Here is a 57,671-nt window from a genome sequence, read left to right as displayed (position 1 = left end):
ATCCTAATGGTTCACTCAGCTTTTCAACGGCTGGAACGGTGAAAGATCATCAGGCAAAGGGCTTGTATCCGTGGTTTAATTTACCTTCAAGGACGCTACTGCCGAAGAAAGTAGTCTTTGGGCATTGGGCGGCTCTGGGATTTCATAATGATAGTCAGGTGTTAGGCTTGGATACGGGCTGTGTTTGGGGTCGAAAACTTACCGCTGTTCGTTTGGATAGTGATATAATCAAGCCGATTCAGGTTGCTTGTAAGTAGGCTTTGTTATGAAACCGACAAGTGTCTTAGGGATTTTTGCTTGGTTGAGCAAAGGGAAGCCACCTTTAAATGATGAACCAGTCGAGTCTGCGGGTGATTCAATGGCGGAAGATGACGCAGAGTCGGGAATAACTAGTTTGGAAAAGACCAATGTTACCGTCATTTCAGCGAATGGCTCGGTAAAGGTTTATGTTCGTGATGTCGAGTATAACTTGAGGCTGATGAAGCCTGCCCATGGTGTTGGGGTGCCCGAGTTGAAGCGTTCTCTAGAGCGTAATCGCGAAATGATGGGGCAAAGTTTTGAGAAGATGCAGTCCATCTATCGTAACTTCCGAACGACTACTGACCCTTTGGTGATTGAAACAGAAGGGGCTTATCGAACGGCTACGAAGAATGCTTTGGTCGCTCGTGCCAATATTGATGTGTTGATTCCTCTGATTAACATCAGGGGGGGCGATGCTGAGTATGAAGGGGCGGGTGAAGGATTGCCCATCGAGCAGCATGTTGAGAAGTTACGCCGAACTGCGGAGTTAATGGTGGACTTTGAGTTGGGCAGCGATGAAGACGATGAAGATGATGGTGAGGTCAATCTTCAGTCTGTGTTTATTGCAGGGGTGATTGTTGTGTTGGTGGTTATGTTATTGAAGGTTTTTTTGTAGCTACTAATAATAATTTAAAGGCACACTTTATGAATACATTCGAAGTACCTGATCAAACAAGGGTTGCGGTATTGGGGTTAGGGTACGTAGGGCTTCCATTAGCTGTTGAGCTGGGTAAAAAATACCAGACCATTGGCTTCGATCTTAACTCGGAACGAATCACACAACTAAATGAAGGGCATGATGCAACTCTGGAAGTAAGTGCTCGGGAGTTAGCTGAAACGAAAAGTCTGAGTTACACCGATCAGGTTGAAGACTTAGCTAGTAGTAACGTTATTATCATTACTGTACCTACTCCGGTCGACGCTAGTAACCAACCTGATCTTCAGCCATTGATAAAAGCTAGTCAAGCGATTGGCACTGTTTTAAAGGCTGGAGATGTGATCATCTATGAGTCTACAGTCTACCCCGGAGCCACTGAAGAGGTTTGCGTTCCTGAGCTTGAACGAGTCTCTGGACTGAAGATGAATTCGGATTTCTATGTGGGCTACTCACCAGAAAGAATAAATCCGGGTGATAAAAAGAATAGAATTTCGACGATCAAAAAAGTGACTTCTGGCTCCACACCTGAGGTCGCTCAATATGTGAATGATCTTTACTTAAGTATAATTAAAGCGGGTACCCATCTAGCACAAAGCATTCGAGTCGCCGAGGCGTCTAAGGTCATTGAAAATACTCAGCGGGATTTAAATATTGCGCTTATTAATGAGCTAGCAATCATTTTTAGTCACATGGATATAGATACTGAAGATGTTCTTCAGGCAGCTGGTACTAAATGGAATTTCATGCCATTTAGGCCTGGTTTAGTCGGTGGGCATTGTATTGGTGTAGATCCATATTACTTAACCTACAAGGCTCAAGCACTTGGTTATTATCCTGATGTGATTTTGGCTGGGCGACGCATTAATAATGGAATGGGTAAATTCATTGTTGAGCGACTCATTAAAGCAATGGTGAAGAAAAAAATTGAGGTAGTTGGCAGTCGAGTGTTGGTTTTGGGTCTCAGTTTTAAAGAGAACTGCCCCGATATTCGAAATACCAGAGTTATTGATGTGATCCGAGAGCTAAATGACTACGACATGAATGTTGATATTCATGACCCTTGGGTAGATGGAGATGAGGCTAAAGATAAATACGGTGTGGATGTTTGTGTAAATCCTGAGAAGAGTGCCTATGATGCGGTTGTTGTGGCTGTTTCACATGATGAGTTTAAAAGCCTTACCAGTGATGTAAGAAACTTTGGTAAACCTGATCACATCGTATTTGACCTAAAGTATATATTGGATAAACAAGACTCTGACCTAAGACTCTAAGTCAATGTCGCAGAAGTGTTTAAACATTATTGAAATAGTTGATGGCAAGCCTGGTCATGTGAACCAAGTGAAAGGGCTAGTTGAAGCTATTCAAAGAAAAGTTAATACATCGGTTAGAACGATCGATATTTCTATCGGCTTGGTTGGATTTATTCGTAAAGTTAGCCAGTTTGATACGCCCGCAAAATTAGTGGTTGCCGCGGGGCACCGAACACACAAATATGCATTGATTATGCGCTTTATTTTTGGTGCATACAGTGTTGTTCTTATGAAGCCTAGCTTACCTCGGTCAGCCTTTAATCTATGCTTCATTCCAAGGCACGATAGAGTTTCTGAAATGCCTAATACGGTTGTAACGGATGGTGCTATTAACCGTATTCGTCCTTCTAGCAGTCTCGAACAATCACAGGGGCTTATTTTACTGGGTGGGCTCTCCTCTCATTTTAATTGGTCGTCAGGTACTGTAGTAGCTCAAATTAAAACCTTATTGGAGAGTTATCCAGATGTTGAATGGCGTATAGCTAATTCAAGACGCACATCCGCCGATATTGAGTCGGTATTGCATAGCAGTCAGATAATACTACCTTTTTTTAATTACGCTGATGTGGGCGCTGAATGGATGTTGGATCAACTAAGTCGAATTGGTCATATTTGGGTGACAGAGGATAGCATTTCAATGGTTTTTGAAGCGATGACTGCCGGGGCTAGGGTAGGTGTGCTGAAGCTAGATAAGACTAAGCCTAATCGGGTGAGTCGGGAAGTGGCGCGTTTATTGAGTGAGGGTCGAGTTTCAGACTTAACGACTCTTGAGACTAAAAATGATGGCTCAAATACGCAGGCACTTATTGCTTTGGATGAAGCGACAAGGTGCGCTGATATTGTTATGGCACGGATGGTTGAGAAGGGGTATACCATATGAATCAAAAAAAGCCCTTAACAGTTCTGCAAATAATTCCCGCATTAGATAGTGGGGGGGTTGAAAAGGGCACTATTGAAGTTGCCAAAGCGTTGGTCGATAGTGGGCATAAAGCGCTGGTTATTTCTGCTGGAGGGCGACTAGTCGGTGAGCTGGAAAAAACGGGTGCGACTCACGTTAATTGGGATTTGGGAAAAAAATCTTTAACCACTTTTTTGCGATACCGAAAACTAAGGCAATGGTTGGTTGAAAGTGATGTTGATGTCCTTCATGCGCGTTCGCGTATGCCTGCCTGGGTTGCGTGGTTAGCATGGCGTGGAATGCCAAAGCAGAATCGCCCTCGTTTTATCACTACTGTTCATGGTCTGAACTCGGTGAGCGCGTACAGTAAAATTATGACCTATGGTGAGGCTGTAGTAGCGGTATCAAGTACTGTCAAAGAGTACATCACCGCAAATTATAAAGGAGTGAAACAGGATAAAATTGTTGTTATTCCGAGAGGAATTGATCCACTTGAGTTTCCATTTGCTTATCAACCAGCAGAGTCTTGGAAGTTAGCTTGGTTTGAAAGGTTCCCAAACACAAAAGGCAAATTTATTGTTACTTTGCCCGGTCGCCTGACTCGATTAAAAGGTCATCATGACTTGATTCGTGTCATTGATGGGCTAAAGGAGCAAATACCCGAAATACACGCGGTCATTGTAGGTAGTGAGGATCCCAAACGGATGAGCTACGCAGAAGGGCTTTATAAAGAAGTGAAGGATAGAGGGCTTGAAGAATTTATTACCTTTACCGGTTATAGAAGTGACATGAAAGATATTTACGCAATATCTGATATGGTGCTCTCGTTATCGAGCAAGCCCGAGTCGTTTGGAAGAACAGTAGTTGAGGCGATTAGCTTGGGGCGAGCAGTGGTAGGTTATGATCATGGTGGTGTAGGGGAAACCTTGTCGCAATTATATCCGGTAGGTTTGGTTCCGTTAGATGATTTGGCAGCTGTAAGCGAAAGAATCGTTGCATTACATGATGGAAGCTTACTGCCTCCTCAGTCTGCAATTACTCAGTACTCTAAAAAAGATATGCTAAACGGTGAATTGAGTGTCTATGTTGACTGAGGTCTATTGGGTGATTTTTGTTTTGGCAGCAATAGGGAGTGTTTACTTTTCAGTCCGTTATGGATGGTGGCGACCTACAGTATCTTATGAGTCGCCACGAGTTTTGATGTATCACATGATTCGGGACGGAATACCCGACGCTAAATTTAATGGCTTGCGCGTGTCTCCTGAAATGTTTGACCGACAATTGAAATATTTGAATGAAAAGGGGTGGACGTTTCACACAATAACTGAGCTTCACGAATTGGCTGAAAAAGGTTTACTCGCTGAAAAATCAGTAGCGATAACGTTTGATGATGGGTATGAAGATAATTTCATCAATGCATTTCCAATAATCAAAAAATATAATGCTAAGGCGACTATCTATCTGGTTGTTGATAGGCATGACCGTGACTGGTCTGGTAAACGTAAAGAGAAAAATCAGGGGGCAGGGCTTCTGTTAGAACCAAAACTGAGTGATGACCAAGTCAAAGAAATGTTGGCTTCGGGTGTTATTGAAATTGGTTCACATACTTTAACGCATGATAATTTGATGAGCTTAGATGGTCAGAATAAGCGTAAAGAAATTCATGACTCCAGAAGTAAAATTAGATCTGATTTCGATATTGACTGTAAGGCTTTTTGTTATCCATTTGGTTTATATGGGATGGAAGAGGTAGAGTTGGTTAAAAAGGCTGGGTATACAACAGCCACCACGGTTAATACTGGAATCGACCACAGATTAACTGAGCATCCGTGTGAAATTAGTCGGATCACTATCAGTGGAAAAGATGGTTTTTACGCGTTTTATCAAAAAATGAGAACTGGAAAGCGAGGCTTATTCAAATGATCCTTTGTTTAGTGCTCGCTAGTGATGAAAGTGGTGGATTGGAAAACCATGTGCTGACATTGGCCAATAACCCTTTAATTAATGAAAAATATCAGGTTCATCTTATCGCTCCTGATCGTTTTCGTAATGATGTAACTACAGCATCATTTCACGCTCTAGATGCTACCAAAAGTAGAAAGAATCCTATTCTACTTTATAAGTTAGTAAATTTATTAAGGTCCATACAACCAGATGTTATTCATGCACATGCTAATAAGGCAGCATCGCTTATTTCTACAATTTATCCTTGGTTAGGCTTTTCTTGCTCCAAGATAGCAACTATACATAGTGAAAAGCGTAATACAAAGGGGTTTAGCAGCTTTGATACTGTGATCGGTGTTTCTCACCGTGTGTTGAATAGTGTTACAAACAACAATAAAGTCGTTATCTATAACGGTGTTGATGTTGATATGAGGAGGATTCGTTCTCGGGACTTTCTTCAGCAAACGGAACAGCTCTCGAATAAAAAGATATTGGTTATGGGGCGTTTAGTGGAAGTTAAGCGTTTTGATTTATTGATTAGCATTGCCGGTCGTCTGCATGATTGTGATGTGCTTATTGTCGGTGAGGGTAAATTGCGGGGGCAGCTAGAGAGCGAAGTGAAAAAGAAGAAACTCAATAATGTTTTTTTCTTGGGCCATCGCGACGACAATATTGAATTGATGTCGGCTTCAGATTTATTTGTTATTTGCTCTGACAGGGAAGGGTTTCCATATACTTTGGTAGAGTCTTTAAGGCTGCATATTCCTGTAGTTTCGACTGATGTCTCGGATGCATCATTAATTCTTCCGGCTGAAAACGTAGTGCCTGTAGGAGATATGGAGGCTCTTTATGCTTCAATACGTAAGCAAATTGATGACCCTGAGGCTAATAAAGAAAAACTTGAAAATGCTTTTCGATGGGCGCAAGAGAATACGTCTTTGAATAATATGATTGACCAGATACTAAAGCAGTATGACTTTAGTTTAATGAGCGGGTGATGAATATCCATGTGTTGATAATTAATGACGGTAGACCAGGACATGTTAACCAATCTTTTGGAATAGTTGAGTCTTTAAAGAAAGAGCGCAGTATAACTGAGGAAGTTGTTGATATTAGTTATAGATTAAAAGTATTAAGGCCTTTGATAAATTTCTTTGTTAAAAGAAATAGCTACCTTGGTAATATCTTAAATCTGTGCTTAGTTAAATATTCCAAAAAAATTGACGTAAGACCGGATTTGATTGTTTCGTCTGGCGGGTACACATGTGCTAGCAGTGTATTATTAGCCAGAACATTCCAAACCAAAAATATATTTCTTGGAACCCCTAAAGGGTATAGTCTTGCAGATTTTTCGCTTGTGGTTTCTACCGCTTCCCTTGGTGCAGAGAAAAATAATTTGGTTGTAGATGTAATGCCACAAAGGTTTGACAAGGTTGGAATGAGGGCAGCTGCGAGAGAATTTCTGACTGAGAGGCGCCTGAACCCAAATTATGTTTACTGGAGTTTATTGATTGGCGGGCCTACACATTATTATAAGTACACCAAAAAAGATTGGGAGGAACTAGTTGTAGCGATGAATGAACTAGCTGATAAGTATTCAGTGAAGTGGCTTGTTAGTACATCTCGTCGTACACCTGCTAAAGTTGAAGAAGCTCTTTCGCAGTTATTAAGATCTAACCCGAGTATTACCTATTCTGTTTTTTATAATCAAAAGCCAGAAAAGTGTCTGTCTGCTTTTCTAGGTTTATCGAGCTATGCTTTTGTCACAGAGGATAGTACTTCCATGTTGAGTGAAGTTGTAGCAGCAGGCTTGCCTCTAGTGTCCTTACATTCTGAAATGATTGGGGAGCCAGATGGCGGTCACCTTCAACTAGTGCAAAGACTAAGTAATGTAGGTAGTATGAAAAGGATGTGCATTGGCGATATTTTGCAAAATTTTCAACCTGTAAAGTTAAAAGCTAACAAAGATCAATCATTGATCCCCAATATGATATTAAATGAGCTAGGGCTATGAGCAATAAATCAGATATATACTACAGCGGTACTAGGTCGAATATGGCGGCCTTCCTACCAGATTCTTATTCAAGAGTGTTGGAAGTTGGTTGTGGTGACGGTGCTTTTCGTTCTAATTTGGAGGAAGATTGTGAGTATTGGGGGGTAGAACCATTTACACCATCGTACGAAACAGCTTCTAAGGTACTTGATAAAGTAGTGCACGGTACTTATGAGGAAGTTGCTGATAGTTTACCAAATGACTACTTCGACTTGGTTATTTGTAATGATGTGATCGAGCATATGGTGGATCATGATAAGTTCTTTTCTGACATAAAGAGTAAGATGAAAAAGGATTCTTATATTGTTGGTTCGATTCCTAATGTCAGATTTTTCCCCAACCTATTGTCATTAATCTTTGATAAAGATTGGGAGTATCAAGATGAGGGGGTTTTAGATCGTACGCATCTGCGTTTTTTTACTGAGAAAAGTATTATCCAAACATTTGCTCGTCATGACTTTATTATCAATAAATTCGAAGGAATTAATAGTATATCTTTCAAGCCTTCATCACTAAAAAAAATAGCTAAAATTATTACGATTAAGGCTCTGGGGAAAGATACATTACATTTGCAATTTGGTTTTTGTGTTAAATATTCTACAAATAAGTAGCTGAGGTTTACCATTGAAGGGGTCTAACTTGTTAAATATAAGAAGTATTGATGAGAGTAGAAATAACTACAAAGTAAAATTCAGCTTCTGCTCGTTGGTAACGCGTATTGATGAATATCATGAAATGATTGCTAGTGCTAAACAAGCAGGATTTGATGGTGATGATGTTGAGTTTTTGTATATTGATAACTCTAACGAGAACTTATGTGATGGATTTTCTGGTTACAACCGATTCCTACTTGAAGCTGAGGGTCAATATATTGTTTACTGTCATCAGGATATCTTGTTTGAATTTGATCGAAGAGAAGTTTTAGAGGAAAGAATTAGGGAAATTAATAAAATTGACCCCATGTGGGCCATTCTGGGAAATGCGGGAAAAGCACATAATAGTTTGCCAATAGCAAGAATTACAGACCCTAATGCGGATAATATAACCTTAGGTGTTCTGCCCGGGCGAGTAATGACGGTGGATGAGAATTTCTTAGTGATCAACAGAAAGAACCCTATATCTTGCTCTGGTCAGATGAAAGGGTTTCATTTGTATGCAACTGATCTTTGTCAAAATGCAGAGTATCTTGGTTATAGTTGTTATGTGATAGATTTTCACCTTAGACATAAGAGCGGGGGGAATGCTGACGAAAGTTATAACGCAGTCCAAATGGATTTCATGAATCTTTCCAGACGTAGAAAGCAACCACAAGTTATTCAAGCAATGTGCTCACGTTTTTATGTGTCCTCCTCAAGAATATTAATGGCACTTTTTAATAATAATAAAATTTTAAATCTTCATAAGAGTCTTAAGAAAAAATATACCATTTAGGATTTTTATCTTTAAACAATGATTATAATGATCTTCGCTTTTGAAGTAACAAGTACGACAAGTAACTATGCCTATTAATATTACCTATATAGAACCCGAGTTTCAAAATCGAGTGTTTTTTATCTTACAGGTGAGCGTTATTTCTGTTGAATCTTTTTTTGATTGACCTTCGCCATTTGTTATAGGTACGTTGGTGTCTCTTCAGTGGACGCCCTGCAGCGATTTCATTTTGTATAGCTTCTAATACTTTTAGTCGGTCAAAGTGAGCGGTAGTTTCTTTTCGGCTCAGTACGCAAAAAAACTCACTGCCACCAGGAGTAAAGCTGTCAACTTCTTGTAGTTCTGTTAATCCTAAGTTTTCTAGATCATGCATAATTAATCGAAATGAGTTCGGAGTAAAACACCAAGCATGTGCATCAATATAAAACTCCCCTCTCTTGGCTGAAGTAAATTGCTCTAACGCTGTATTTTTGTCCCAGAGTAGTTCGCTATGGCCAATATGGTTTTCTCCCCAAGCGACTTGTCCGTTTCTCTTAGATGCATTCAAGTAAAATTCAGCTATAGTGCCTGCTGAGTGTAGAACATTTTTATTCAGATGAGCATCGATCACCTTTGATAGACCTGTGATTGCACGGTATTGATCGAAGCAATAGCGATAATCAGGGATTGCTAAAATTAACTTACCGTTATCCGCCAGTAGTCCGTTACAGTCATTTATGAATCGAATTATATCTGGAGTATGTTCGATAACATGAGAAGCAATAATCCAGTCATAGTGCTTACTTTTTTTGGTAAGCTCTTTGTAGGGTTGTCCTTCCCATACATAATCAACATCTTCTATTTTACTTGTATCAACACTCGCATCATTCTGATATTTTTCTATTAGGCCTTCTTTCGTTGTATGGTCAATAATTTCAACATTATACCCTGCAGATTTAGAGGCAGTTGGGTTATGGCTTGGGCCAATCTCTAGTCCTGAAGACTCTTTCGATGTATATTTTAATAAAAAATCTTTTCGATTCATGTAACTACCTCGTATATGTTAATTATTGTAGGACTTTTTTCTGAAAGGCTTTCGTGTTTGTTTGTAAGACTAGAAATATTTATTATGCTTTGAATTCTCACCTTGTAAGTATGCATTTCCTGAGCTTTTTTATGTCCATTTTCGATAGTTGCAGTTTGTGATTTTTTATTTTGAGAAGCTAATAAGGTAGGAATTTGGCACGCTGTATCATATACGAGTACATCAAGATTCTCAGTATAACAATAAGGTAGGTCTTTTACGTCATCAGTCACTAATAAAGCCTTACAGCCTGGCGCTTCAAAGCATCTCATGTTAAGACCATTTTTAATGTTCTCAGTGTTTATGATGTTTAGTACATAGTTAAATTCTTGGTAGAGTTTCGCTAGCTCCTCTTGATTAATATTTTTACTAACTACTTTGTGGTTCTCTCTATTTAACTTTTTCCTCCAGCCTTTTCCTATAACGAGCATAGGGTAATCAATATCATTTATGATTCGTTCACGGTTTTTAGACCAAGCTCCTACAAACAAAAGTAAGTTAGAACGTTTTTTATTGGTTTCAGGAGGGGTGAAAACTCTAGGGTTATAGGCAAGTGGGAGGTAGCTAGAGTTGTCTAATCCTAAGGACTTAGCGTGGTTAACAAGAGCTGTATCCGTAAAAAAGAAGTGGTGAATTAGAGGTTTCGAGTGGAGGATCTCTGAGGTGTAGAAGTCTCCAATCCAGTGAGTGAAGAAACAATCTTGGCGATATGTGATTAAGGCAGAAATGAGATCATCAGAAAAGTAGAACAGGTCAGCAATAATTATTAACTGTGGTTTGTAGTTATCTAAAACTCGAATTAGCCTTTTTTTTGTTATATTCGCTTTAGCACATGGGCTTATCCACCCAGCTATTTTCTTGATTGCGCGCTCATAAAAATTATTGTGGTTTAAGGCAAAACCTTTAACCTCGACACCATTTAAACTTTCCCCTGCATCTATTAGGTGCTCATACCATTGTAAAATACCTCCTCGCTTCCCAATTACCAATAAACGAGTAAATTTATTCGTATTCATACGCATTTCTGTGCTCTATAGCCCTGTAAGAGTGTTCAGTTTATCTTTTGGTCAAATACTCTGTAAAAAAGCTGGAGTGTGATGTCGAGTGAATCTGGCAATTGCCTTAGTATGTTCCAGTTGTAAGCATTAATTAGTTAAGTGTTTTTACGAGAAAGCGACAGCAAGCTGATCGCTAGAACTAATGCTGGAGGCGAAAAAGCACTTACTATCGCAGAAACACCATAAACCACTCCCAACTGATTTAAAACCTTATTAATTAGAAAGAACGCTATCCCAGCGATAATTCCAATAAAAACCCGCTGTCCTGCACCACCCCCACGTTGCGACCCAAACAAAAACGGCATCGCCAACACCAGCATAACCAAGGCCGAGAGCGGGGCAGAAAACCTTTTCCAATAAGCCAGTTCAAACTTATCCGCGTTAAGATTATTTGAACGCTGATATTGTATCAGATCTGACAGTTCTGCGATGGATAATTGTTCGGGTTTGACAGACGCTATGCCTATGAATGTTGGATTTATAAGATCAGGATCAATGTCCTTCTCGATAAATGCTTTCGTTACCCCTTCATCACTAAAAGTACTTTTGCTCAGTGAATTAACTTCCCATCCTTCCGCGACTTTATGAATCGTCTCAATATGAGTTTGCGACTCCAAGCTGCTGTAATTCTCCTTAATGGTGTAGATATTGACATCAGTCAGCTTTTCTTCGGACCAAACTTGTCCAATATGAATAATGCGATTCTTATCCTTAACCCAGAGGCTTGCACCGCTGACCATCACCACATTCTTATTGCTTAATGATGATTTAAAGTTGCGCCCAGCTAAGTCAGATTTAGGAACGACATATTCACCAAAGAAAAAGATACCTAATACAATAAATAAGCCTAATTTCAGCACTGAGAAGATAATATTACCGATTGAAATACCCGCGGCTCGCATCGCGATAAACTCAGAGTTCGCAGCAAGGTTACCGAGTCCTAGTAATGTGCCGAGCAGCATGGCAGTTGGAAATAACTCATAAAGCCTGCTTGGGATGGAGTAGCTCAGATAGAGTAGTGCTTGCAGACTACTATAATTTTCATTAACGTCTCCGGACTCACTGATAAAGTCAAAAAAGATTACAAGAATGGTGAGCGCGAACCAAGCCATGAGTAGTCCGCTTAGTGTTGACTTCCAGAGATAGCGATCCAGAATATTCATCGCAAGCCTCCATATCGTCGCCAAACCATCACTAAAGCGACCAAAACGAACGGAATATGCACCCACCAGAGACCTAACATGCCGGGGATTTTCTCATCTTCCAGCATTGATTTACCGGTAATCAACAGGTTAGCGTAAATCGCATACAGTAATATTCCGATAGCCAACTTGCCAAAGCGCCCTTGTCTGGGAGTGGTATAGCTTAATGGAAATGCTAACAGTGCCATGATTGGCGCTGATAGGATGATGCCGAACCGCCAATGAAGCTCAGCTTGCTCCTCAATATCGGTAGACTTGAATAATGATAATGTCGGTTCGGCACTCAGCTTTTGACTAGTGTTTGTTGCCAGAGATGGCACACGGATGCCATGCTCCGAGAATGTAAAAACGGTAAAAGAATCATCGGACTTTTTTTGATCGTAACGACTGCCGTTATTAATCTGAAGCACCCGTTCGCCACTGCCCTTATCGATAAACAAAAGGGCTTGCTCAGCCATCATTACCTGAGTTTCATTATCATTTTCTGTCTGCATGAAGAATTTCTTCATTACGACATTTTTTTCGTCTAATGTTTCAACAAAAATAGTGAAGCTTCGGTTGCCAGAACGGCTGTGCATAAACTCACCAACCGGAATGCCAGATGCTTCTGGTCTTTGCTTTATTTCATTGGTGATATTTTGTCGCGATGATTCAAGTAAGGGGAGGGTGTGTAATACAAGCACGGACAGTAAGACAGTCAGTGGAAAGAGTAGTAGGAATATGGCTTTAAAAAACTGTCCCGGGCCTACTCCCGAGGCGTGTAATGCGGAGACTTCGTTGTCGCGATACATCCGTCCGAAAGCCAGCATCATCCCAATCAACAGTGCGATTGGGGCAAGTTGAATTGCGCCCTTTACGGATCCAATAAATACCAAAACCGCTAAAGCATCACTTGGCAATTGACCGGAACTGACATCACCGAGCAGGCGTGCGACGGTGTTGCCAACAATGATCAATAATAAGATCAACAAGGTAGCAATAAATGCCTGAAGGATTTCTTTGATCAGGTAACGGTTAAGTATCATTAAATGAGGTCAGCGTTGCATGGCGCTATTGATAAATATCGACACCATCGATTTTGCAGCCTTTATAGCGCTTATGTGTCCACAAGTATTGATCAGGATAGGCTAGTATTTGCTGCTCGACAATCTTGTTTGTGCGAATTGTATCATCATTAATATCATCCCCCGGAAAATTTTCTAAAGCCTGCATGATATGTAATGTATAGCCTGGACGTGGATCAGCCTCACTGCGTGTGCAAAAAATAGGAATGACTAAGGCATTCGAGAGTTTTGCAAGTCGAGGGGTGGCAGGGTTGGTCGGTGCGTCTACCCCAAAGAAGGGAGTCATAATGTGGTTCTTGCCACGAAAGTTTTGATCTGGTGCATACCAGACAGCAATCCCTTGCTTGAGCACTCTGATCATATCTTTAATACTGTCTTTGGCAATGGTTCTTCCAAAGCGTGCTTCACGTCGTTTAATGCTTATATGGTTGAGTAATGCATTTTGATGTGGGCGAAATACAAAGCAGGAATCAAGACGATCAGCGATGATACTCCCACTGACCTCAAGGCTGGTGAAGTGACTACTCAGAAAAATAATTGGACGGTTTTTAGATAACGCATTCTCAAGGTTTTCGAGCCCCTCGATGTGCGATAATGGTCGTAATGCTTCACTGCGACCCCACCAGCTAAAAGAAGCGTCGAAGAGTCCTTTGCCTAGCGACACAAAATGAGCTTTACATAGAGACTCGTGTTCGGACTCAGATTTCTCAGGAAACGCAATTCTCAGATTGGTAAGGCAAACCTTGCGGCGTTTAACTAGGAGTGCGTGAAGTAATGAGCCAATGCTTCCACCGACTCGCATTTGCCAACGCCAGGGAAGTTGGCTACTTAGCCATAAAAAGCCAATGCCAATCCAGCTAAGCCAGTATTTCGGGTGTAGGTACTGAGTCATAAATAAGAAGCAGTTAAAACGACTCCAAAGCATACACCTTCAGATCGGCTAACTCTATCTTAATACGGGGCCAATATTAAAGCCCCATACTCTTCATGCGCGTGTAATCGGCCATAATTTTCTTCACGTAATGTTGCGTTTCTCTGTAAGGAGGGATGCCGCCATAACGTTCAACCTTTCCGGGGCCTGCATTGTAGGCTGCTAACGCATACTTTTTGTTGCCCTTAAAGCGCTTTAGCATGCGGGATAAGTACATCACGCCGCCATGGATATTTTGTTCCGGATTCCATGGGTTCTTAATCTTCAGGTAGGAAGCGGTAGCAGGCATCAATTGCATGAGGCCGATAGCGCCAGCACGCGATAAAGCCTTTTCATTAAAGCATGACTCCTGCTTCACTACGGAATAAATCAACGCTTCTTCGACACCGTACTTGGCAGCATAAGACCGGATGATATTCTTGTAAGCCTTTTGTTGCTTTGAAATGAAAGCGGTGTTGCCACATTGGAAAACATTTGCTTTTGAGGTAGCGCTCTTTTTTGTGGTCTTAGCAAGCTTTGGTTTAGTCACAGCCTTCTTTTTGGCTGGCTTTGACTTGCTACGCGTTTTGTAGGTTTTGACCAAACGATAATGTTTATTATGTATTCGCTTGTCCGTCAGGATTCGCTCACCATTAGCGCCATGATATGCATAGACATCTGCATTGACAGTGCTTGTTAAGTAAATATTACAGAAAACCAGTCCAAACAGACCCGATAAAAAAGGGAGAGATAATTTCATGAGTCACTGACACGTTCGCACTCTGGTTAGCCACAGAATAGCAGGGGGCTGTTGAGTTCGTAGAAGTGCAAACTTCCTATATAAGTTTTTATTATTGTCTGGATTAAACCAGAGTCGTATGTACTCTGAGCTTATGCTGTCGGTCGACTTTTGACCAGTACCAATAGACGAATGGCTCTGTCTCTGAATTAGTGCCGTTGCTCCGTTTACCCCTAGAAGAACGGCCCTTGGTCAACTATTCTGCGGACGTGGCTAGTGTTGCGACACCGCTAGCCTGTCAAGCTTGTGGATACTCATATGGATTTGATGTCTGCAATCCCCCTGGGGGGCATCTTCGGATGTCCCCTCTTTTCTTTGGGATAGTAAGTTCTCAGTGAAGGATACCCGGAATTGCTAATGTGAATGGTTTGATTTCGGCATTAAATGTGTGGCCATCATCCGCAATCATTTGGTAAGTTCCCTGCATTGAACCCACCTTAGTTTCAATCATCGTGCCACTGGTATAACTAAAAGACTCACCTTCTTTCAGGTGCGGCTGCTCACCGATAACGCCTTTGCCTTTGACCTCCTGAACCCGATTCTCCGCATCGGTAATTATCCAATGCCTAGACAAAAGCTTTGCTGGTTCAGAACCATGATTTTCGACCGTAATCGTATAGGCAAAGACAAACCTGTCATTGTCTTCATCAGACTCTGAGGGTAGATATTCCGTCTTTACGTGAACACGGATGTCGTATTGTTTTATTTCAGTCATAGCTGTGAAGTATAATACGTTTCAATGAATAATTTTAACTTTTCAACTGTTGGTAAAATCAACTCCTGCTTTAAGGAAAAATTTACTATTCCTCGTCAACCGGGGTTAGTGCCTGCAGCAACCGCAGAACTCATTTTACTTGATAATTACTCAATTCCGGAAATTGTCCGTGGTCTTGAGGGCTTTTCTCACATATGGATCATTTTTGCTTTCCATGCGGTACCAATAGGGCAATGGAAACCGACAGTCAGACCGCCACGTCTGGGAGGTAATCAACGGACAGGTGTCTTTGCCACGCGATCTACGCATAGACCAAATCCAATTGGCCTGTCAGTGGTGCGCTTATCAGACATAAAGATTAGCGAGGGGCAGGTGTCATTAGTACTCGATGGCTGCGATTTATTGGATGGTACTCCGGTGTTAGATATCAAACCTTACATTCCCTATGTGGACAGTATTTCGGATGCATCAGGCGGGTTTGCTGACACGCCACCTAATGCAAAATACAAAGTTTGTTTCACTTTGCAGGCTGCCAGAGAGTGCGAATTATCATCAATCAGGCTTGCCCGAGATGTTGAGGAGCTGATTCGTCAAATATTAGCACTAGACCCTCGTCCTTCCTACCATTCCGCTCAACAAGGCGATAGGATATATGCCACTCATCTGTGTGATTTTAACTTACGTTGGCGGTACTTAGCAGATGATATTGTCGAAGTTATCGAGTTATCAATCAAGGAAGAATGAATAATGAGATTTGCCCGTGCTAGTCTTGTGTTTGGGTATTTGTCCACTGCGATCATCGTCATGTCTATTGCGATTTCGGTGAATGCTGATGAGGACAACTTACCAGCACCTGCGCTAGCGATTGAGCATAGGGTCGTCGAAGATGTGCCGATGGACTCATTGCCTGAGTCTCTGATTGCCTTGTTAAGCAAGAATAAAGTCCCCGCTGATAACCTGAGTATCTATGTGCGTGATCTGAATTCGAAGCAGCCGCTGCTGGAGCATAATGTTGATATCATGCGTTCACCGGCATCAACTGTGAAGCTTATTACGACCTTTGCAGCATTAAAGCAGTTAGGGCCAAACTATGCCTGGCGAACAGAGGCATGGCATCGTGGAGATATTGAAAACGGCATATTAAAGGGTGATCTGATCCTCAAGGGGCATGGTGATCCGTTTATGGTCTACGAACGGTATTGGAAGTTTGTTCATGAGCTGCATGACAAAGGGCTGAGAGAAATTACAGGGAATGTAATCATAGATAACAGCTACTATGACTTACCGGATCACGATAATGATGCATTCGATGGTCAAGGTTTCCGGGTGTACAATGCGGGTGCGTCTCCGTTAATGTTTAACTTTCAGGCGACCCGGTTGATGATTAAACCGCCTGAGGATGAGGCTGCAACATTGGCGGATATCATTCCTTTTCCTCCATCATCTGCTCTGACTATCGATAATCAAGTCGCGTTAGTGAAAGGACGGTGTAAACGCCAGCACGGACGCCCGAAACTTAGCTGGAGTCCGGAAAAGCAATTGATCGTCAAAGGACAGTTCTCGGTGAGCTGTAAACCCCGATATCTTATGCGTAATTTGTCTGATCCTACTCAGCACGCTTTTGATGCATTCAAACATTTTTGGACAGAACTAGGTGGCAAATTACACGGTGGATTAAAAGCTGGTCAAGTAAATGGAGATGACGAACTTTTTCATTCGTACAGCTCACCAACACTAGGTGAACAAATCCGCTTAATCAATAAATGGAGTAATAACGTGATGACTCGTCAGCTATTACTCACAATCGGGGCTAATCGCTTCGGTGCACCGGCAACGCTAGACAAAGGTCGGGACGCAGTTCTCGAAACTTTAAAAAAACAAGGTGTTGATACGACCAATATGGTGGTGGATAACGGTTCCGGCTTGTCGAGAAAAGCGAGAGTTTCTGCACGACAAATGTCACAATTGCTGGAAGTCGCCTATCGGGATGCTTATATGCCTGAGTTTATGTCATCAATGTCCTTGCCGGGGCTGGATGGGACATTGGCTTCTCGTTTTAAAAGTGATGATCAAAAAGGCCGGAGTCACTTAAAAACAGGTACGTTGAATAGCGTCACTGCAATTGCGGGTTATATGTTGAATCGTAAAGGAAGGCGTTTAGTCATTGTGGTACAGCACAATGGTTCCCGTGCTACGTCGGCACGGGGCGGAAAAATTCAAGACGAAATATTACGCTGGGCTTTCGAGCAGTAGGCTAGAAGTACCGGTAGATTAAGGGGTTGAACCTAATGGCAGTATCTAAACAGACACTCAGTTGTCTTATAACAGGTGTGCTACTTTATTGTGCCAGCACAATCAGTGTGTCCGCGGCAGATGACGCACCACTAGCAAAACTGACCATTTCAGGCGTAAGTGGTGAGCTAAAAGCAGCGCTTGAAAAGCATTTACCGGTGAGTCAGCCTGAGTGTAATGCCGCTAAGTCTGAGGTGACAGATTACTTTCAATCTCTCAAAACGAGTTTGCGTAAAGGTGCGCGAGCACTGGGCTATTATGATGCTGAATTTACGTCCGGTGGTAAGGAGGTCAACAATTGCTGGGAAATGACACTGGGGATTGATCCGGGACAGCCAGTTAGGGTAGTGAGTCAATTTATTGAAGTTAAAGGCCAGGGTTCTAATGAGACTCGCTTCCGCCAAGTGATGCAATCACCTCCTTATCAGCAAGGCGATATTCTGAATCATCAGTTATACGATGATTTTAAAACCCAATTAACTGAAACAGCCGAAACACTCGGCTATCTTGATGCTGTTTATGAGCAAAAAACAGTCACAGTAGACCCAGTGGCTTATCAGGCTCGTGTAAATTTGGTTCTGAACACGGGGCCTCGATACACCTTTGGCGATATCACTGTTGAGCAAGATGTGCTGGGTGATGATCTGATTACACGTTTTATCAAAATAAAACCGGGTACACCGTTCAGTACTGAGCGCGTGATTGATCAGCAGCAGTCATTTCAGCGCAGTGGGTATTACTCACTGGTTGAAGTCAATGTTGATATTAAAAATGCCAAGAACCAACAAATACCAGTAACTATCAAACTTACACGGGCGAAACGAGACAGATATCGCTATAAGGTTGGTTATGGTACCGACACGGGGCCACGTGTTAGGGCCGAATTACAACGACGATGGACCGGAGATAAAGGACGAAAAATCGAAGCCTCTGCCCAATGGGCGCAGACGTTGTCAGAGGTTAAATTTGAGCTGATTGAGCCAAGAGAGAATCCGGACTACGACAATCTGGCTTATATCATAGACTGGACATATGACACTTCAAATGATGTCGATAGTATGTCTTTTGAGTTTGGTGCGGATTACACCCGAAAGGTGGATTCGGGCTGGGAGCAAGGCTTATTTATTAATACCTTGATTGATCGCACGACAGCTGACGGTGGTGAGCCAGATAATTCAATCTTGACGTTAGTCGGTGGGCGTCTTTCCAAAACTCAAACGAACAATGAAAACTTTGCAACTTCTGGTTGGAATATCAAGCTTAAGGGGCAGGGTGCAGTTGATAATCTACTCAGTGATCAGAGTGTTGCTCAGCTTGAAGTAAATACAAAGTATATTTTCCCTGTTGGAAAAGGTCGTTTGGTTAATCGCTTGGATGTGGGAGTGACAAACGCAGGTAGTCTTGAAGATTTACCTAAGAAGCTACGTTTCTTCGCTGGTGGTGGCGCGAGTGTTCGTGGGTATGATTATGAGTCGATCGGTGAAGAGAATAGTGCTGGTTCTATTATCGGTGGTAAAAATCTGCTGGTAGGCTCGGTTGAGTATGAGCACCCGATAAAAGATGAGTGGAGTGCCGCTGTATTCCTTGATGCAGGTGATGCTTTCGATGATTGGGGAAATATGGACCTGCAATACGGTGTCGGTGGTGGCATCCGTTATCGATCACCAATCGGCCCGGTGCGGGTCGATATTGGCTTTCCTGACGGTAAGTTTGGGGACGCTACTTTTCATTTAAGTGTTGGTCCTGATTTGTGAAGACGCCTGTTAGCGATTATCTGTTTTCGCCTCTGGTCTGGATTCAGATAATAATTCTTTTCTTACTCCTCACCTTGCTCGCGCTGGTGCTAACTCCTTTGGGGCCATTGTTAGGAGCGTGGGCGGCTAATACTTTTGTTAAAGAGTTAACCATTGAGGGAGTCAGCGGGAGTTTGCTGAGCCGCATTGATGTGGATAAAGTAGAGTGGCGCTCTGGTGACGTAACAACACTTAACAAAATCAGCCTTGAGCCTGGACGGCCTGATTTCAGTACTAATTTATTGCCAATCGAAGCGCTCTCTGTTGAGTCACTCATCATCGACCTTGCTGCAACTGACAATCCACGTAAGCGTGGTGAGTTGGTTGATATTGGCGACTTTGGCACATCTCCGGTTAACTTATTGATTGAGTCCGGCAAACTAGCGCAGTTTATCGTTAAGGAGCAGGATGAAAACCTTTTTCAGTTAGATGATGTCGTGCTGGATGGCACTGCGGTAACCGACGATAAGTTGTTACTTAAAGACGTGTCAGCCGACATGCAGATGGAGCCGAATGCCATTTCGCTCACGATCTCTGAAGCAACTATGGACATGCTAGCGCCGCATGAGATAAATCTTAAGGCATCATTTGATTGGCAGCACCCTGATATTGGTGACATTAAAGGTGCACTAGTCGCCGATGGCTTACTGCAATCATACGTGCTGAATGCAGACGGCGACATTCTTCACTCCGAACTGGGCACACAAAGCTTTGGTTTAGAGGCAAAGGGCGATTTTGATTTTCTGGATATCGAGGTCTTGACTCTGGGAGGAGATAGTGGAAGTCTGAAAGCGGATGGTGAAATTGCGTGGGTTCCGAATTTATCAGTTGATCTTGACTTGATTGCCAGTAATTTAAAAACGGCTCAGTTTGTGCCGGAGTGGCCAGCGGATCTCACCGGAGAGTTGAGTCTGAAAGCCAGCGAGCAAAATGGTAAATTGCGCGGTGGACTAGATATTGAATCGCTCAATGGCACCTTACGAGGATACCCACTGACCGGAAGCGGGCAAGTATCCATGTTGAATGATGAGTTGATCTTTGATCAACTGGAGTTCAAGTCTTCTAATAACGTCCTCAAAGTTGACGGAAGAGGCAGTGAGCCATTTGATCTGAACTGGGATATCAGAGGAAACGATTTATCCAGCATTGCACCGGGACTAGCAGGTCGGGTTAGTGCCAGAGGCGCATTGACCGGAACAATGGATCTACCGATTATCAACGGAAAGCTAGATACCACTCGCCTCTCATTTCAGGGCAATAAACTCAACGCCGGAAATCTGGAAATTAAAACAGTTGACGGTCAATTCCAAGTGGACGGTCGTTTACAAGGTTTGACGGTCAATGGTGAGCGTGTGCGCAATGCAACCCTTAGTGGAAAAGGGGATGTTGATAAGCATAGCTTATCAATAACAGCAGACCATACTCAGGCCAAAGTCAGTGCGGCGGTTGATGGTGAGTGGGATGGTCAACGTTGGAGCGGAACACTACAGGACGTCAATATTAATGATCGCACGTTTGGTCAGTGGGCGTTAAAACAGCCTGCGAATGTGACGGTATCAACCGCAGGGGTTGTGGCGGATGAATTGTGCTTAGTAGGTGCCGATGGCTCTGCGTGTTCCGCGTTGAACTATACACAGCAAGATGGTTTTAGTACTCAAGGTCAATTAGTGAATGCACCACTTCAGGTGTTGAATCCATTAATTCCTGCCGGAATTACTGTTAATGGGCGCGTCGGTGGCGACTACGCCGTCACGCTTAACCCTGACCTCAAAGGTCGAGCTGAGCTCAATTTTAGTGCGGGTGAAGTGAATGTCTCTCAGGACGGTAAAACTCAGCGTATTGCTTACACTGGTGGAGTCCTTAAGGCAGATGTGAATGGCAATGATATTAAGGCCGAGACTCGTTTCAATCTGGTAGGTGACGGACTCATCAATGCCAAAGCTGACCTACAGCTATCGCCTGATGATGGGAAGCATCAGATTGACGCTGAGGGCGAGTTTAAGTCGATCCCACTTGCCTTGGGGCAAAAGTTTTTGCCTCCCGAAATTGGCTTAAGCGGGTTGGCTAGTGGTTCATTTAGCGCCAAGCAAATTGGTGATGACCGCAGCGGGAAACTATTACTAAACAGTCGCAATATGGACTTTGTCTATTCCGACCAAACAGCAGGTCCACAGCGCTACCAATTTAATCAAGTGAATGTTGATGCAACCTTGCAAGGCGATCAACTTCAGGCAGATACACAACTGAGCTTAGTCACAGGTGGAAGCTTGGATGCACGGGCGACCGTTGATTTATCGCAGCCTGACATAATGAAGTCAGTCGTGGCTGAAGGTGAGGTTAAATCAATGCCACTCGCACTCGCTCGCCCCTATCTTCCTAGTGAGTTCGATATGGGAGGTTTGGTCAGTGGGGAGTTTAATATCCGCCAGGATGCAGGCGTACCGGTTGGGCAAGTTGATTTAGTCGCGAGTAATGGCTTCTTTGACTACAAGCCTGAAGGCGAGCGTGCCCAGCAATACGCTTATAATGCCGCAAAAATTCAGGCCAATATTCGCGGCGATGATATCGATGGAAATGTCGATCTTGATTTGAAAAATGGTGGTCGCTTGAATGCAAGTGCCACAGTGGACCTCAGCAATCCTGATCTAACAAAATCCATCGCTGCGGAAGGGAAACTTGAAGCAGTCCCGCTTGCTATGGTGCGGCCGTATTTGCCAAAAGAATTTGATCTTGATGGTACGGTGAGTGGTAATTTTAAGGTTCAGCAAGAGGGTGGTCAGCCGGTGGGTGAGGTGGACCTACTGGCTAGCAATGGCTTCTTTAAGTATCAACCCAGTGGTGAGCAAGCCCAGCAATATGCTTATAACTCCGCAAAAATTCAGGGGAGTATCCGGGGCGATAATATCGATGGAAATGTCGATTTTGATTTAAAAGACGGTGGTCGTTTTAATGGCCGCGCCACGGTTGATCTCAGCAATCCGGATATGATGAAAGCGGTGAATGCTGAGGGTAAGATTGAGTCTATGCCATTGGCATTACTTCGACCTTATCTGCCTAAAGAGATTGATGTTGATGGCTTGATTAGCGGTGAATACAGCGTTAGTCAACAAGCTGGTGAGCCTGTAGGGCGAGTCAATCTAATCAGTAATGGTGGACGCTTCTCATACAAAGAGGAGGGCGCTGCAGAGCAACGTTATCAGTATCGAACGGCTCAGGTTCAGGCAACGGTTCAGGGTGATAAATTACTGGCTGATGTGGGCTTAGAACTTAGCGATGGTGGTATCCTGAACACCAAGTCGAGTGCTGATATATCTTCATTTGATAAAGACCCCATATTTACTGCGCAAGGTACTGTTAGGGATATGCCGATGGCGCTTGCCAAAGCCTATCTGCCAGAAGGGTTAGTGTTAAACGGTCGAATTAATGGTGAATATGATGTTGAACAAAATGGCAAACTAAAAGGCAAGGTCAAACTCACACTGCCAGCCAGCTCATTAAGCTATGACGACGGTACTAATCCAGCGCAGTCTTACCGGTACCGTAGCGCTGAAGTTATCGCTGATATTGACGGCGATAAAGTTGCAACGGATATTAAGTTCGCATTGATGGATGGTGGGTCATTCAGTACCAAGGGCCGTCTGGATTTATCGCAAGCGAATAACTTGTTTGCCTTTGAAGGTGAGGGCAGTTTCGATGCGTTTCCACTGTCACTCGCTCAGCCATATCTTCCCGTGCCGATGACGTTTAAAGGAGTAGCTCAAGGTAGCTATCAGCTCAGTCAGACAGGAGGACAGCAAGGTAAACTGCAACTGACGCTACCCGCCAGTAGTTTTACGATCGATACGGGTGACGGAGAAACGCAGACTTTCGAGTATGAAACCAGCCAGCTCAACGCAACGGTTAATGGTAAATCCATAGTGGCTGATACGCGTATTGCGCTCAAAGATGGTGGTGTTATCGATGGTAATGCCAACATTGTTCTTGGCGCTAGTGCAGCATCCCATCGTATTAACGTCGAAGGGAAGTTGGTATCGGTTCCTCTGGCTTTGTTGGAGCCCTATGTTTCTGAAGACTTTGCTTTTCCGGGACAAGTGAATGGCACTTATAAGCTGAGTCAGAATGGCGGAAAGCTGGCGGGGAATGTGAATCTCAGTCTGCCCAATAGCTACTTTGTGATTGAAACAGCTTCCGGCGATAAAAAGGCATTTGCGTACGAGCAAGGTATCTTGAATACCACGATCGATGGCGACCGAATTAATGTAGATAGTAACCTCACCTTTAAAGGCAAGGGTGATATGAGTGCACGGGCGCAAATTGTCCTGAGAGAGAACGGTGAGCCGAGTATAAACGGGGTAGCAGAAGTAGATATCCCTAATATCTATTGGGCACAGCCTTATGTTCCGTATAGTCGGGGCTTGAGGGGTAAGGTTGTCGGGAAGGTTAGCTTTGCTGGTATCGTCTCCAAGCCTCGCGTAACAGGACAAATTTCTATGTCTGATGGTTATTTGCGATTACCGCAAGTGGGTACAGAGCTGTCAGACATCAACCTCAGCATTCAGGCGAATCAAGCGAATCAGGCAACGATTGTTGGTAGTATCAACTCTGGTGGCGGGGTTATCAAAGCTAACGGAAGTTTGTCGATCAATGATGTGAAAAACTGGACGGCTAAGCTTAGTCTGACAGGTGACAATATCAAGTTTGTCGACACTCATGAGGCAACAGCCTATATGAGTCCGAACCTACAAATCGATGCTAATCCGCAAGCAGTGGTTATTCGCGGAACTATTGACATCCCCACAGCTGATATCAACCTCAAAGATTTGCCTGAGTTCAGTATTGATGAGTCTGAGGATGTGATAGTTATTGGTGAAAGAGCGCCGGGTGAATCGATCACTGCCGTTCGTCTGCAGCCTAACATTCAGGTGAGGCTGGGTAATAATGTTCGGTTTAAAGGATTTGGTTTCCGTACACGACTAGTGGGTGGTGTTCGTGTTACGAATAGTCGAAATACTATTGTGACTAACGGGTCCATGTACATTCTTGAGGGGCGTTATGAAGCGTATGGACAAGACCTTAAAATTGATAATGGCCGATTAGTCTTCAACGGGCCACCTAAAAATGTGGGTGTTGATGTACGTGCGATCCGCGAGGTTGATAGTGGTGAGGTGGGAATTCACCTTACTGGCACAATGCAAAAGCTCAAGTCCTCTATTTTCTCTGATCCTGTGATGCAGGAAACAGAGGCACTAAGTTACCTAATCACAGGTCAAAGCCTGACCTCAGCAACAGGACGTGAAACTGCCTTACTGATGCAGGCAGTTCGCGGCTTAGGCATTGACGGAAGTGAAGGGTTGATTTCGCGACTTGGTAAGTCACTGGGTTTGGATGATCTAAGTATTGTGACGCAGGAAGACTTCAGAGAGAGTGAGTTGCAGCTCGGAAAGAAGCTAGGCTCAAAACTTTATGTGCGTTATCTGGTCGGACTATTTGACTCTGCTCATCGCATTGCGGTGGACTACAAGATTAACAAGTATCTTAATATTGAAGCTCAGGTCGGTGAGGAGCAGAGTCTGGATCTGATATACGAATACGAAAAAGACTGAGGTTAAGCGGGACGAACAATGGGGAGGCCTGATTGTCCCCATGAGATAATGCCGCCACGTAAATTGATTGCTTTAATGCCCGCTTGTTGCTCTAAAAACATGCAAGCCTGAGCAGAACGCTGACCACTGCGGCAGTAAATAATATTGGTCACATCATTTGAAATGTCGTCAATATTGAGTGGTACGGTATGAAGAGGCATAAACTCGCCACCTTCGATAATGCCTTGCTTGTATTCCATATCTGAACGAACATCAATCAGCCGGATTTTCTCATCGCTTGCCAGTCGGTTGTATAACTCTGGGGCATCGATTTCTTCGATCATGGACATGCTGTTTACCTGTTAAATGATTGGCTGAGATGTTATCGCTGGGTATTGGGCTAGTCAACAGCCCTTATGGCTAAGGTTTACTAAAGATTAATGCGCTAGTGCTAAGGAATGTATTAACTTAACATTGTATGACACAAACGAGGTTTCATGCTTTGAACATTAAAACGCTTATTGCGACAGCTTGCCTTGGACTTTTTATAGGCGTGCAAGCCGAACTTAATCTGGAGATACCGGATACTCTAACCACCGTCAATGGTGGTAGTGCGGTCCAGAGTATGCCGGTTAATTTCAGTAGTGTTGGTTTGAAGCGCTTACGTAGCGTCAGGCGGCGCTCAACCACTGTGGAAGATCCTGAATTAAACGCATGGATTCGTGGATTGGGGCGCAAGCTGCAAGCACAAACCAGCTATGCCAATCGACCGTTCTATTTTGTGATTGTCAAAGATAATGATGTTAACGCGTATGCTACTCAGGGTGGTCTTATTGTGATTAACTCAGGGCTGATTTTGCGATCAAGCTCGGAAAGTGAGTTGGCTGCGGTCATGGCACATGAGGTTGCTCACATAACACAACAACATATAGAGCGCATGATTGCCAACAGTGAGCGGAATGTTTTTGGAAATACCGCTGCGGTGGTTGCCGGATTGTTAGTCGGGTCAAAAGATCCAGCTGCTGGGCAGGCAATTGTTGCATCAGCGTTAGCAGTGGACGCTCATCGTGGCTTATCATTTAGTCGCTCCGCTGAAACAGAGGCTGACCGCGAGGGCTTGAGAATCTTAGCCAACGCGCGCTTTGATCCGAACGGAATGACTCGCTTTTTGCGTAAACTAAATGATGGTGTGGATCCTCGTTACGCTGACATCAGCCAGTATTTAACAAGTCATCCTTTATCATCTCAGCGTGTAAATGATGTGGGCCAGCTAGCGTTACGTTATGGTAAATATCAGGGAAAAGAAAATATCAGTTATGCCTATATGCAGGAAAAACTGAGGGTATTGACCCGATCTGCTACATCAGGTGGCAAGCCAACGACAATGGTCAGGCGTTATGGGCAGGCTATGCAGGCTTTCCAGCAAGGAAATGCTACTCAAGCTACTCGTCTGTTAGCTGCGAATACTCAGCAAGTTCCTGAAGCATCATTACTTGCGAAGAGTTATGTGCAGCTAAGGCAGTATCAGAAAGCTTTACAGATTCTACAGCCTTTAGTGCAGCGCTATCCTGCGGAGGAGAGCCTTATTCTGCCATATGCGGATGCTCTGATTGGTTTAAAACGCACGGCAGAAGCCTGGCAAGTCATGGGTAGAATTCCGTTAACTGAGCAAACCAGTCTTGAGTTCCTGGAGTCCAGGCAAGAAATTGCACAGCTTGCCGGTAAGTTAGGGCAGGCTTATTTATCTATTGCTGAACGGAATATACGCATCGGAGAGTACCGTCATGCTTTGATCCAATTGGATCAGGCGTTAAAAGTTCAGAACAATACTCCTTACGAAAGGCAGCAAATGCAGCAAGCCATTTATCGGGCAAAACGCTTTAAAAAATAGTAGTTATACTTAAATTAATGGCGTCTTAGCTCTATCATACCTCGCACGGGATATATTGATGGTGGTATCAAATCCGCTATTCTAAAGTGGGTATTTTTGAAGACTGGCGTACATATTCTGTATACTACGACAGTCCATAAAAATAACGAACTGGAGGAAACAACATAATGCTTAACATACGACGTATGTTGTCTGTAGCTGCTGTATTTGGTGTCTTGTTAGTGCCAATGGCTGCTGTTGCGGATGATGCTAAGATGATAGAAGAAGGAAAGAAAATTTCCTTCGATACGAAGAAAGGTAATTGCCTGGCTTGCCACATGATTATGGGCGGTGAAATGCCCGGTAATATTGGCCCCCCTCTTATCGCAATGAAAGCTCGCTTCCCGGATGTGGCGAAACTAAGAGCACAAATTGCAGACTCTCGTGAAATGAACCCTAATACGATAATGCCTCCGTTCGGTGCGCACGGTATTTTGACGGACGACGAAATTGATAAAGTCGTGGCGTATATTCACACTCTATAAGTTAAATTGATTAAAGGATGACAAGAATGAAGCGTAGAACGTTTTTGAAAAACACCTTAGTCGCTAGCGCAACCGGTACTGCCTTAGGCACCGCTCTGGTAGCACCAGGGGTAGCGGTTGCGGATTCACATGCTGAAAAAGCTGACCCATTCCAGGCCTCAAGTTTTGATGATGCACTTAAGGCGGCAGGTATCTCAGGCGTTGAAGAAAGCGACAAGATTGCTATAACGGCACCTGAGATAGCTGAAAACGGTGCGGTTGTTCCCATCGGTGTTGCTTCGGATATTGAAGGCACTGAAGAAATCACCATTCTGATTGCTGAGAACCCAACACCTTATGCGGCAAAGTTCACAATGGGTGAAGGCTCCAATGCACTCGTTAAGTGTCGTTTCAAGATGGGTAAAACCTCAGATGTAATTGGTATCGCTAAAGTGGGTGATAAGTATTACAGTGGTAAGCGGTCAGTTAAAGTAACACTGGGCGGTTGTGGCGGTTAAAGGAGATTGAAATGGCTAGTAAGTATAAAACACGTCTGAAGGTTAAAGAGAAAAAGGGTATCGTCAATGTGAAGGCGCTGATCTCACATCCGATGTTGACAGGCCTGACTAAAGACAAAAATGGCGACAAAATACCTGCTCATTACATTAATGAAGTGGTCGTGACTGCGAATGATAAAGTAGTTATGACAGCAAATTGGGGTGGGGCAGTTTCAAAAGATCCTTACATCTCATTTGATTATGCAGGTGCGTCCGGTGATGCTGTTAAGCTATCATGGACAGATAATCAGGGTAATAAAGGTGATGCTGAGAAGAAGGTAAAGTAATCGCCTGTAATAGACACTGAGGAGGTTGTTTATGAAAAAACATGTAATTACAGCAATTGCATTGCTTACGTTTGGAGCAGGAACACTATTGAGTTCAGCTGCAAATGCTTCACCGATGGAAGACCAGAAGTCGTTTCAGGAATTTTTTAAGAAGCGTTTTAAAGATACTGAGTTTTCAGATTATAAGAATGGCATTTACTCCATTCACCCGGAATCGCGTAAGCAATGGGAAGAAATCGAAGATTTCCCTCCTTATGAGATTGCCGTTGAGCGTGGTGAAGAGCTTTGGAATACAGCATTCACAAATGGTAAGACATATGCTGACTGTTTCGGCGAAGATGTCACGGCTGTTCGTGCCAAATATCCACATTATGACGCTGAGAATGACACTATTGCTACCTTAGAAGACGATATTAATAAATGTCGTACCGCAAATGGTGAAAAGCCGTTTGGCTGGAAGAAAGGAGCGATTGCAGACTTGTCTTCTTATATCGCTTATGAAGGACGTGATGCTCCTGTCAATGTGAAATTACCTGAGTCTGAGAAAGAGATTGCATGGTATGAGAAAGGAAAGACGTTCTTTTATGCTAAACGCGGTCAGTTGAATATGGCGTGTGCAGATTGCCACGTTTATTATTCTGGTCGTATGGCACGCTCTGAGACATTAAGTCCGGCATTAGGTCATCCAACCCATTTCCCCGTGTATCGTTCTAAGTGGGGCAACATGGGTACATTACACCGTCGATATGCTGGTTGTAATGAGAATATTCGTGCTAAGGGCTTTAAAGCTCAAAGTGATGAGTACAAAGCTTTGGAGTATTTCCAAACGTTCATGTCAAACGGATTGGCATTTAATGGCCCCGGTGCACGTAAGTAAACAGTGCATATGACAGGCACAAAAAAACCCGGCTAGTACCGGGTTTTTTTGTGGGTGGTCAATTTACTCGTCTACATCTCTTCCCATATCTGTGTAGTAATCAAAATTGATGAAGACTCCATCTTCTTCAGACGGGTTAATGAATTTATACAAACGATTTATAAGACGCTCAAGCGTCGTTTTCATCGTTTCATTATCCTCTGCGAGCGCAAAGTCGATGTCTAACCCTTGGCTATAGTAAAAGTCGCTCTTAGCATATGTAGACGTGCTGACAGTTACGAGAGCCGCGAAAAGTAATGGCCTTAGTTGTTTCATGGTGTATCCCCCCGGGTGCCCAAATCCTCACTAGCAATAACGGGCGCATACCAGATATTTATTGCCACTGAGATAACTGCTTTATACCATGCTTTAACATGGTGCAAAATCGTTAGCAATGAAACTGGCCAATAATCGTACTAAATTAGACTTGCGGTAAGTTTTATGACAACGAAATATTTCTATATTCCGCAACCACTGGTGCGTGATCAGAAGGCCGTTCCCAGGTACGCGGAACTTTATCAACATAGCAAGCCGTACATTGTTCAGCGAGCAAGTAGCTTGACAGAATCAGATCAATGCGTAAGCCTTTATTGTTTTCCAGACCACCGCTTCGATAGTCCCACCAGCTCCAGATCTCATCGTCTTGCTCAAACATTCTAAAAGAGTCAACAAAGCCAAGATCAAGTAGTTTTTTCAACGCATTTCGTTCAGGGGTAGAGCAAAGAATTTTCTCATGCCATGACTTTGGGTTGTGCACATCACGATCGGTTGGCGCGATATTGAAATCACCAAGAATAATGAACTTTTTATGTTTATCCAGCTGAGACTCAACCCATGCGGTAACTTTTTCTAACCAATCCAGTTTGTAGGCAAACTTTTCAGAACCTACCTCAGACCCGTTAACAACATACAGGTCGAGTACCTGAATATCTCCAATCTGTGCAGCAACGATGCGTCGTTGCGGATCTTCAAGGCCCGGTAGATCAAACAATACATTTTCAGCAGCAACTTTACTGAGTATAGCTACGCCGTTATATGTCTTCTGCCCGCTATAAACGACGTCATATCCAGCAGCTCTAATCTCTTCTGCCGGGAACTGATCATCCGTCATCTTGGTTTCCTGAAGGACTAGAATATCGGGTTGGGCTGACTCCAGCCATTGCAAAACATGACCGAGCCGTACTCTTAATGAGTTAACATTCCAACTGGCAATCTTCATGCCGCATCCTCAGTTAAGCCGTTATGACGTAATAAAGCATCTACGCTTGGCTCACGGCCCCTGAACGCCACGAACGATTCCATAGCAGGGCGTGAGCCACCTTGTTGCAGAACGTGGCTAAGGAAGTCATTACCGACTTCGGGTGAGAATAAACCTTCTTCTTCAAAACGTGCAAAGGCGTCAGCGGATAATACTTCTGCCCATTTGTAGCTGTAGTATCCGGCAGCATAGCCACCTGCAAAAATATGGGTAAAACCATTCTGAAAGCGGTTTGACTCTGGTGCCGGTACCACGGAAACTTGCTGGCGCGTATCATTAAGAACTTGTTGGATTTGCTCAGGTGTTTCAATGGAGGTATCCATATGAATACGTAAATCAAATAGAGAAAACTCAAGTTGTCTGACCATTGCCATTGCACTTTGAAAGTGTTGTGCGGCTTTGATTTTTTCGAATAACTCGTCAGGCATTTTTTCACCTGTTTCGTAGTGTGCAGTGATTAAATCAAGACCTTCACGTTGCCAGCACCAGTTTTCCATGAATTGACTGGGTAGCTCTACCGCATCCCATTCCACGCCGCTAATGCCGGAAATACCTAAGTAATCCACTTCAGTGAGCATGTGATGTAAGCCGTGTCCAAATTCATGGAACAGTGTAATCACTTCATCATGTGTAAATAAGGCTGGTTTGTCGCCAGTCGGAGATGAAGAGTTACATGTCATAAAGGCTACCGGAATTTGTAAACCCTCATCGCTACGGAAACGGCCACAGCAGTCCGCCATCCATGCCCCGCCACGTTTGTGTTGACGCGCATAGAGATCAAGATAGAACTGTGCTTGTACATCGCCGTCTTTATTCAGAATTTCATAAAACCGCACATCAGGATGCCAGGTGTCGAAGTCGGTTTTTTGCTTAATCTTAATGTTGTAAAGCGATTCGACAAGTTCAAAGAGACCTTTCAGTACATGATCTGCCGGAAAATAGGGTTTAAGGTCCTCGCTACTGAAGTTGAATAGTTTTTGTTTTAATTTGTCACTGGCATAGCCGACATCCCATGCTTTTAACTCGCTAATACCTAGCTCTGCTTTTGCAAACTCAGTTAGCTCCGCGAACTCACGGACTGCGTGTGGATGCGATTTTTCTGCTAGCTCCTCAAGGAATGTAATAATTTGCTGCGGAGACTCCGCCATCTTTACATCAACTGAGTAGTCGGCGTAATGTTTGAAACCTAATAACTGAGCTTCTTCCTGACGTAGTTTGAGAATCTCAGCCATCGTTTGACTGTTATCAAAACTGGTATTGTCAGCTTGGTCAGAGGCGCGTGTGGTAAAGGCAGTGTAGACCTTTTCACGGAGCGCTCTATCATCCGCATACGTCATAACAGCATGAAAAGACGGGAATTCCAGTGTTAGCAGCCAACCATCCATATCACGTTGTTTAGCACTCTGCGCGGCAGCGTTTAGCGCACTTTCAGGCATGCCTTTTAGTGCGTCGATATCGCTAATTTGCAATGTCCAGTCTGTTGTCGCATCTAAAACATTATCAGAGAACTTCGAAGACAATTGCGATAGTGTTTGATTGATTTCCTTAAAGCGTGCCTGATTCTCTTCGTCCAGATCGATGCCAGAACGTTTAAAGTCTAGCAGCGCATCATTCAGGTTCTTACGTTGAGCGTTATTTAAGCTAAGCTCATCCTGTCGGTCCTGAATCGACTGCATGGCTTTAAAGAAGTCTTTATTCTGGCCCATTTCAGAACTGTACTCACTCAGCTTTGGGAGGCAGTTGTTGTAAGCATCCCGCAACTCTGGAGTATTCACGACCGCATTCATATGACTTACCGGAGACCAGATGCGACTGAGGCGGTTTTCAGCCTTTTCCAAGGGTTGAATGAAGTTCTCCCATGTTGGGCTTGTTGTGTCGGCTATAAGGTTCTTCAGCAGTTCACGATTTTCCTTTAAGCAAAGGTCCAGCGCTGGTTCTACATCACTGGCAGAGATTTTACTGAAAGCAGGAAGCGTTGATGTGTCTAGTAGATAATTTTTCATATGCAGGCGTTATTCGCTGTCGTTATTTAGTGGTTCTAATGATAATGCTTTTTAAACAGACATGGGATAAAACCTACAGAACAGCATGAAAAAAGCCTCCAGAGTGTGGAGGCTTGATTGATCTGTAATATAAAGCTGAGCTTATGGCGCTGCGCTACAGGCACCGATACCATATGGGCTGTAATAGTTTGGTGGCTGACCTTCACTGGTCATATCAGAATTCAGCGCGTGTAACGTCATTTCGATTTTTTCTATGTACTCTGTACCATTGACAGATACTTGCGCTGTGATTTCAACGGTCTCCCACCATGCATGGTTCTGAGGGTAGGTAATGTTGGCTATCAACTGCCCGGCCTCATCAGTTGTACCACTGCCTGTGATGGTTGTTGAGTGAGTCGGCTCAAGTGTGCCGCTGTTGTTAAAGTCCTCTCCTACATCCAGTTGACCATCATCATCTAAATCTTCTGAAGGGCAGACAGGGTCGTCACTGTTTTTATTCCAGGCAACTCCGTCAAAATAAAGCACACCCTTTGAGTACTGTGTTGGTTTAACCGTAAAGTCTACTTGCTTACCCGAGACAGGATTTCCGGCATTATCAGTGACGATAACCCCCAGAGCCTTGGTATAGAATGGTGGGTTCTCTGCAAGAACTTCATCATGACCAAAGACAATGCGTGTCGCTTTACCGCCAACTGTCAGGCTAGTTGTGTCGGTAATAGTTGAAGAACCTTCAATATGTGACGTGATAACAACACCATCTTTAGCACTGGTTGTTTTACCGGCTGTATAAACCACACTTGCCTGACCTGATGAGTCGGTCTCTGCTTTAGAGCTACTCAGCGTTCCGTCTACCGTATCATTCAAATTAAAGACAACAACTTGGTTCTTTACAGGGTTATCATTGATATCCCGGACCTGAGCTTGAATCGTGCTTGTTCCTAGCGATGCGATCAGCGATGGATCTGCCTGAATATTCATATAATGCGGTTCGGTCGCAACATATTCCAAAGGCAGGCTTGTCGTTAAGTAAGTGGTGTTGTCGGTCGCTGTGACAACGGTTCCGCCCGCTGTTGGTGATTCTATTTCAAAGCTGGCATTACCATTTGAATCTGTGACTACTTGTCCACTGCTGACGCCACCGACTGTAATACTGCCGCGAGTAGCACTCAGGTGAATTGTTTTGCCAACCTGAGGCACACCGTCTGCAGTCCAGGATAATACGATGGTTTGTCTGGTATTCACGGGTATCTCATCAATGGATGCGTTGAGATTAAACGCATTTGGAGAAACATTAATTGTCTTGTGAGTCGTTGAGCCTAGTGCATCCGCTTGAATCGAGTATGAACCACCTGTACTTGGTTGAAGCTCAAATTGGGCTTCACCTTCACTGTCTGTTGTTAGTGTTTGGTTGATCAGGTCTGAGCTGATAGTAACAACTTCGAGTGGCAGGCCATTACCTGCTGCATCCTTAAGTTTAACGGTGTATGTGGTTGGCTTGTCCATCGAAATACTTTCAGCACCGTCAATTTGAATGCTAGTGCCCGTAACATCGATACTTAGTGTTTCGGTAATATCGCCGGTGGTTACACTCACATTAACTGTCTGATTACGTGGCTCACCCGGCACTAAGCGCCAGGTTGTGAGTATGCCATCTTCACTAACAGTACCGGGGAATAGGGTGGCGTCATTATCGACAGATGGACTAAAGGTCACACCGCTTAATGCAATGTTATTCGAATCCTTCGCCATCATATAAATAGTGACAGGTTCAGAACCTTCTGTACTGTCATCGGCATCAGCATCACTCAACAATGTGCGTGAGCTGGCATAAACGATGAGTGAAGCAACTTCAGGCTGAGCGCTGGCATCGTCAGTGGTCGTGTCATCAGTCGTTGAATCATCGGTCGTTGTATCATCAGCTGATGTGTCGGTCGTCGTTTCTTCTGTGGTCGTGTCTGTGCTTGAGCCAAACCCAATGCCATGACTATTGTTGCTTGTGTCTGAACCGCCGCAGGCCGCTAGCGCCAAAGATATCGCGAGCGGGAGTGCTAATTTGAGTGTTGTTTGTGTCAGGGACATAAGTCTAACCCTTATCTTTATTATTGTTATCGGGGATATGTTTATAATGTTTCAAAAACTATATCACCGAAGCAGACATCTGGCACAGATTGGCTGGATAAGTGGTTTAGCAACAGATTAGAGGTAGAAATTATCAGGCAAAAAAGAGCCGCGATAACCGCGGCCAAGTCACATCGAAGCTTTAACTTTCAGGGTATAAATTCTAGCTCATTGATACTTCATCAGCATTCAGGTCAGCATAGCGTGGGTCGCGTTGCTCTAGTGCTACTTTGTAGCGACGAATGCCACGGTAAACCGCTTCTGCCAATTGGTTTTGGTACTTTGCGGTTCTCAGTTTTTTCTCTTCCTGTGGATTGGAGATAAAAGCAGTCTCGACTAGCATGGAAGGAATATCAGGTGAGCGAAGCACACCAAAATTGGCACTTTCAACACCTTTACGGGCAAGACGATTTACCGAACCCAGCTCTGAAAGTACTTCCTGAGCCAAACCGAGACTGTCGTCAATGGCTGCTGATTGTGTGAGATCTAAAAGTACCTGCGATAAGACGCGGTTGTCCGTGTCCAGCGTAGCACCCGCCATGCGAACGTCTGTTTCATTTTCGTTTTTCGCCAGCCAGTAAGCCATCTCACTCGATGCGCCTTTTTCAGACAAGATGTATACCGATGAGCCTCTGACAGAATTGTTTTTATTGGCATCCGCATGAACTGAGATAAATAAATCTGCGTTGTTTGCACGTGCTTTTTCAATGCGTTTACGAAGTGTCAGGTACTTATCACTGTCTCGTGTCAAAAACGCTTCCATACCTTTAGTAGAGTCCACACGCTTTTTCAGACGACGGGCAATCTGGAGGACAACGTCTTTCTCATAGGTACCGTTCTTACCAACAGCACCAGAGTCATGTCCGCCATGTCCCGGGTCGATAGCAACCACAAACTTGCGACGAGATCGTCCAACCGCTTTGCTGCTGGTTACTCTCTTTTGAGCAGGCTTTGCTGCCACTACAGCTGCTTTAGCACCGTTATCCACCAAAATAACTTCAAGGCGATATTTACCGTTAGCCTTAGTCAGCTTAGTGGTTGCCTTCGTCTTGTGAGCCATATCCAACACAATACGCAGATCGTTCTCATTACGTGTTGCGTAACGCAGCTTGCTGATAAGAGTTTTAGGGCGGTTTGGATTTAATTTGATTGTTCCGGCCGTGCGTGCTTTTTTAAGGTCAAGGACAATACGCTCGGGTGCACTGAGTGTGAAGAGCTTGTGCTCAATAGAGCTATCGAGTTCAATCACGACTCGTTGTTGATTTCTGCCACTATTAATGGCGATTGATTTAATAAGCGCACTGCCGTTCTTTGCAATGACTTGAGGCGCATAAACAACAGCACTTAATGCTCCTGCTAACTTCGCCAGTTTCAGAACGAAGTCCCTTCTTTTCTGATTGTTTACTTCCATTTGGAACGCTCTTAATTTGTATTGCCTGATCTACGCTATATAAGATAAACGGATTAGCTTACTAATATCAAGTAGATTTTATAAAAAAACTATAAGTCTTTGTTTGTTAATGATTATGCGGTGTTTTTAATTGGGCAATTCTGGCACTTCCATCATGCAATAGGGTAACTTCCAGATCTGCTTTGGGTAAAAAACCATCGGCTTGTTGTGGCCACTCGATGAGGCAGAGTGTATCATCTCGAAAATAGTCACGAACACCTAGGTATTCCAGCTCTTCAGGGTCAGCCAACCGATACAAATCGAAATGGTATATATCCCGTCCGGCCACATGGTAAGGCTCAACCAGAGTATAGGTCGGACTCTTAACCGTTCCTTCAAAACCCAACGATCGAAGCAGCCCTCTCACCAGCGTAGTCTTGCCCGCACCAAGATTTCCGTGCAATAACACCACACCACCTCGCGCTAACAGACAAGCAATCTGGCCGCCAAGTTCCATCATTGCCTGCTCATCAGTGATATGAAGCGTACAAGGAGGTTCAATTTTGTGTGTATTGGAATTGTTCATGGCTTGGTATCTGGACATTGATGCTTCATACTAGCGCGAAATTTTAATGGGTTCGAGATTTGCATGGCTAAATTCACGTCACACCAAGCGCAAGCGGCCTTTGTCAGGCAACTTGAAGAGTGGGGGCATGAACTTGGTTTTCAACAACTTGGTGTGAGTAATGTTGATTTGAGCGATGCCGAATCACAGCTGTGGAACTGGATTGATCAACAGCACCATGGCGAAATGACGTGGATGTCCTCACACGGTCTGAAACGAAGTCGTCCTGACTTATTAGAACCCAACACACGCAGTATTATTAGTGTACGAATGGACTATCTGCCACCGCAAAGCGCTGATGCAGAAATGGTTCTGAATCATCCCGAGCTCGGCTACATCTCCCGTTATGCACTTGGTCGTGACTATCACAAAGTATTAAAAAAGCGTCTTCAGCGTTTAGCCAATAAAATCCAACACGAGATTGGAGAGTTTGGTTATCGGGTGTTTGTTGACAGTGCCCCCGTTCTTGAGAAGCCAATAGCTGTAAAAGCAGGTCTGGGTTGGGTTGGTAAACACAGTAATATCCTCAATCGCGATGCGGGTTCCTGGTTCTTTTTGGGGGAGATTTATACGGATCTTGAATTGCCTGAAACCGGTTCAGTACAAGAGCATTGCGGCAGTTGTACGGCTTGCCTCGATGTCTGTCCGACTCAAGCGATTGTCGCGCCCTATGATGTAGATGCGAGACGTTGTATCTCATACCTCACCATCGAACTAAAAGGTGCTATTCCCATAGAATTCCGTAAGGCAATGGGTAACCGAATTTATGGCTGTGATGACTGCCAATTGATCTGTCCATGGAATCGCTTTGCTCAGGAAACGGTGGAGAACGATTATCAAGTGAGAAATGGTTTGGATAGTGAACAATTACTGGTGCTGTTTTCATGGTCAGAGGCTGAATTTTTGGAAAAAATGCAAGGCTCACCGATCCGACGAATCCAATTTGACCGTTGGCAACGTAACATAGCAATCGCACTCGGCAATGCGCCTTATCACCCAAATATCGTTAAAGCACTTGAGTCTCAGCAGCCAAATGCTAGTGAAATGGTTGTAGAGCACATAAACTGGGCAATCCGGCAACATGTTGAAAAACTTGATTAAAATTACCTAATGACCGTAATATTCGTGAATTACTTCGGATTACTGGTGAATCTGTGTACGTTTGGCTAGGATAGCGACGGACAAACGGTCTTTCAGGCTCATGAGAATAAAGGAGATATTCACGGAATGATAAGGTATATATTGCTACTGGTATTATTCAGTAGTGTGACTCAGGTTGCTGTGGCGCTCACAGATACCTCGAGTATTTATGAGGAAGTGGAATCATCTGTCTATCAAATCAGAGTGATAAACAATGAAACCGGTAAGAAAGTCGCTATTGGCTCCGGTTTTGTGGTTCAACAAGACAATATTCTCGCGACCAATTATCACGTAGTCAGTGAATATGTGAATGGCTCAGATGTATTCAAACTGGAATATCTGTCGACCGATGGAGAAACAGGTCCATTAGAGTTATTAGATCTTGACGTGATACATGATCTGGCCGTCGTCAAAAGCACGAAACCAATGGGCAAGCCGTTGGAGATTTCTGCTGTTCCGGAAAAAGGGGCCCGCTTGTATTCATTGGGTAATCCGCTGGACTTGGGGTTCTCCATCGTTACCGGTACCAATAATGGCATTATGACGCAGGATCAGGACGGAAATATCCTGTTCTCCGGTAACTTGAATGGTGGCATGAGTGGTGGCCCTGCACTGGATGAGTCTGGCAAGGTCATTGGTGTGAATGTTGCCACCCAAGGTAATGCACTCGGTTTCTTAGTGCCTGCTAAATATCTTTCTGTGATTTTGGATCGTTTGGCTGACAATGACTTTTTGCCCGTAAAAGATCGTTTTGCACGTATCTCAGAGCAGTTAATCGCAAACTCAGAGCGAACCATTGAACGACTGTCTGGCAATGACTGGGGAACCACACAAATTGGCAAGTTTTTGGTACCTGCAGAGTTGGATAAATCCATGCGTTGCTGGGACTTAAGCCGTGTGCCTAAAAAAGATGATTTATTCCGGTCCTTTCTCACGCAATGCTCTAATCAAAAGAATACCTATCTGTCTAAGAACTTATCTCTGGGGATGATCAATTACGAATATGTCTGGATGGATACGGAAAAATTGATTCCGGCAAGGTTCTACACGCGCTACGAGAAGATGAATAGTAGCTTCATCGAGAGCGATGTTGATAAGTCTGATGTGACGAATTTTGCGTGCCATACCGGCTTTACCAAGACAGCCGGGCAAGACTTTAAAACCACGGTGTGTCGTCGCGATTACCTGAAATACAAAGGACTCAGCGACATGCTGTTTAGTACCGTGCTCGTTGGGCATCCTGCAGAAGGGGGAGTGTTTAATCTTGATGTGACGGGAACGAACCACAAGGCGGCCTATGGCTTGTTCAAGAAAATGGTGGAGTCATTTCAGTGGAAAAACTAATTCTCGAAACAACGCAACGTGGTGTTAAGTCTTATCATAAATTAGAAAAATTTCCGGTCATTATTGGAAGAGGGTTTGACAGTGATGTCATTATTTCAGATGTCACCGTGTCACCCACACATCTGAAGATTGACCGACTTGAAGATGGCTTTGAAATTCAAAACTTATCCTCAGAAAATGGTACCAAGCTGAATGACGTGCCGTTGTCAGAGAGTCCTCAGAGTTTAAGTATCCCGGCAGAAGTCAGGTTGGGGGACTTCAAAGGACGAATATTGTCGCCAACTGCAGAAGTGGCGCCTACCCGTATAAAGTCTGCCAGTAACGGTTGGTTCTCCTTTCTGAGTAATCCTTATTGGGCGGGTTTCTTTGTTATCATCACCGCGATAGCCATTGCTGCCGGAAAATACATCAGCACACCAGTGTCGCAAGATTCTTTGATGTATCTCAGTAAAGTGCTTCCCGCAATGTTGTTGATGCTTGCTCTTGCGTTACTGATTGCGAGTGTGAGTAGACTCTCAGCGCACCGCTGGGCATTTGTTCCTGCATTGAGTATTGCCTCGTTATTTTTGTTATTACCGTTAGTATTTGAATATATCGGTCAGTTCTTAGATTATTTGTTAACGACCGATTGGCCATCCACAATACTCAAGCATTCTACTGAGTTTTTATTACTCCCTATATTGCTCATCTTATATCTGACACGTGTCCACTACATACGCGTTATTTCTGCTATTGGTATCGCTGTGTTAGTTACTATGCCTGTCACTGCCTTTTTTATCTCTGATATGGTTGATCAGATGTCCAACCGCAGTGGTTTCACGCCGATGCCAAATTACAATAAAAGCTTAAGTTCGCTGGATATTCGTTTGAAAAAAACAATGGAAGTGAGTGACTTCCTTGAGCAGTCAGAAAGTGTGCTTAATGAGAAAGTTGAGAAGCTGTTGGAACAGGCACGTGATCAGTATTGATGCCATTCAGAATATGCCTCGTTGGCAGGTATATTGTCTGCGCCAATGATTTATCGTATAGCAATTTCAATGGTTAATTCGCATAAAAAAACGGAGCTTTGAGCCCCGTTTTTAGTCGGTTGAAGATCACTCAAATATTGTGCGTCTGTAGCCAATGCTCAAGTAACGTAAGATGCCAAATTTTGCTACCTTGAATGCGCGTTAGGTATTTATCCGGTTGAGCAAGCAACTTCTCGACATAACTACTCTGGTATAAACCACGTTCACGACACGCCTGCGAGTGCAGAGTATCTTGCATAAACTCAAGAAACTCACCGCGAACAAACTTTAGTGCCGGTACTGGGAAGTAACCTTTCGGACGGTCAATCACACTGTCGGGAACTACCCCGCGAGAGATCTTTTTCAGTGCATATTTTCCACCATCTCTTAACTTAAGCTCTGGAGGCATTCTGGCGGCTAACTCAACTAATTCATGATCAAGAAAGGGAACTCGGGCTTCTAATCCCCATGCCATCGTCATGTTATCTACCCGTTTTACAGGATCATCTACGATCAAGGTGGTGGTATCTGCGCGTAACACCGAATCAATAAATTCATCGGCCTTAGGGGCTTCTAATAGATCTTTCATGAGTTCTGACGTGAAGTCACGGCTGATATACTGAGGTGTCAGCATGTCAGCCATTTCATTATGGTCACGGTCAAAATAGTATGGGCTGAAGCGTTCCAGTGCAGAGCCTTTAGCGTCGTGCATTTGTGGATACCAGAAATAGCCGCCGAATACTTCATCAGCCCCTTGTCCTGACTGAACAACCTTTACATGCTTCGAGACTTGTTCAGACAGCAAGTAAAAGCCAATAGCATCCTGTCCGAACATCGGCTCAGACATATTCGCGATTGCTTCAGGTAGGCGTGTTAGCGTTTGCTCATTGGGTATATGGAACTTGTGGTGATTGGTATTGAATCGCTCAACGACTGCGTCTGAGTATTCATATTCGCTCCCTTTTTCTTCCGGTTGGTCATCAAAACCAATGGTGAATGTGCGGATATCTTCTATGCCTATTTCGTCCAGTAATCCGACTAGCAAGCTTGAATCAAGGCCGCCGGAAAGGAGTACACCAACCGGGACATCAGAAATATTATTACGGCGTCTAACCGCTACACGTAATGCTTCATGGATTTCTTCAATCCATTCATCCTCGCTCTTATCCGTTTCAGGCCGTGTAGCGTCAAGCTCCCAATAGCGTTCCAGTGTGTGCTCGCCATTTTCATGAATCGTCAGGCTATGGGCTGGCTGCAGTTTTCTTACCCCGTTTAGAATAGTACGTGGCGCCGGAACAACTGCGTGTAAGGTAAAGAGATTATGCAGTGCTGCAGGATCAAGGCTCGTGTCGATATCAGGTGTATCCAGTAGTGCAGGCATGGTTGAAGCGAAGCGAATTCCTTGCTTGCCAAAACTGTAGTAGAGCGGTTTTATGCCCATGCGATCACGTGCCATGAACAAGGTTTTTTTCTTAAGATCCCAAATGGCGATTGCGAACATACCCAGGAATCGCTTTACACAGTCTTTTCCCCACTCTGCGTAAGCTTTAAGGATAACTTCAGTGTCACCGGTTGAGAAGAAGCGGTGACCTCGTGCTGTTAATTGCTCGCGCAGTTCAGGATGGTTGTAGATAGTGCCGTTGAAAACCAGCGCCAGACCCAGGTGTGAGTCGACCATGGGTTGGTTGCCTTTCTCTGTGAGATCCAGAATCGACAGGCGGCGATGTCCAAAAGCGAGAGGGCCGTCTGAGTAGCTTCCTGAGCTATCCGGACCCCGCTTTTCCAGCTTATCCATCATTGAATGTATATTGCTTAGCTGAGGATGGCTTCCGTCTAGCCGATATTCACCACAAATTCCACACATATTGAATACACTTAAGTTTTTTAAAAATAAAGAACCATTATGTCAGAATAAAGCGCATATGCTAGAACAGAGTTATGCGTTGATAATTTGCCCATAAGCTAGCTGAATCAGCCTGATAGGTGTAATAAATGGTTAAGATTCAGTTACTTATAGAAATATTGTATTGTCATTGTGCGGAGTGCTGGTCTATACTGCAATCCTAGATAAAGTATTTATGTATATATTTTGTCCGTTAACGCCATTAGATGGAACTTTATGGCGAATGCGCGAGCCATGCATAACCAATGGAACGTGCTTGTTGATCATCGACATGCACCGCTTTCGGAAGTTTTAGAAGGCGATTTAATAAGGAAGAGTTCAATGAAAATATTTAAGACTGTTAAAGTTGTAGCGACTGCTACGGTTGTAGCTGCTGCTCTTAATATGACAGGTTTCACTTATGCAGTGTCATCAACGGCAGCACACGGTATCAAGGATTTTAAGATCGCTGCTCATAATGGAAAGGTCAGTAAAGCTCAGGTTGCTGTTGCAGTTCGCAGAGGCTATAAGGGTGTTGTCCCCCGTATTACACCGAAGCCTTCGCCGATGTATCCTAATTGCTATAACGCACGCTTTATGTACAAAGGCGAGCTAAAACGCGTTACCTTTAACTGCAGTAAAGGTAACACTGAACTAACTATGTTGACACGATAGTTCACTATTCACTAACTCAAGCCCGTCATGTTTAGCCGCATGACGGGCTTTTTTATTTTGAGCAAAAAGCACTTTCCCTGAATAATAATTCAGCATATACTCAGTCAAGGTTAAGTATTCGGCAGATTACAATTTCGGCGAACTCCGTGTCGGAAAATACTTCTTGAATCTGTGTTTTATAAAAAAATAATATTACCAAGACGACATACAAAGTTATTCGTGTTGATCGTTACTTAACTAAATGTAGGGGCTTCTACTCAGGTCGGTCAGGGGGAAAGACAGATCCGGCAACGTAGAACATTGAGTTAAAAAATCGTTAAAGACTGAGCTAGTCATGGATTGGTGGGACTCAGGGGCTGCGATTATAAAAAAAATATAGACATGACAAATTCTCTAATCTCCACAATGGGCTCATCCTCCCTTTTTAATAAATTCGGCATGAATTCACTGCGCATGCGGCAAATGATCAGTATGTTGGTATTGGTTGCGCTTGGTGTTTCACTATTGGGCGGTGGTTATCTCAGTCTTTACGATACACGTTTGAAAAACCAAATGATGTCGGAACAAGGAGATGTCGCTAATGCGATGCTTCTGAGTGTGCCGATTTTCTCTGACGACACCATTGATACCAAGGCAGACACTTTCGAGCTGAACAAGTTGATGTCGCAATACAAGTTCAGCCGTGGATTCGATGACGATGGCACAAAACATGAATACTATGCTTATGTTGAAAATGCTAAAACCGGTGAGCTTCGCTGGCAAAGTAAGTTTCCTAACGAAGTGCCTAACCCAACGGGCTCTTTCTCGTACGCGGAAGCGGTGAAACAGTTTGATATTAAGGATGATCTTGAGGTTGGTAAAGCACAGCTGAAGGAGCGCTATCTTCGTCCATATCAAGAAGATCAGACGACTAACCTGAAGTTTGCCGTGTATTCACAGCTGGTAACTGCGGGTGATGAAATAGTTCGCGTGGTGGTTGCTAAGTCTGCAAGAGGCATGGCGAGCGACTCAGATCATGTTCAGAAGAATATCATTGCACTTTTCTTTTGCACCTTAGCGTTAGTGTTAGTGTCCCAGCTTATTAGTAATTATTTTATCATCACACCGATTCGCGACTTCGAGGGTGAAGTTCGCCAAATTGAAGCCGGTGCCCAAAAGGCCATAGAAAAAGCTTATCCGGTAGAGTTGATGGAAGTGAAAAGTGCGATTAATACGCTGATCAATGTTGAGAAAGGTCAGAAGCAACGTTATCGCGAATCATTAGAGAACTTGGCGCACAGCCTGAAAACCCCTCTTAGCGCATTGTTGGCTACTGCGCAGTCAAAATATAAAATGAAAGATGATGATCAGACGGACTTGATGAATGAGATCCGGCATATGTCGGATATCGTGGCGTATCAGTTAAAGCGTGCTGTGGTGCGGGCACCCAATGCCATGGTAGAGCAGGTGGCGTTACGACCTGTATTGTTCAGACTCAGAGAGTCACTTTATAAGGTCTATCACGAGAAGAGCTTTGAAATCATTATTAATGTAGATGAATATGACAAGGTTCGTCTGGAGTCGGATGACTTGATTGAGCTGTTTGGAAACCTGATCAATAATGCCTGTCGCTTCTGTAGTGAAGTGGTTGAAATTAGCGCGAAGAATGAAACTAACTTCTTAGTGGTGGATATCGACGACGATGGCATGGGCTTTGGTGTTGATAGTCCAAGTGAGCTACTGAAGCGCGGAATGCGTGATGATAGTAAAACTGAGGGTCAGGGAATCGGCTTGGCTATTAGTGCTGAATTGGTTGAAGCCGTTGGTGGACGTATCGAGTTAAAAGCATCTCCGCAAGTTGGTGCCCGGGTTCGACTCTATCTGCCTCACTAATCTCATCACTCAGGCTGCTGTAGTGACAAAGTAACTGTCACTTCAGTGAGACGGTTAGGGTGATCACTAAATAATTCTCGCATAAAAGGTTGGTGCTATTGCGTTGTCTGGGCGTCTTGATTACTCTAGCTCCACTAAAATTTTCTAAACACGTTAGGAGCACACTAACATGGCACATACTTTACCCGCTTTGCCTTTCGCTAAAGACGCACTAGAGCCACACATCTCTGCAGAAACATTTGAGTATCACCACGACAAGCACCATGCTGCTTACGTGACTAACTTAAACAACCTGATTCCGGGTACTGAGTTTGAAGATAAGTCTCTTGAAGAGATCGTTACTTCAGCTCCTGCTGGCGGCATCTTCAACAATGCGGCTCAGGTTTGGAACCATACTTTTTACTTCAACTGCATGGGTCCTGACGCTGGTGGTGAGCCAACAGGTGCACTCGCGGATGCTATCACTGAAACGTTCGGTTCTTTCGCAGATTTTAAAGAGAAGTTCTCAACATCTGCTGTGACAAACTTCGGTTCTGGTTGGACGTGGTTGGTTAAGAATGCTGACGGCGCTCTGGAAATCGTTAACACTGCAAATGCAGGTTGTCCTCTAACAGCTGGTTTAACGCCATTGTTAACAATTGACGTATGGGAGCACGCTTACTATGTCGATAAGCGTAACGCTCGTCCTGCTTACGTTGAATCATTCTGGGAAGTCATCAATTGGGATTTCGTTGCGGGTAACTTCGCAGCTTAATTTTATTGGATTGACCGGGCAAAGTTAATCTGACAAAATCAATAACTTGCCTAAAAAAGGGTGACTTTATAGTCACCCTTTTTTATTTTATTGCAATTAGCCCATTTGTTGCCAATAGTTAGTCGTGTTGTTAAGTGGGCGGGGGTTGAAAGATTTGGAGCCAATTCTATGAACTCACTGATGTCGACATATGCAAGTCTACCTATCACCTTTGAAAGGGGTGAGGGCGCATATCTTTATGATACTGAAGGTAAAAAGTATTTGGATTCGCTCTGCGGTATCGCAGTCACGAGTCTCGGGCATTCTCATGAAGGTGTAGCAGACGCCCTTTGTGATCAAGCGCGAACACTGATTCATACATCGAATATTTATCACATTGCTAATCAGGAAAAGTTGGCTGAAAAACTGTGCAAGCTATCCGGGATGAGTAATGTGTTTTTTGGTAATTCCGGCGCGGAAGCCAATGAGGCTGCAATCAAGTTAGCCCGGCTGTATGGTAAAAGCCGCGGCATAGAGACTCCGAATATCATAGTGATGGAAGGCAGCTTCCACGGCCGTACGCTGGCAACACTATCCGCTACGGGTAGTCGCAAAGTTCAGGCTGGCTTTTCGCCATTATTGTCCGGCTTTGTCAGAGTGCCCTACAACGATATTGCAGCAGTAGAGAGTACTGCCAAGCACAATGCTGATGTGGTTGCGATTCTGGTTGAGCCTGTTCAGGGTGAGGGCGGTGTTGTCGTTCCTGACGCGGATTACATTGCTAATCTGCGTAAGATTTGTGATGCGAATAACTGGTTACTGATGCTGGATGAAATTCAAACCGGTATGTGCCGTACGGGTGAATGGTTCGGTTTTCAACACTCCAATATCAAGCCTGATGTCATGACATTAGCCAAGGCGTTAGGGAATGGTGTGCCAATTGGAGCATGTCTGGCAGCAGATAAGGTAAGAGATGTGCTCAAAGCCGGCACACACGGTTCTACCTTTGGTGGTAATCCGCTTTCCACGCGCGCGGCATTGGCAGTTGTGGATGCGATGGAGTCAGGTGGCCTTAAAAAGAACGCTTCAGAGATGGGGCAGTATTTACATGCCCAACTTGCAGAAACATTGTCTGGCGTGGCGGCTGTAAAAACAATTCGCTCAAAAGGACTGATGTTGGGGATCGTGCTGGATCGCGATTGTGGAGCTTTGGTGGGTCAGGCATTAGAGCATGGACTGTTAATCAATGTAACAGCCGGTAATGTGATTCGTTTGTTACCACCATTGACACTGACAAAAGATCAGGCTGATGAAATCACCAGGATTGTGGGTGCGCTGGTAAGTGCGTTTGTTCAAGATTAAGAAAGACTAAAGCTATGTCAAATGTAAGACACTTCATGACGTTAATGGATTTTTCTCAGAGCGAGTTATCTGAGCTAATTCAGCGCGCCATTCAGATGAAGCAACAATGGAAAAGCGGTGATGTCACTCAGCCGTTAAAGCAACGTACCTTGGCGATGATTTTTGAGAAATCATCTACCCGTACCCGTGTTTCTTTTGAAACCGGTATTACTCAGTTAGGTGGGCATGGACTCTTCTTGTCACCACGAGATACTCAGTTGGGCCGTGGTGAGCCAGTGGAAGACAGTGCACGTGTCATTTCTCGGATGGTAGATATGATCATGGTCAGAACCTTTGATCATGAGCAATTGTTACGGTTTGCCGAATACTCCTCAGTGCCGGTTATCAATGCATTGACTGATGATTACCACCCATGCCAGTTGCTTGCAGACATTATGACTTACGTTGAGTACCGCGGCAGTATCGCCGGTAAGACAGTGACGTGGGTCGGTGATGGTAATAATATGTGCCAATCATGGATGAACGCTGCACGTCAGTTTGATTTTAAACTGAATATTGCTTGTCCCAAGGGCTATGAGCCAGATGCTGCGTTACTGGAAGCAGTTGGTTCTCATGCAGAAATTATTACGGATATTAAAGAAGCATCAGCGGGTTCTGATTTAATCTCAACAGACGTATGGGCTAGCATGGGGCAGGAGGAAGAGCAGGCCGTCCGTATGGCTGCATTTAAAGATTATTGTGTGGATGCTGAGGTAATGGCATGTGCACATGATGACGCCTTGTTTATGCATTGTCTGCCTGCTCATCGTGATGAAGAAGTCACCGCTGAAGTGCTTGAAGGTAAGCAGAGTGTAGTGTGGGATGAGGCAGAAAACCGCCTACATGCACAAAAAGCCTTGATGGAAACACTTGCCATCCACTCTGGCTTAATACAGAAATAAGCACCGCCAAAATAACCGGAAGTTGTCGTTCATGTCAGAATTGTTAGTACAGGAAGAAGCAAAAAAACGCAGAACGTTTGCGATTATCTCTCACCCCGATGCGGGTAAAACCACAATGACAGAGAAGTTGCTGTTATTTGGTGGAGCGATACAGCTCGCTGGCTCGGTTAAAGGGCGAAAAGCGGCAAGACACGCGACTTCTGACTGGATGGCCATGGAAAAAGAGCGTGGTATCTCAGTCACGTCCTCGGTGATGCAGTTCCCGTACAAAGACCACATTGTCAATCTGTTGGATACGCCAGGGCACGAGGATTTTTCCGAAGATACGTATCGTACATTAACCGCGGTCGACTCTGCATTGATGGTTATCGATGTTGCGAAGGGTGTTGAGGCACGAACTATCAAGTTAATGGAAGTGTGTCGTCTGCGTGACACACCGATCATGACATTCATCAACAAGCTTGATCGGGAAGGTCGCGACCCGATTGATTTGATGGATGAAGTGGAAGATGTTCTGAAGATTCGTTGCGCACCTATTACTTGGCCTATCGGTATGGGGAAAAGTCTGAAAGGTGTTTATCACTTATACAACGACAGTGTTCATCTGTTTGATGCCCGCCACGCTGGTAAAGTGCTGGAAGGTGAGGTTATTGAAGGTCTCGATAACCCAAGGCTTGATGAGTTGCTAGGTGATCAGATCGCTGATCTGCGTGAGGAGATTGAGTTAGTACAGGGCGCTAGTAATAGCTTTGATAAAGAGGCGTATTTGCGTGGTGAGCTAACACCGGTGTTCTTCGGTTCTGCTGTGAACAACTTTGGTATTGCAGAGTTACTGAATGATTTTGTTGAGTATGCGCCGGGTCCACAGGCACGAGCGACGACAACCCGTGAAGTTGCTGCAGATGAGCCTAAATTTACTGGCTTTGTTTTCAAGATTCAGGCCAATATGGATCCTCAGCACCGTGACCGTATCGCTTTTATGCGGATATGCTCAGGCGTGTTCAAGAAGGGCATGAAGCTTCGCCAGGTGCGTACCGCTAAAGACGTAAAAATTCCGGACGCTTTGACATTTATGGCATCGGATCGTGGCCATGTGGATGATGCGTTTCCAGGGGATATCATCGGTATTCATAATCATGGAACGATCCGTATTGGTGATACCTTCACGCAAGGTGAGGAGCTTTACTTTACCGGAATTCCTAATTTCGCGCCGGAGCTGTTCCGTCGGGCTCAGCTGCGTGATCCGTTGAAAATGAAGCAACTACAGAAAGGACTGAGTCAGTTGTGCGAAGAGGGTGCAACGCAGCTATTCAAGCCAGTGAGTAATAATGATTTGGTGTTGGGCGCAGTGGGTATTCTGCAATTTGAGGTAGTTGCTCAGCGACTTAAGGATGAATACAACGTGGACTGTTCATTTGAAGCGGTAAATGTACAAACAGCCCGCTGGATTAGCTGTGACGATGAGAAAATGCTAAATCAGTTTAAAACGAAAGCAGCTTCGAACCTATCATACGACCACGCAAATGAGTTGGTTTACATCGCGCCTTCCCGTGTGAATCTGCAGATGGCTATTGAGAGATGGCCTGATATTCAATTCTTAAGTACTCGCGAGCATGGCATATACGAATAGTGTGGGCGCGATGTATTAAATGATTTGCGTAACGTTATAAGTAGTGGCTTAACACAGAAGATAAAATGGCTCCTGATATTACATCAGGGGCCATTTTTTAGAGGCAAACGCTCAGCATTTGTGTATTAAATGCCTTCGCAAAATTTCGCATGGCGATACGATACTTCAAGTGATTCTCACCGTAAATAACGTCACCGAGTCCATCCACGGTATTAATTTTACAGCGCTGACTCGTTTGCTGATCAGCGCTCAGGCCGGGCGTTTTTAGTCCCGCTCTACCGCTGTAATAGCCAAGTAATACCCGCTCACCGTTCGCTAAAGCCTGCTGTGCTTCTTGTTGAGGGTCGCGCATAGATAAAGCCTGAAGTGCCTTCGCATACTTCTGATCTTCAGCTGAAATGTGGTTATCTGCTGCTGATAAATTGGCAGATGACGTTGGTGCAGATGGGCGCGTTGCCTCTGGTCCGGCATTACAGGCTTGCAAAAGGAATGCAGCTAGTAAAGTGCTTAGCACGATATGATATCTCATGATCTAATCCTTAATCCGTGGCGACGAATCATTAGTAACAGCAGTGCAGGTAGCGAGAATAATCCCATTGAACCTCCGCCGCCGCTACTGGTCGTTTCACTGGTGTCTGAGCGAACCGTGCTTGTTGCATCAGGATTAGCGGCAATCACTGTGTCATCGTCAATGATAATTCCCTGAGCAATCAATATATTGGAGCCATTAACAAATTGAGCATTTGCTGGTTTGTTGATGGCCAGCTCAATGATTTGATTGTCTTCGAATAATGTATCACCAGCAACGGGTACCTGAATACTGACATTACGGGATCCACTGGCAATGAATGTTTGTCCTCTTTGTATTACTGCATCACTCGATTTATCAGTGACTTCATAATTAATCAGCACGTTCTCGTCGGTTATTGCTGACAGTGACAAGATAAAACTCAGGTTTCGTGTACCACTATCTTCCTCCGTGATTGATGGCGTGTTCGCGCTGAGTATGGGAGCGCCGCCAAGTATCTGGATGTTACCTTGGGAAAGTGCATAAAATATATTGTTGTCACAGGCTACCATTAAATGAGTATCGATAAGGCTGTTAGCCTCTGCAGGAATGTTAATTGTTTCTGATCCATCATTTGCTGTTGAGGCCACTAACTCAATCATATTTCCATTATCTTCCAGGAGTTTGATGGTCACCGATGAGCAGTTAATAGGCGAAACATTCGTGTCAGCAATGTCCCAATTGACGGTCAATGATTGTCCGGAGGACAATGTCATATCCGTATTAGGGCTAGTGATAGCGAAAGGCATGCCTGTATTGATAACATTCACTTTCATCTGGTCTTGAGCAACACCACCATTGTTATCCCTTGTTAATAAGGTGAAATTCATGGTGCGTGTTGTGGTAGGCAGTATTTCACCGATACTGCTGCTCCCCTTTAGAACATCTTTGAGCGCAGGGAAAAAGCGTGATGTTTCAGGCACAGGGGGCCAAATTCTAAATAATGGGTTATTACCAAGGTCGGTATATAAACCTCCGGCAGAGCCTGTATCGCTTTGCTCCCAAGAGTGCAATAGTGCATCTTCATCAGCATCAGACGCTTGTCCTGTCAGCATGAAGGGGGTGGAAGCTGGAATTGTATAATCCATTCCCGCATCGACTGTCGGTTTGTTGTTATCTGCCTCATAAACTGCTCCACAACTAGAGCCACCACTGCTACGCGTGTAATTGAAAATTTGATTAATGCTTGTCGAGTGAAAAAATGCATCAGAGTGTGTCTGAAGGTTGTCTGTGCCACAGATTCCCGCATACGCCATGATACTGCTACCGCTACCGGGTTCTACGGCAGTAGATGATGCTCTGTTACCCGCGCTACAGTTAAGTTGGTGACCATTAAAGGTATGCGACGCACCAAGTTGATGACCGATTTCATGAGCCACATAGTCGATATTAAAGGCATCGCCAGATGGAGAGTTAGAGCCAGTAACACCGCCAGCTTTGTAAGTACCACAAGCTGAATTCAGAAAAGCCAATCCCCCTGTATTACCCGTACCGAATACATGCCCAATGTCGTAGTTCCCGTTTCCAATGACTGAGTTAATATTGATGATATTCTCATCGACCATTGCCGATGCATCTTCATTTGTGTAGGGGTCAGAACTTGGGTTGGTGTAAATAAGGTCATCATTATTCGCAACGAGTTGGAGGTGGATACTTAAATCACGCTCGTAGACCTGATTCAAACGATTCACGGTAGTAACGATTGCTGCCATCGCCTCTGATTTCGAGCCACCAAATAGTTGCGTATATTCACCGGTAACAGCGATCGCAAGTCGATAGGTCAACAGAGAGTCAGCTGGGTTTGAAAGTGTTTTGTTGGTGGTTTCAGGGGAACCAATTTCAGGTTTAGCAAGGAGTGAAGCGGCACTCTCGTGAGCTTCACATTGGAAATCATTGTTTATGCTGTCTGCGTTAGCGCGGCGACTTAAACTGGTGTAGATTTCCTCTGAATCATCTCCGTCAGGATCAATAAATATTCTGTCACCGTCAGCGGTGTTGATTAAGCCGTGAAACCCCTGAGGCCCGATATCGATTCTGCCAGTTATCGCAGGGTTCTCAGGGTTATAGATACGCCATGTTTTAATGTCTGGGTAGCGCTCAGCTAATTCAGGAGCCATTACATTGCTTGGCTCAAACTTGAATATCATTTGTGTGCCGTCAGCCAATGGTAACTCTATGAGATCCCCTTCAAGTAGAGACTTACTCGTACTGGTCAGCCGCTCTATGAGAGCTTCTGAGTTTAGCTTTAGTTTACGGGCTTTGTGGTAAGTACCAACTTTGGCACTGGCGCTGCGGAATTGGTAAGCAGGCTCTACGTCAGTCCAGAGTAGTTCATTAGCGACTAAAGCTTGTGACACAAATAAGCAGGGGAGCAAGAGTAATTTGCGCATATTCGACTTCTACTTGTAATTATTTTAATTATTAACGGGGGTGTTATTTATTGTTGTTGAGTCAACCGTAGCATAAGAAAACTGAATAAACGCAAAACGCATTATGAATGCTTGTTCAGCTAAATGGTCTTTTATTAATCAAAAATAACGAAAGTATTAGGATAAGTAGCAGTGGGTTTACACTTCCCCCGCCACTTTGTGATGAATTTTGATCATTCAGTGTGATTTCGTCGCTCCTAGGTGTTTCAGCCGGTAGTACCAATTCCCGACTAATGGAGAACTTTTGTGATGAAACGCTAAAGAAAATATTGCTAGCACAGCTGAGTTTGAATCTGGCAGTGGTACTGTCTGGTAGGTTTGATGGTAAATACACCATCGCAGAGCCACTGTTATTGAGGCCCTCTGCAATCACATAATCAAAGTTATTGCCGTTATCCGTCGATAAGTGCAGGTCAACAGTAGGGCAGCTAACCGGTGCATATTGTGTGTTGCCGGTATTCCACCGAATATTGGTGTAACTATCTTGCTGATATCCAATCGGCGGAGACTCAAGAGAGAACGATTCACCACTATTTGCAACGGTAATGAATGTTTGATCGATGGTTGCCGGGTTGTGGTTATCATAAACGGCTACCTGAAACTTCATCACCCGATCACTTTGTGGTAGTAGTTCTCCACTGATATATTCCTGGCCGGTCAGCGTTTTCATTGATGGAAAGCTTCTCGACTGGTTTTGACTTGGCGTAAAGATACGAAATAAAGGATTGTCACCGGTATCTGTCTTTAGTGTAGCAGCGGTACCTGTATCGGCTTGCTCCCAGCTGTAAAGTAATGAGTCACCATCAGGATCAGTTGCAGTAGCTGTAAGCTCAAATGGCGTGTTTGCAGGGATGGTATAGTCTGCACCTGCAGAAATAACAGGTGGAACGTTGGTACTACTGTGATAGGTGCCGCATGTGCTGCCTACCCCTGACATCAGGTTTAGCTGGATTTGTTGGATGTTGCCACTGTGAAACATCGCATCAGCATTATGTTGCAGATCATCAGTACCACAACCTCCCGCATAAGACATAATACTGGAGCCACTGCCCGGTTCAAAAGCAGAGCGTGCTGTTCTCGCACCACTTGTACAAATGCCTAAAGTACCATTGAATGTGTGTGTAGCGCCAAACTGATGCCCCAGTTCATGGGCCACAAAGTCGATATCAAAACTATCACCATAAGGGCTATTAATACCAGAAGCAGCCATGGCTTTTCTGCTGTTGTTACACAGGCTTCCAATAAACGCCAGCCCACCACCTGAAGTACCAAATACGTGCCCAATATCGTAATTATCGTTACCGATGATACGATCGATATTAGTCTGATTTGCGGTCAGCATTGATTCGATGTCGAAATTAGAATAAGGGTCGGTAGAGGATTCTGTGTAGATTAGCTGATCATTGTTCTCAACCAGGCGCAGGCGAACTCCTAAGCTTTGCTCGTAAACTTGGTTAACACGGCTAAGTGTTGTAACGATCGCGCTGAGGGTTGATTCAACCGTGCCGCCTTGTCTTGCAGTGTACTCTGCCGTGGCTGCCACTGCGATACGATATTCCATGAGACCATTAGATCCTCGTGCTGCCAGTGATGAGCGACTGTGGAGGTTCGCGCTGATGCTGTGGTCGTGTGCTTCTGGTGTACTGCACTGATGAGGATGGTCGCCAGTGTGCTGATCCGATTTTAAATAACTAAGATAGTCAGAACCGCCATGCTTACTTTTCGGGTCGATGAGTATTGTTTCACCTTGACGACTCAGCAACATCGCATGAAATCCCTGAGAAGTGTAATCAAGACGACCAGATAAGATTTCTGAGTTCTCTGATGAGACTTTGTAAGTGCGAATGGCCGGGTATTTATCGGCGAGTAGTGGTGGTAACAGCTTAGTTGGCGTGATCGTGACAGTCGTGCTTTGACCGTCAGGTAGCGGTAATTCGATGTTAATGCTGACATTTGAACGTGCAGCAAATTCAGTGGAGTGGGCTGGTGTTAGTAGCAGGGCCTCCATTGCAGAGGTGTTTAGGGATAGTTGGCGCGCCTCCTCAATTCCATGAGTGATTAGTAATGACTGCGCCCCACGTGCTGCAAATTGCTCATTATCAGTCCATAATTTGTGTGTTTCATCATGCGCAAAAACACCTGAAAAGCATGTAATCACCGCAAACAAACTTAAACACTTCCCCAGCATTCCCATGGCATCCTACCTGTTCATAATCCGTTAAGTCTGGATTAATCGTAGGGCGCCACGAGTGGATCGTAGAGTTCGGTCTGGTTAAATGGTGTGCTTTAGCAGTCTAAAATTTGAACGACAAACTTGGTCTGGCATTTATCGCCTTTTGTCTCAGCTTATAAAAACAAGGAAAGTGTATTGTCTAGAAAACGCCACCCTTGTTCACTACAGCTCAGTTTATCACTTTGCCTGCACAGTAAGCCTTTTCGCTCCGCTTCTAAAATCCTTGGCTCGATACTAGCCCAGGGTTGACCTGTGCGCTCTGTATACAGTGATGTTTGAACTCCACCTTTTAGTCTCAAAGCATTCAGCATGAACTCAAAAGGCAGGTCTTTAGCGGCAAGCTCAGAGATTGCTGTACGAAACTCGCCAGCTTGTGCCATCTCCATATATTGCTTGGGTTGACGATATTTTTGATAGCGCACGATGGAACCGTCGTGATTAGTTAATTTACCGTGTGCGCCTGCGCCAATTCCAATGTAGTCACCAAACTCCCAGTAATTTCGGTTATGTAAACATTGTTTCTCTGGTTTTGAATAGGCCGATACTTCGTATTGTTGGTAGTCGTTGCTACTTAGACGTGCTTGTCCGGCATTTTGCATTTCCCAAAGTACTTCATGATCCGGAAGTGTAGGGCGTTGATGGTGGAATAATGTATTTGGCTCAAGAGTGAGCTGATACCAGGATAAATGGCTTGGCGAGCAATCGATCGCAGTTTGTAAGTCAGCTAAGGCTTCGTCAATAGATTGGTCGGGTAAGCCGAACATTAAGTCCAGATTAAAGTTGTTGAACCCCGCTTGCTTAGCAATTGCGGCGGCATTCAGTGCCTCACTGCTGTCATGAACACGGCCAAGTACTTTGAGGTGAGCGGTGTTGTAGCTTTGAATGCCGATAGATAGTCTATTTATCCCGGTGTTTCGGTAGTCAGTAAATCGTTGTTGCTCAAAAGTGCCAGGATTTGCCTCAAGCGTTATTTCAGTATCATTACCAATCGGCGTGAGTTGATTAACCCCGTCTATCAGCTGAGCAATCGAATCAGCACTGAACAAGCTCGGAGTGCCACCGCCAATAAAAATACTGGCGATATTTCTGCCATCGGTTTTATCGGTCTCTTGTTTAAGGTCAGTTAGTAAAGCCTCTATGTATCGTGACTCAGGCAACTGATCCGGAGCTTGGTGAGAGTTAAAATCACAATATGGACACTTGCGAATACACCAAGGGACATGAATGTACAGGCTAAGTGGAATCATTCGCTGAGTTCGCTAATTCGGTTACTAATAGCGACAAATTGCTCAACGGATAAGGTTTCAGCGCGTCGCGTCGGGTCAATATTCAGTGCATTCAGGTCGTCTGCAGAAATTAATTTTTTGAGTGTGTTTCTGAGTGTTTTTCTGCGTTGAGAGAATGCTTGGGTAACTACCTGAGCGAAAAGCTTTTCATCACTGGCCTGAAATGGTTTCTCTTGCCAGGGCGTGAGTTTCACTACAGCGGAGTCGACTTTAGGCGGCGGACTAAATGATTCTGGCCCAACAAAGAACAGGTATTCTGTTTGACAGCGATACTGCACCATTACAGAGAGTCGCCCGAAATCTTTATTGCCGGGCTCTGCAGTAATCCGGTCAATCACTTCTTTTTGCAACATGAAGTGCATGTCTGTAATACGAGGTGCAGTTTCCAGCAGATGAAAAATAAGAGGGGTTGAGATGTTGTACGGTAAATTTCCGATGACACGCAAGGAGCGGTTTACATCAATGATTTCATCTAAATTAACGCGCAGAGCATCGACATTGTGGATCGTTAGTTTATCTCCCCCAATGTGGCTCAGATGATTGATGACATCTCGATCTATTTCGATCACTTGCAGATGATCCAGAAGTGGCAAGATCGGCTTGGTTAATGCCCCGAGGCCCGGGCCAATCTCTAGCATTTGATCGTCTTGTTTAGGGTTTATATGAGTAATCAACAGGTTGATTATGTGAGCGTCATTCAGAAAGTGTTGTCCGAAGCGCTTTTTTGCTTGGTGTTTTGGCATATTTTTAGTACTGCACAAATAAAGAAGCCTCCCCCGTTAGGGAGAGGCTCTTGTGGTTTAGCGGGTAAATTACCGCACGATCTTCAGTTCAACCCGGCGATTCTGCGCACGACCAGCTGCATTGGCATTGCTAGCGACAGGAGTCGTTTCGCCGTAACCTTTTGCAGTTAGGTTTGCTGCAGTAACGTTTTTGCTGATCAGGTAATTACGAACCGATTCAGCGCGACGTTGTGATAACCGCTGGTTTGCAGCTGCTCCACCAACACTATCAGTGTGACCACCAACTTCAATCTTCAGGTTAGGGAAGCGGTTAAGCTTCTCTGCTGCGTCATTAAGGATCGGTAGTGACTGATTAGTTAGTTGAGCTGAACCAGTTCTGAAGTTTACACCTTCTAGTGTAATGTTCTGGATATCAGAACAGCCTACTTCATTCACTGAGTCACCGGATGCAGTGTCTGGGCAAAGATCACTAGCATCTTTTACGCCATCATTATCTGCGTCTGGCTCGCCACAACCTGTTGTGTCAACTTTCTCACCAGGTGCTGATGTTGGGCAACGATCCAGTCTGTCCGCTACGCCATCATTGTCAGTATCGAACTCACAACCTGTTGAGTAAACTGCAGCACCTGCAGCCGTTGAAGGGCACTGATCAACGCTGTCTTTTACGCCGTCATTATCAGAGTCAAGCTCACAACCCTTGTCGTCAACTTTTGCACCTGCTGGTGTTGTCAAACAAGCGTCTTGTGCGTTAACCACACCGTCCGCATCGTCATCTAACTGACAACCCTGAGCATTCACTGTGACACCTTCAGGAGAAGTTGGGCACTGGTCAGCGCTGTCTTTCACGCCATCCTTATCTGTGTCGATCTCACATCCCTTAGAGTCAACCGTTGCGCCAGCAACTGTCTCCAGACAAGCGTCTAAGCTATTGGCAACACCGTCGTTGTCGTTATCCAACTCACAGCCTTTAGCATCAACTTCAGCACCAGCTGGAGTCGTTGGGCATGAGTCTTGTGCGTTAACCACACCGTCTGCATCGTCATCTAGCTGGCAGCCTTCAGCATTGACTGTCACACCTTCAGGAGATGTAGGACATTGATCAGCGCTATCTTTCACACCGTCTTTATCCGTGTCGACTTCACAGCCCTTGGCATCAACGGTTGCACCAGCAACAGTTTCAAGGCAAGCGTCTAAGCTGTTAGCGAC

At 44.3% G+C, this 57,671-nt stretch carries 49 protein-coding genes (1 of these 49 cut by a window edge); 28 read left to right on the top strand and 21 right to left on the bottom strand.

The genetic code is table 11. The annotated features are described in order from the left end of the window. The 10 genes in view from DKW60_RS03535 to DKW60_RS03490 are tightly spaced (at most 29 nt apart) and all read left to right on the top strand, a layout consistent with a single transcriptional unit that may run on beyond the window. On the top strand, positions 1-257 hold the 3' portion of the coding sequence (locus tag DKW60_RS03535) for a symmetrical bis(5'-nucleosyl)-tetraphosphatase (protein WP_109836329.1). The gene continues 553 nt to the left of window position 1, outside the view; 257 of the gene's 810 nt are visible here — the last part of the coding sequence; its start codon lies beyond the left edge, outside the window; its stop codon occupies positions 255-257. A gap of 8 nt (positions 258-265) precedes the next feature. Further along, positions 266-916, top strand: a complete 651-nt coding sequence (locus DKW60_RS03530) for a hypothetical protein (protein ID WP_109836277.1) — start codon at positions 266-268, stop codon at positions 914-916. Between the two features lie 29 nt (positions 917-945). Beyond that, entirely contained in the window at positions 946-2,229 is a 1,284-nt protein-coding gene (gene tviB / locus DKW60_RS03525; RefSeq protein ID WP_109836276.1) for a Vi polysaccharide biosynthesis UDP-N-acetylglucosamine C-6 dehydrogenase TviB, read from the top strand. 4 nt (positions 2,230-2,233) lie between these two features. Continuing rightward, positions 2,234-3,148, top strand: coding sequence for a mitochondrial fission ELM1 family protein (locus DKW60_RS03520; protein WP_109836275.1), 915 nt, complete (start codon positions 2,234-2,236; stop codon positions 3,146-3,148). Continuing rightward, positions 3,145-4,260, top strand: coding sequence for a glycosyltransferase family 4 protein (locus DKW60_RS03515; protein ID WP_109836274.1), 1,116 nt, complete (start codon positions 3,145-3,147; stop codon positions 4,258-4,260). Before DKW60_RS03520 ends, DKW60_RS03515 begins: the two co-directional genes overlap by 4 nt. Further along, entirely contained in the window at positions 4,250-5,089 is an 840-nt protein-coding gene (locus tag DKW60_RS03510; RefSeq protein ID WP_109836273.1) for a polysaccharide deacetylase family protein, read from the top strand. Before DKW60_RS03515 ends, DKW60_RS03510 begins: the two co-directional genes overlap by 11 nt. After that, positions 5,086-6,108 (top strand): glycosyltransferase family 4 protein, encoded by a 1,023-nt coding sequence (locus tag DKW60_RS03505; RefSeq protein WP_109836272.1) that lies wholly within the window; start codon positions 5,086-5,088, stop codon positions 6,106-6,108. Before DKW60_RS03510 ends, DKW60_RS03505 begins: the two co-directional genes overlap by 4 nt. Beyond that, entirely contained in the window at positions 6,108-7,124 is a 1,017-nt protein-coding gene (locus DKW60_RS03500; RefSeq protein WP_109836271.1) for an ELM1/GtrOC1 family putative glycosyltransferase, read from the top strand. Before DKW60_RS03505 ends, DKW60_RS03500 begins: the two co-directional genes overlap by 1 nt. Continuing rightward, positions 7,121-7,774 carry a class I SAM-dependent methyltransferase gene (locus tag DKW60_RS03495; RefSeq protein ID WP_109836270.1) on the top strand — a complete coding sequence of 218 codons (654 nt, stop codon included), beginning with the start codon at positions 7,121-7,123 and terminating at the stop codon, positions 7,772-7,774. The genes DKW60_RS03500 and DKW60_RS03495 overlap by 4 nt, the downstream gene beginning before the upstream one ends. 28 nt (positions 7,775-7,802) lie before the next feature. Continuing rightward, positions 7,803-8,594, top strand: a complete 792-nt coding sequence (locus DKW60_RS03490) for an acyl esterase (protein WP_109836269.1) — start codon at positions 7,803-7,805, stop codon at positions 8,592-8,594. A 124-nt stretch (positions 8,595-8,718) separates the two neighbouring features. On the opposite strand, the gene DKW60_RS03485 is transcribed toward DKW60_RS03490, so the two are convergent. The 7 genes from DKW60_RS03485 to apaG form a co-directional block, all read right to left on the bottom strand. Then, on the bottom strand, positions 8,719-9,618 hold the full coding sequence (locus DKW60_RS03485) for a class I SAM-dependent methyltransferase (RefSeq protein ID WP_109836268.1): 900 nt from the start codon (positions 9,616-9,618) through the stop codon (positions 8,719-8,721). After that, entirely contained in the window at positions 9,615-10,673 is a 1,059-nt protein-coding gene (locus DKW60_RS03480) for a glycosyltransferase family protein (RefSeq protein ID WP_181389572.1), read from the bottom strand. The genes DKW60_RS03485 and DKW60_RS03480 overlap by 4 nt, the downstream gene beginning before the upstream one ends. 137 nt (positions 10,674-10,810) lie before the next feature. Next, positions 10,811-11,878 carry an LPS export ABC transporter permease LptG gene (lptG, locus tag DKW60_RS03475; protein ID WP_109836266.1) on the bottom strand — a complete coding sequence of 356 codons (1,068 nt, stop codon included), beginning with the start codon at positions 11,876-11,878 and terminating at the stop codon, positions 10,811-10,813. Beyond that, positions 11,875-12,942, bottom strand: coding sequence for an LPS export ABC transporter permease LptF (gene lptF / locus DKW60_RS03470; RefSeq protein ID WP_109836265.1), 1,068 nt, complete (start codon positions 12,940-12,942; stop codon positions 11,875-11,877). Before lptF ends, lptG begins: the two co-directional genes overlap by 4 nt. Before the next feature lie 25 nt (positions 12,943-12,967). Next, positions 12,968-13,873 carry a lysophospholipid acyltransferase family protein gene (locus DKW60_RS03465; protein WP_181389571.1) on the bottom strand — a complete coding sequence of 302 codons (906 nt, stop codon included), beginning with the start codon at positions 13,871-13,873 and terminating at the stop codon, positions 12,968-12,970. A gap of 76 nt (positions 13,874-13,949) precedes the next feature. Next, positions 13,950-14,651: a lytic transglycosylase domain-containing protein gene (locus tag DKW60_RS03460; protein WP_109836263.1), complete on the bottom strand. Its 702-nt coding sequence runs from the start codon at positions 14,649-14,651 to the stop codon at positions 13,950-13,952. A 370-nt stretch (positions 14,652-15,021) separates the two neighbouring features. After that, positions 15,022-15,405, bottom strand: coding sequence for a Co2+/Mg2+ efflux protein ApaG (gene apaG, locus DKW60_RS03455; RefSeq protein ID WP_109836262.1), 384 nt, complete (start codon positions 15,403-15,405; stop codon positions 15,022-15,024). A gap of 24 nt (positions 15,406-15,429) precedes the next feature. Between apaG and tsaA the strand changes: the two genes are divergently transcribed. The 4 genes from tsaA to DKW60_RS03435 are packed head-to-tail and all read left to right on the top strand — an operon-like array spanning position 15,430 to position 25,093. Further along, on the top strand, positions 15,430-16,149 hold the full coding sequence (gene tsaA / locus DKW60_RS03450; RefSeq protein ID WP_109836261.1) for a tRNA (N6-threonylcarbamoyladenosine(37)-N6)-methyltransferase TrmO: 720 nt from the start codon (positions 15,430-15,432) through the stop codon (positions 16,147-16,149). A 3-nt stretch (positions 16,150-16,152) separates the two neighbouring features. Then, positions 16,153-17,658: a D-alanyl-D-alanine carboxypeptidase/D-alanyl-D-alanine endopeptidase gene (dacB, locus tag DKW60_RS03445; protein ID WP_109836260.1), complete on the top strand. Its 1,506-nt coding sequence runs from the start codon at positions 16,153-16,155 to the stop codon at positions 17,656-17,658. A 35-nt stretch (positions 17,659-17,693) separates the two neighbouring features. After that, a complete protein-coding gene (locus DKW60_RS03440; protein WP_109836259.1) occupies positions 17,694-19,451 on the top strand; it encodes an autotransporter assembly complex protein TamA in 1,758 nt (585 codons plus the stop codon). Next, positions 19,448-25,093: a translocation/assembly module TamB domain-containing protein gene (locus DKW60_RS03435; protein ID WP_109836258.1), complete on the top strand. Its 5,646-nt coding sequence runs from the start codon at positions 19,448-19,450 to the stop codon at positions 25,091-25,093. The genes DKW60_RS03440 and DKW60_RS03435 overlap by 4 nt, the downstream gene beginning before the upstream one ends. Positions 25,094-25,095: 2 nt before the next feature. Here the strand turns inward: DKW60_RS03435 and DKW60_RS03430 are convergent, their stop codons facing one another. Next, positions 25,096-25,422 (bottom strand): rhodanese-like domain-containing protein, encoded by a 327-nt coding sequence (locus DKW60_RS03430; protein ID WP_109836257.1) that lies wholly within the window; start codon positions 25,420-25,422, stop codon positions 25,096-25,098. Between the two features lie 152 nt (positions 25,423-25,574). Between DKW60_RS03430 and DKW60_RS03425 the strand changes: the two genes are divergently transcribed. From DKW60_RS03425 to soxA, 5 genes are all read left to right on the top strand, one after another. Further along, positions 25,575-26,963, top strand: a complete 1,389-nt coding sequence (locus DKW60_RS03425) for a M48 family metalloprotease (protein WP_181389570.1) — start codon at positions 25,575-25,577, stop codon at positions 26,961-26,963. 167 nt (positions 26,964-27,130) lie between these two features. Beyond that, positions 27,131-27,487 carry a sulfur oxidation c-type cytochrome SoxX gene (gene soxX / locus DKW60_RS03420; RefSeq protein WP_109836255.1) on the top strand — a complete coding sequence of 119 codons (357 nt, stop codon included), beginning with the start codon at positions 27,131-27,133 and terminating at the stop codon, positions 27,485-27,487. 26 nt (positions 27,488-27,513) lie between these two features. After that, the gene (gene soxY, locus DKW60_RS03415; RefSeq protein WP_109836254.1) at positions 27,514-27,984 is read left to right on the top strand and encodes a thiosulfate oxidation carrier protein SoxY; all 471 of its coding nucleotides are present in this window, start codon (positions 27,514-27,516) and stop codon (positions 27,982-27,984) included. 11 nt (positions 27,985-27,995) lie between these two features. Next, positions 27,996-28,310, top strand: a complete 315-nt coding sequence (gene soxZ / locus DKW60_RS03410) for a thiosulfate oxidation carrier complex protein SoxZ (RefSeq protein WP_109836253.1) — start codon at positions 27,996-27,998, stop codon at positions 28,308-28,310. Positions 28,311-28,341: 31 nt separating this feature from the next. After that, the gene (gene soxA, locus DKW60_RS03405; RefSeq protein ID WP_109836252.1) at positions 28,342-29,187 is read left to right on the top strand and encodes a sulfur oxidation c-type cytochrome SoxA; all 846 of its coding nucleotides are present in this window, start codon (positions 28,342-28,344) and stop codon (positions 29,185-29,187) included. A gap of 63 nt (positions 29,188-29,250) precedes the next feature. Here the strand turns inward: soxA and DKW60_RS03400 are convergent, their stop codons facing one another. The 6 genes from DKW60_RS03400 to tsaE all read right to left on the bottom strand — a co-directional run bounded on the left by DKW60_RS03400 (position 29,251) and on the right by tsaE (position 36,599). After that, positions 29,251-29,502, bottom strand: coding sequence for a hypothetical protein (locus DKW60_RS03400; RefSeq protein WP_109836251.1), 252 nt, complete (start codon positions 29,500-29,502; stop codon positions 29,251-29,253). A 163-nt stretch (positions 29,503-29,665) separates the two neighbouring features. Beyond that, complete coding sequence (xth, locus tag DKW60_RS03395; protein ID WP_109836250.1) at positions 29,666-30,445, bottom strand: exodeoxyribonuclease III; 780 nt, start codon at positions 30,443-30,445, stop codon at positions 29,666-29,668. After that, complete coding sequence (locus DKW60_RS03390; protein WP_109836249.1) at positions 30,442-32,487, bottom strand: M3 family metallopeptidase; 2,046 nt, start codon at positions 32,485-32,487, stop codon at positions 30,442-30,444. Before DKW60_RS03390 ends, xth begins: the two co-directional genes overlap by 4 nt. Positions 32,488-32,628: 141 nt before the next feature. Beyond that, a complete protein-coding gene (locus tag DKW60_RS03385; protein WP_109836248.1) occupies positions 32,629-34,566 on the bottom strand; it encodes an Ig-like domain-containing protein in 1,938 nt (645 codons plus the stop codon). Positions 34,567-34,768: 202 nt separating this feature from the next. After that, entirely contained in the window at positions 34,769-36,016 is a 1,248-nt protein-coding gene (locus DKW60_RS03380; RefSeq protein ID WP_109836247.1) for an N-acetylmuramoyl-L-alanine amidase, read from the bottom strand. Positions 36,017-36,122: 106 nt separating this feature from the next. Beyond that, the gene (gene tsaE / locus DKW60_RS03375) at positions 36,123-36,599 is read right to left on the bottom strand and encodes a tRNA (adenosine(37)-N6)-threonylcarbamoyltransferase complex ATPase subunit type 1 TsaE (RefSeq protein WP_281271813.1); all 477 of its coding nucleotides are present in this window, start codon (positions 36,597-36,599) and stop codon (positions 36,123-36,125) included. A gap of 45 nt (positions 36,600-36,644) precedes the next feature. Here tsaE and queG point away from each other — a divergent pair, with 45 nt between their 5' ends. The 3 genes from queG (at position 36,645) to DKW60_RS03360 (ending at position 40,072) form a co-directional block, all read left to right on the top strand. Further along, positions 36,645-37,721 (top strand): tRNA epoxyqueuosine(34) reductase QueG, encoded by a 1,077-nt coding sequence (gene queG / locus DKW60_RS03370; protein WP_109836246.1) that lies wholly within the window; start codon positions 36,645-36,647, stop codon positions 37,719-37,721. A 126-nt stretch (positions 37,722-37,847) separates the two neighbouring features. Continuing rightward, positions 37,848-39,104: a S1 family peptidase gene (locus DKW60_RS03365; protein WP_109836245.1), complete on the top strand. Its 1,257-nt coding sequence runs from the start codon at positions 37,848-37,850 to the stop codon at positions 39,102-39,104. Continuing rightward, complete coding sequence (locus tag DKW60_RS03360) at positions 39,092-40,072, top strand: FHA domain-containing protein (protein ID WP_181389569.1); 981 nt, start codon at positions 39,092-39,094, stop codon at positions 40,070-40,072. Before DKW60_RS03365 ends, DKW60_RS03360 begins: the two co-directional genes overlap by 13 nt. Before the next feature lie 130 nt (positions 40,073-40,202). On the opposite strand, the gene DKW60_RS03355 is transcribed toward DKW60_RS03360, so the two are convergent. Then, positions 40,203-41,975, bottom strand: a complete 1,773-nt coding sequence (locus DKW60_RS03355; protein ID WP_109836243.1) for an N-acetylglutaminylglutamine amidotransferase — start codon at positions 41,973-41,975, stop codon at positions 40,203-40,205. A 360-nt stretch (positions 41,976-42,335) separates the two neighbouring features. Between DKW60_RS03355 and DKW60_RS03350 the strand changes: the two genes are divergently transcribed. The 6 genes from DKW60_RS03350 (at position 42,336) to DKW60_RS03325 (ending at position 49,206) form a co-directional block, all read left to right on the top strand. Continuing rightward, on the top strand, positions 42,336-42,668 hold the full coding sequence (locus tag DKW60_RS03350) for a hypothetical protein (protein WP_109836242.1): 333 nt from the start codon (positions 42,336-42,338) through the stop codon (positions 42,666-42,668). 438 nt (positions 42,669-43,106) lie between these two features. After that, positions 43,107-44,540 (top strand): ATP-binding protein, encoded by a 1,434-nt coding sequence (locus DKW60_RS03345; protein WP_181389568.1) that lies wholly within the window; start codon positions 43,107-43,109, stop codon positions 44,538-44,540. Between the two features lie 169 nt (positions 44,541-44,709). Continuing rightward, entirely contained in the window at positions 44,710-45,294 is a 585-nt protein-coding gene (locus DKW60_RS03340; protein ID WP_109836240.1) for a superoxide dismutase, read from the top strand. Between the two features lie 168 nt (positions 45,295-45,462). Next, positions 45,463-46,635, top strand: coding sequence for an aspartate aminotransferase family protein (locus DKW60_RS03335; RefSeq protein WP_109836239.1), 1,173 nt, complete (start codon positions 45,463-45,465; stop codon positions 46,633-46,635). Between the two features lie 14 nt (positions 46,636-46,649). Beyond that, a complete protein-coding gene (gene argF, locus DKW60_RS03330) occupies positions 46,650-47,576 on the top strand; it encodes an ornithine carbamoyltransferase (RefSeq protein ID WP_109836238.1) in 927 nt (308 codons plus the stop codon). Positions 47,577-47,607: 31 nt separating this feature from the next. Further along, complete coding sequence (locus tag DKW60_RS03325; RefSeq protein WP_109836237.1) at positions 47,608-49,206, top strand: peptide chain release factor 3; 1,599 nt, start codon at positions 47,608-47,610, stop codon at positions 49,204-49,206. Between the two features lie 97 nt (positions 49,207-49,303). Here DKW60_RS03325 and DKW60_RS03320 read toward each other — a convergent pair whose 3' ends face one another. The 6 genes from DKW60_RS03320 to DKW60_RS23580 all read right to left on the bottom strand — a co-directional run. Beyond that, positions 49,304-49,735, bottom strand: a complete 432-nt coding sequence (locus tag DKW60_RS03320) for a hypothetical protein (protein WP_109836236.1) — start codon at positions 49,733-49,735, stop codon at positions 49,304-49,306. Beyond that, complete coding sequence (locus DKW60_RS03315) at positions 49,732-52,164, bottom strand: reprolysin-like metallopeptidase (protein ID WP_109836235.1); 2,433 nt, start codon at positions 52,162-52,164, stop codon at positions 49,732-49,734. The genes DKW60_RS03320 and DKW60_RS03315 overlap by 4 nt, the downstream gene beginning before the upstream one ends. Positions 52,165-52,279: 115 nt before the next feature. Further along, positions 52,280-54,391 (bottom strand): reprolysin-like metallopeptidase, encoded by a 2,112-nt coding sequence (locus DKW60_RS03310; RefSeq protein WP_181389567.1) that lies wholly within the window; start codon positions 54,389-54,391, stop codon positions 52,280-52,282. Positions 54,392-54,549: 158 nt separating this feature from the next. After that, complete coding sequence (gene hemW / locus DKW60_RS03305; RefSeq protein WP_109836233.1) at positions 54,550-55,683, bottom strand: radical SAM family heme chaperone HemW; 1,134 nt, start codon at positions 55,681-55,683, stop codon at positions 54,550-54,552. Continuing rightward, complete coding sequence (gene rsmA / locus DKW60_RS03300) at positions 55,680-56,465, bottom strand: 16S rRNA (adenine(1518)-N(6)/adenine(1519)-N(6))-dimethyltransferase RsmA (protein WP_109836232.1); 786 nt, start codon at positions 56,463-56,465, stop codon at positions 55,680-55,682. The genes hemW and rsmA overlap by 4 nt, the downstream gene beginning before the upstream one ends. 69 nt (positions 56,466-56,534) lie before the next feature. Next, positions 56,535-57,671, bottom strand: a 1,137-nt coding sequence (locus DKW60_RS23580) for an OmpA family protein (RefSeq protein WP_181389566.1), incomplete at its 5' end; no start/stop codon positions are given.

It is taken from the genome of Leucothrix pacifica (assembly GCF_003172875.1).
GTDB lineage: Bacteria > Pseudomonadota > Gammaproteobacteria > Thiotrichales > Thiotrichaceae > Leucothrix > Leucothrix pacifica.
Note: the sequence above shows the minus strand (reverse complement) of the source record. Positions and strands in the feature narration are given on the sequence as shown.

What these genes read in the sequence shown, in the direction of transcription:
- DKW60_RS03320 (WP_109836236.1), bottom strand. Translation starts at nt 49,735, where the DNA reads ATGAGATATCATATCGTGCTAAGCACTTTACTAGCTGCATTCCTTTTG.
- DKW60_RS03315 (WP_109836235.1), bottom strand. Translation starts at nt 52,164, where the DNA reads ATGCGCAAATTACTCTTGCTCCCCTGCTTATTTGTGTCACAAGCTTTA.
- DKW60_RS03345 (WP_181389568.1), top strand. Translation starts at nt 43,107, where the DNA reads ATGAATTCACTGCGCATGCGGCAAATGATCAGTATGTTGGTATTGGTT.
- soxX (WP_109836255.1), top strand. Translation starts at nt 27,131, where the DNA reads ATGCTTAACATACGACGTATGTTGTCTGTAGCTGCTGTATTTGGTGTC.
- hemW (WP_109836233.1), bottom strand. Translation starts at nt 55,683, where the DNA reads ATGATTCCACTTAGCCTGTACATTCATGTCCCTTGGTGTATTCGCAAG.
- DKW60_RS03485 (WP_109836268.1), bottom strand. Translation starts at nt 9,618, where the DNA reads ATGAATCGAAAAGATTTTTTATTAAAATATACATCGAAAGAGTCTTCA.
- soxZ (WP_109836253.1), top strand. Translation starts at nt 27,996, where the DNA reads ATGGCTAGTAAGTATAAAACACGTCTGAAGGTTAAAGAGAAAAAGGGT.
- lptG (WP_109836266.1), bottom strand. Translation starts at nt 11,878, where the DNA reads ATGAATATTCTGGATCGCTATCTCTGGAAGTCAACACTAAGCGGACTA.
- DKW60_RS03530 (WP_109836277.1), top strand. Translation starts at nt 266, where the DNA reads ATGAAACCGACAAGTGTCTTAGGGATTTTTGCTTGGTTGAGCAAAGGG.
- tsaE (WP_281271813.1), bottom strand. Translation starts at nt 36,599, where the DNA reads ATGTCCAGATACCAAGCCATGAACAATTCCAATACACACAAAATTGAA.
- DKW60_RS03390 (WP_109836249.1), bottom strand. Translation starts at nt 32,487, where the DNA reads ATGAAAAATTATCTACTAGACACATCAACGCTTCCTGCTTTCAGTAAA.
- lptF (WP_109836265.1), bottom strand. Translation starts at nt 12,942, where the DNA reads ATGATACTTAACCGTTACCTGATCAAAGAAATCCTTCAGGCATTTATT.
- DKW60_RS03355 (WP_109836243.1), bottom strand. Translation starts at nt 41,975, where the DNA reads ATGTGTGGAATTTGTGGTGAATATCGGCTAGACGGAAGCCATCCTCAG.
- rsmA (WP_109836232.1), bottom strand. Translation starts at nt 56,465, where the DNA reads ATGCCAAAACACCAAGCAAAAAAGCGCTTCGGACAACACTTTCTGAAT.
- xth (WP_109836250.1), bottom strand. Translation starts at nt 30,445, where the DNA reads ATGAAGATTGCCAGTTGGAATGTTAACTCATTAAGAGTACGGCTCGGT.
- DKW60_RS03465 (WP_181389571.1), bottom strand. Translation starts at nt 13,873, where the DNA reads ATGACTCAGTACCTACACCCGAAATACTGGCTTAGCTGGATTGGCATT.
- queG (WP_109836246.1), top strand. Translation starts at nt 36,645, where the DNA reads ATGGCTAAATTCACGTCACACCAAGCGCAAGCGGCCTTTGTCAGGCAA.
- DKW60_RS03510 (WP_109836273.1), top strand. Translation starts at nt 4,250, where the DNA reads ATGTTGACTGAGGTCTATTGGGTGATTTTTGTTTTGGCAGCAATAGGG.
- DKW60_RS03515 (WP_109836274.1), top strand. Translation starts at nt 3,145, where the DNA reads ATGAATCAAAAAAAGCCCTTAACAGTTCTGCAAATAATTCCCGCATTA.
- DKW60_RS03325 (WP_109836237.1), top strand. Translation starts at nt 47,608, where the DNA reads ATGTCAGAATTGTTAGTACAGGAAGAAGCAAAAAAACGCAGAACGTTT.
- DKW60_RS03310 (WP_181389567.1), bottom strand. Translation starts at nt 54,391, where the DNA reads ATGCTGGGGAAGTGTTTAAGTTTGTTTGCGGTGATTACATGCTTTTCA.
- DKW60_RS03500 (WP_109836271.1), top strand. Translation starts at nt 6,108, where the DNA reads ATGAATATCCATGTGTTGATAATTAATGACGGTAGACCAGGACATGTT.
- DKW60_RS03400 (WP_109836251.1), bottom strand. Translation starts at nt 29,502, where the DNA reads ATGAAACAACTAAGGCCATTACTTTTCGCGGCTCTCGTAACTGTCAGC.
- argF (WP_109836238.1), top strand. Translation starts at nt 46,650, where the DNA reads ATGTCAAATGTAAGACACTTCATGACGTTAATGGATTTTTCTCAGAGC.
- DKW60_RS03460 (WP_109836263.1), bottom strand. Translation starts at nt 14,651, where the DNA reads ATGAAATTATCTCTCCCTTTTTTATCGGGTCTGTTTGGACTGGTTTTC.
- DKW60_RS03480 (WP_181389572.1), bottom strand. Translation starts at nt 10,673, where the DNA reads ATGAATACGAATAAATTTACTCGTTTATTGGTAATTGGGAAGCGAGGA.
- soxA (WP_109836252.1), top strand. Translation starts at nt 28,342, where the DNA reads ATGAAAAAACATGTAATTACAGCAATTGCATTGCTTACGTTTGGAGCA.
- DKW60_RS03385 (WP_109836248.1), bottom strand. Translation starts at nt 34,566, where the DNA reads ATGTCCCTGACACAAACAACACTCAAATTAGCACTCCCGCTCGCGATA.
- DKW60_RS03505 (WP_109836272.1), top strand. Translation starts at nt 5,086, where the DNA reads ATGATCCTTTGTTTAGTGCTCGCTAGTGATGAAAGTGGTGGATTGGAA.
- tviB (WP_109836276.1), top strand. Translation starts at nt 946, where the DNA reads ATGAATACATTCGAAGTACCTGATCAAACAAGGGTTGCGGTATTGGGG.
- apaG (WP_109836262.1), bottom strand. Translation starts at nt 15,405, where the DNA reads ATGACTGAAATAAAACAATACGACATCCGTGTTCACGTAAAGACGGAA.
- tsaA (WP_109836261.1), top strand. Translation starts at nt 15,430, where the DNA reads ATGAATAATTTTAACTTTTCAACTGTTGGTAAAATCAACTCCTGCTTT.
- DKW60_RS03495 (WP_109836270.1), top strand. Translation starts at nt 7,121, where the DNA reads ATGAGCAATAAATCAGATATATACTACAGCGGTACTAGGTCGAATATG.
- DKW60_RS03430 (WP_109836257.1), bottom strand. Translation starts at nt 25,422, where the DNA reads ATGTCCATGATCGAAGAAATCGATGCCCCAGAGTTATACAACCGACTG.
- dacB (WP_109836260.1), top strand. Translation starts at nt 16,153, where the DNA reads ATGAGATTTGCCCGTGCTAGTCTTGTGTTTGGGTATTTGTCCACTGCG.
- DKW60_RS03380 (WP_109836247.1), bottom strand. Translation starts at nt 36,016, where the DNA reads ATGGAAGTAAACAATCAGAAAAGAAGGGACTTCGTTCTGAAACTGGCG.
- soxY (WP_109836254.1), top strand. Translation starts at nt 27,514, where the DNA reads ATGAAGCGTAGAACGTTTTTGAAAAACACCTTAGTCGCTAGCGCAACC.
- DKW60_RS03340 (WP_109836240.1), top strand. Translation starts at nt 44,710, where the DNA reads ATGGCACATACTTTACCCGCTTTGCCTTTCGCTAAAGACGCACTAGAG.
- DKW60_RS03365 (WP_109836245.1), top strand. Translation starts at nt 37,848, where the DNA reads ATGATAAGGTATATATTGCTACTGGTATTATTCAGTAGTGTGACTCAG.
- DKW60_RS03440 (WP_109836259.1), top strand. Translation starts at nt 17,694, where the DNA reads ATGGCAGTATCTAAACAGACACTCAGTTGTCTTATAACAGGTGTGCTA.
- DKW60_RS03335 (WP_109836239.1), top strand. Translation starts at nt 45,463, where the DNA reads ATGAACTCACTGATGTCGACATATGCAAGTCTACCTATCACCTTTGAA.
- DKW60_RS03520 (WP_109836275.1), top strand. Translation starts at nt 2,234, where the DNA reads ATGTCGCAGAAGTGTTTAAACATTATTGAAATAGTTGATGGCAAGCCT.
- DKW60_RS03350 (WP_109836242.1), top strand. Translation starts at nt 42,336, where the DNA reads ATGAAAATATTTAAGACTGTTAAAGTTGTAGCGACTGCTACGGTTGTA.